General features: G+C 70.6%; 53 protein-coding genes (1 of these 53 running past the window's edge). 32 read left to right on the top strand and 21 right to left on the bottom strand.

The genetic code is table 11. The features are described 5' to 3' along the window. The 3 genes from AB0H93_RS15240 to AB0H93_RS15230 form a co-directional block, all read left to right on the top strand. Positions 1-943, top strand: the 3' portion of a protein-coding gene (locus AB0H93_RS15240) for an acyl-CoA dehydrogenase family protein (protein WP_358572598.1). The gene continues 242 nt to the left of window position 1, outside the view; the window shows 943 of its 1,185 coding nt (coding positions 243-1,185); its start codon lies beyond the left edge, outside the window; the stop codon is at positions 941-943. Further along, positions 940-2,058: an acyl-CoA dehydrogenase family protein gene (locus AB0H93_RS15235; RefSeq protein ID WP_358572596.1), complete on the top strand. Its 1,119-nt coding sequence runs from the start codon at positions 940-942 to the stop codon at positions 2,056-2,058. The genes AB0H93_RS15240 and AB0H93_RS15235 overlap by 4 nt, the downstream gene beginning before the upstream one ends. Before the next feature lie 103 nt (positions 2,059-2,161). Beyond that, a complete protein-coding gene (locus AB0H93_RS15230; protein ID WP_358572594.1) occupies positions 2,162-2,614 on the top strand; it encodes a MaoC family dehydratase in 453 nt (150 codons plus the stop codon). Between the two features lie 127 nt (positions 2,615-2,741). Here the strand turns inward: AB0H93_RS15230 and AB0H93_RS15225 are convergent, their stop codons facing one another. The 3 genes from AB0H93_RS15225 to AB0H93_RS15215 all read right to left on the bottom strand — a co-directional run bounded on the left by AB0H93_RS15225 (position 2,742) and on the right by AB0H93_RS15215 (position 5,657). Beyond that, the gene (locus tag AB0H93_RS15225) at positions 2,742-4,301 is read right to left on the bottom strand and encodes an AbgT family transporter (RefSeq protein ID WP_358572592.1); all 1,560 of its coding nucleotides are present in this window, start codon (positions 4,299-4,301) and stop codon (positions 2,742-2,744) included. Positions 4,302-4,474: 173 nt separating this feature from the next. Further along, positions 4,475-4,912 (bottom strand): nitroreductase family deazaflavin-dependent oxidoreductase, encoded by a 438-nt coding sequence (locus AB0H93_RS15220; protein WP_358572590.1) that lies wholly within the window; start codon positions 4,910-4,912, stop codon positions 4,475-4,477. Position 4,913: 1 nt separating this feature from the next. Next, the gene (locus tag AB0H93_RS15215) at positions 4,914-5,657 is read right to left on the bottom strand and encodes an SDR family oxidoreductase (protein WP_358572588.1); all 744 of its coding nucleotides are present in this window, start codon (positions 5,655-5,657) and stop codon (positions 4,914-4,916) included. Positions 5,658-5,745: 88 nt separating this feature from the next. Between AB0H93_RS15215 and AB0H93_RS15210 the strand changes: the two genes are divergently transcribed. Next, positions 5,746-8,793, top strand: coding sequence for a BTAD domain-containing putative transcriptional regulator (locus AB0H93_RS15210; RefSeq protein ID WP_358572586.1), 3,048 nt, complete (start codon positions 5,746-5,748; stop codon positions 8,791-8,793). A gap of 3 nt (positions 8,794-8,796) precedes the next feature. On the opposite strand, the gene AB0H93_RS15205 is transcribed toward AB0H93_RS15210, so the two are convergent. The 4 genes from AB0H93_RS15205 to AB0H93_RS15190 all read right to left on the bottom strand — a co-directional run bounded on the left by AB0H93_RS15205 (position 8,797) and on the right by AB0H93_RS15190 (position 12,835). After that, positions 8,797-9,414 carry a TetR/AcrR family transcriptional regulator gene (locus AB0H93_RS15205; protein WP_358572584.1) on the bottom strand — a complete coding sequence of 206 codons (618 nt, stop codon included), beginning with the start codon at positions 9,412-9,414 and terminating at the stop codon, positions 8,797-8,799. Positions 9,415-9,484: 70 nt separating this feature from the next. Next, positions 9,485-10,258, bottom strand: a complete 774-nt coding sequence (locus AB0H93_RS15200) for an SDR family oxidoreductase (RefSeq protein ID WP_358572582.1) — start codon at positions 10,256-10,258, stop codon at positions 9,485-9,487. Positions 10,259-10,362: 104 nt separating this feature from the next. Continuing rightward, positions 10,363-11,118, bottom strand: a complete 756-nt coding sequence (locus tag AB0H93_RS15195; RefSeq protein ID WP_132487561.1) for an SDR family oxidoreductase — start codon at positions 11,116-11,118, stop codon at positions 10,363-10,365. Between the two features lie 43 nt (positions 11,119-11,161). Then, positions 11,162-12,835, bottom strand: coding sequence for an AMP-binding protein (locus tag AB0H93_RS15190; protein ID WP_358572995.1), 1,674 nt, complete (start codon positions 12,833-12,835; stop codon positions 11,162-11,164). A gap of 197 nt (positions 12,836-13,032) precedes the next feature. Between AB0H93_RS15190 and AB0H93_RS15185 the strand changes: the two genes are divergently transcribed. The 3 genes from AB0H93_RS15185 to AB0H93_RS15175 all read left to right on the top strand — a co-directional run bounded on the left by AB0H93_RS15185 (position 13,033) and on the right by AB0H93_RS15175 (position 15,465). Next, complete coding sequence (locus tag AB0H93_RS15185) at positions 13,033-14,013, top strand: chitinase (protein WP_358572580.1); 981 nt, start codon at positions 13,033-13,035, stop codon at positions 14,011-14,013. 170 nt (positions 14,014-14,183) lie between these two features. Continuing rightward, positions 14,184-14,768, top strand: a complete 585-nt coding sequence (locus AB0H93_RS15180) for a DNA-binding protein (protein ID WP_132487565.1) — start codon at positions 14,184-14,186, stop codon at positions 14,766-14,768. A gap of 40 nt (positions 14,769-14,808) precedes the next feature. After that, positions 14,809-15,465 carry an RES family NAD+ phosphorylase gene (locus AB0H93_RS15175; protein ID WP_207954457.1) on the top strand — a complete coding sequence of 219 codons (657 nt, stop codon included), beginning with the start codon at positions 14,809-14,811 and terminating at the stop codon, positions 15,463-15,465. Positions 15,466-15,638: 173 nt separating this feature from the next. Here the strand turns inward: AB0H93_RS15175 and AB0H93_RS15170 are convergent, their stop codons facing one another. Then, positions 15,639-16,616 carry a TerC family protein gene (locus AB0H93_RS15170; RefSeq protein ID WP_358572993.1) on the bottom strand — a complete coding sequence of 326 codons (978 nt, stop codon included), beginning with the start codon at positions 16,614-16,616 and terminating at the stop codon, positions 15,639-15,641. 529 nt (positions 16,617-17,145) lie between these two features. On the opposite strand from AB0H93_RS15170, the gene AB0H93_RS15165 reads away from it, so the two are divergent. Then, positions 17,146-19,959: an alpha/beta fold hydrolase gene (locus tag AB0H93_RS15165; RefSeq protein WP_358572577.1), complete on the top strand. Its 2,814-nt coding sequence runs from the start codon at positions 17,146-17,148 to the stop codon at positions 19,957-19,959. A gap of 32 nt (positions 19,960-19,991) precedes the next feature. Further along, positions 19,992-20,885 carry an ABC transporter permease gene (locus AB0H93_RS15160; RefSeq protein ID WP_358572991.1) on the top strand — a complete coding sequence of 298 codons (894 nt, stop codon included), beginning with the start codon at positions 19,992-19,994 and terminating at the stop codon, positions 20,883-20,885. Between the two features lie 66 nt (positions 20,886-20,951). Here the strand turns inward: AB0H93_RS15160 and AB0H93_RS15155 are convergent, their stop codons facing one another. Next, positions 20,952-21,992: a sigma-70 family RNA polymerase sigma factor gene (locus AB0H93_RS15155; protein ID WP_358572575.1), complete on the bottom strand. Its 1,041-nt coding sequence runs from the start codon at positions 21,990-21,992 to the stop codon at positions 20,952-20,954. A gap of 76 nt (positions 21,993-22,068) precedes the next feature. On the opposite strand from AB0H93_RS15155, the gene AB0H93_RS15150 reads away from it, so the two are divergent. From AB0H93_RS15150 to AB0H93_RS15125, 6 genes are all read left to right on the top strand, one after another. Then, positions 22,069-22,659, top strand: coding sequence for a DinB family protein (locus AB0H93_RS15150; RefSeq protein WP_358572573.1), 591 nt, complete (start codon positions 22,069-22,071; stop codon positions 22,657-22,659). Between the two features lie 609 nt (positions 22,660-23,268). Next, positions 23,269-24,969, top strand: a complete 1,701-nt coding sequence (locus tag AB0H93_RS15145) for an ATP-binding protein (RefSeq protein ID WP_358572571.1) — start codon at positions 23,269-23,271, stop codon at positions 24,967-24,969. Positions 24,970-25,013: 44 nt separating this feature from the next. Next, complete coding sequence (locus AB0H93_RS15140; RefSeq protein WP_358572569.1) at positions 25,014-25,454, top strand: roadblock/LC7 domain-containing protein; 441 nt, start codon at positions 25,014-25,016, stop codon at positions 25,452-25,454. A gap of 2 nt (positions 25,455-25,456) precedes the next feature. Further along, the gene (locus tag AB0H93_RS15135; protein ID WP_358572567.1) at positions 25,457-25,816 is read left to right on the top strand and encodes a DUF742 domain-containing protein; all 360 of its coding nucleotides are present in this window, start codon (positions 25,457-25,459) and stop codon (positions 25,814-25,816) included. After that, a complete protein-coding gene (locus AB0H93_RS15130; protein ID WP_358572565.1) occupies positions 25,797-26,369 on the top strand; it encodes an ATP/GTP-binding protein in 573 nt (190 codons plus the stop codon). Before AB0H93_RS15135 ends, AB0H93_RS15130 begins: the two co-directional genes overlap by 20 nt. Before the next feature lie 32 nt (positions 26,370-26,401). Continuing rightward, a complete protein-coding gene (locus AB0H93_RS15125) occupies positions 26,402-26,968 on the top strand; it encodes a GAF domain-containing protein (RefSeq protein ID WP_358572563.1) in 567 nt (188 codons plus the stop codon). A gap of 70 nt (positions 26,969-27,038) precedes the next feature. Here the strand turns inward: AB0H93_RS15125 and AB0H93_RS15120 are convergent, their stop codons facing one another. After that, the gene (locus AB0H93_RS15120) at positions 27,039-28,598 is read right to left on the bottom strand and encodes an acyl-CoA dehydrogenase family protein (RefSeq protein WP_358572561.1); all 1,560 of its coding nucleotides are present in this window, start codon (positions 28,596-28,598) and stop codon (positions 27,039-27,041) included. 641 nt (positions 28,599-29,239) lie between these two features. Between AB0H93_RS15120 and AB0H93_RS15115 the strand changes: the two genes are divergently transcribed. The 6 genes from AB0H93_RS15115 (at position 29,240) to AB0H93_RS15090 (ending at position 35,217) form a co-directional block, all read left to right on the top strand. Next, complete coding sequence (locus AB0H93_RS15115; protein WP_358572559.1) at positions 29,240-30,136, top strand: LysR family transcriptional regulator; 897 nt, start codon at positions 29,240-29,242, stop codon at positions 30,134-30,136. Positions 30,137-30,372: 236 nt separating this feature from the next. After that, complete coding sequence (locus AB0H93_RS15110) at positions 30,373-31,563, top strand: CoA transferase (protein WP_358572989.1); 1,191 nt, start codon at positions 30,373-30,375, stop codon at positions 31,561-31,563. Further along, positions 31,560-32,333, top strand: a complete 774-nt coding sequence (locus tag AB0H93_RS15105) for a crotonase/enoyl-CoA hydratase family protein (protein WP_358572557.1) — start codon at positions 31,560-31,562, stop codon at positions 32,331-32,333. The genes AB0H93_RS15110 and AB0H93_RS15105 overlap by 4 nt, the downstream gene beginning before the upstream one ends. Continuing rightward, positions 32,330-33,064 carry an acetoacetate decarboxylase gene (locus AB0H93_RS15100; protein WP_358572555.1) on the top strand — a complete coding sequence of 245 codons (735 nt, stop codon included), beginning with the start codon at positions 32,330-32,332 and terminating at the stop codon, positions 33,062-33,064. The genes AB0H93_RS15105 and AB0H93_RS15100 overlap by 4 nt, the downstream gene beginning before the upstream one ends. Before the next feature lie 13 nt (positions 33,065-33,077). After that, a complete protein-coding gene (locus AB0H93_RS15095) occupies positions 33,078-34,016 on the top strand; it encodes a 3-hydroxyacyl-CoA dehydrogenase NAD-binding domain-containing protein (protein ID WP_358572553.1) in 939 nt (312 codons plus the stop codon). A gap of 16 nt (positions 34,017-34,032) precedes the next feature. After that, positions 34,033-35,217 (top strand): acyl-CoA dehydrogenase family protein, encoded by a 1,185-nt coding sequence (locus AB0H93_RS15090; RefSeq protein ID WP_358572551.1) that lies wholly within the window; start codon positions 34,033-34,035, stop codon positions 35,215-35,217. A gap of 67 nt (positions 35,218-35,284) precedes the next feature. On the opposite strand, the gene AB0H93_RS15085 is transcribed toward AB0H93_RS15090, so the two are convergent. The 3 genes from AB0H93_RS15085 to AB0H93_RS15075 form a co-directional block, all read right to left on the bottom strand. Beyond that, positions 35,285-35,491: a hypothetical protein gene (locus tag AB0H93_RS15085; protein ID WP_358572550.1), complete on the bottom strand. Its 207-nt coding sequence runs from the start codon at positions 35,489-35,491 to the stop codon at positions 35,285-35,287. Next, positions 35,492-36,169, bottom strand: coding sequence for a LysR family transcriptional regulator (locus AB0H93_RS15080; protein ID WP_358572549.1), 678 nt, complete (start codon positions 36,167-36,169; stop codon positions 35,492-35,494). Positions 36,170-36,251: 82 nt separating this feature from the next. After that, complete coding sequence (locus AB0H93_RS15075) at positions 36,252-37,667, bottom strand: MFS transporter (protein WP_358572548.1); 1,416 nt, start codon at positions 37,665-37,667, stop codon at positions 36,252-36,254. A 60-nt stretch (positions 37,668-37,727) separates the two neighbouring features. On the opposite strand from AB0H93_RS15075, the gene AB0H93_RS15070 reads away from it, so the two are divergent. Together AB0H93_RS15070 and AB0H93_RS15065 are read left to right on the top strand one after the other, a co-directional pair. Next, positions 37,728-38,252, top strand: a complete 525-nt coding sequence (locus AB0H93_RS15070) for a helix-turn-helix domain-containing protein (RefSeq protein WP_358572546.1) — start codon at positions 37,728-37,730, stop codon at positions 38,250-38,252. A gap of 296 nt (positions 38,253-38,548) precedes the next feature. Continuing rightward, positions 38,549-39,949, top strand: a complete 1,401-nt coding sequence (locus AB0H93_RS15065; protein WP_358572544.1) for a hypothetical protein — start codon at positions 38,549-38,551, stop codon at positions 39,947-39,949. Positions 39,950-39,999: 50 nt separating this feature from the next. Here AB0H93_RS15065 and AB0H93_RS15060 read toward each other — a convergent pair whose 3' ends face one another. The 4 genes from AB0H93_RS15060 to uvrB all read right to left on the bottom strand — a co-directional run bounded on the left by AB0H93_RS15060 (position 40,000) and on the right by uvrB (position 43,366). Further along, on the bottom strand, positions 40,000-40,458 hold the full coding sequence (locus tag AB0H93_RS15060; protein ID WP_358572543.1) for a VOC family protein: 459 nt from the start codon (positions 40,456-40,458) through the stop codon (positions 40,000-40,002). A 27-nt stretch (positions 40,459-40,485) separates the two neighbouring features. Beyond that, on the bottom strand, positions 40,486-40,878 hold the full coding sequence (locus AB0H93_RS15055; RefSeq protein WP_358572541.1) for a type II toxin-antitoxin system VapC family toxin: 393 nt from the start codon (positions 40,876-40,878) through the stop codon (positions 40,486-40,488). Continuing rightward, positions 40,875-41,147 (bottom strand): type II toxin-antitoxin system VapB family antitoxin, encoded by a 273-nt coding sequence (locus AB0H93_RS15050; RefSeq protein ID WP_358572539.1) that lies wholly within the window; start codon positions 41,145-41,147, stop codon positions 40,875-40,877. The genes AB0H93_RS15055 and AB0H93_RS15050 overlap by 4 nt, the downstream gene beginning before the upstream one ends. A gap of 62 nt (positions 41,148-41,209) precedes the next feature. Then, entirely contained in the window at positions 41,210-43,366 is a 2,157-nt protein-coding gene (gene uvrB / locus AB0H93_RS15045) for an excinuclease ABC subunit UvrB (protein ID WP_358572537.1), read from the bottom strand. 153 nt (positions 43,367-43,519) lie between these two features. On the opposite strand from uvrB, the gene AB0H93_RS15040 reads away from it, so the two are divergent. The 3 genes from AB0H93_RS15040 to AB0H93_RS15030 all read left to right on the top strand — a co-directional run bounded on the left by AB0H93_RS15040 (position 43,520) and on the right by AB0H93_RS15030 (position 45,210). Beyond that, positions 43,520-43,906: an SPW repeat protein gene (locus AB0H93_RS15040; protein WP_358572535.1), complete on the top strand. Its 387-nt coding sequence runs from the start codon at positions 43,520-43,522 to the stop codon at positions 43,904-43,906. Positions 43,907-44,000: 94 nt separating this feature from the next. After that, positions 44,001-44,597, top strand: a complete 597-nt coding sequence (locus AB0H93_RS15035) for a DUF402 domain-containing protein (RefSeq protein ID WP_358572533.1) — start codon at positions 44,001-44,003, stop codon at positions 44,595-44,597. Between the two features lie 106 nt (positions 44,598-44,703). Further along, complete coding sequence (locus tag AB0H93_RS15030) at positions 44,704-45,210, top strand: hypothetical protein (protein ID WP_358572531.1); 507 nt, start codon at positions 44,704-44,706, stop codon at positions 45,208-45,210. A 287-nt stretch (positions 45,211-45,497) separates the two neighbouring features. On the opposite strand, the gene AB0H93_RS15025 is transcribed toward AB0H93_RS15030, so the two are convergent. Together AB0H93_RS15025 and AB0H93_RS15020 are read right to left on the bottom strand one after the other, a co-directional pair. Continuing rightward, positions 45,498-46,145 carry a response regulator transcription factor gene (locus tag AB0H93_RS15025; RefSeq protein ID WP_358572529.1) on the bottom strand — a complete coding sequence of 216 codons (648 nt, stop codon included), beginning with the start codon at positions 46,143-46,145 and terminating at the stop codon, positions 45,498-45,500. Continuing rightward, the gene (locus AB0H93_RS15020; protein WP_358572527.1) at positions 46,142-47,296 is read right to left on the bottom strand and encodes a sensor histidine kinase; all 1,155 of its coding nucleotides are present in this window, start codon (positions 47,294-47,296) and stop codon (positions 46,142-46,144) included. The genes AB0H93_RS15025 and AB0H93_RS15020 overlap by 4 nt, the downstream gene beginning before the upstream one ends. 183 nt (positions 47,297-47,479) lie before the next feature. Between AB0H93_RS15020 and AB0H93_RS15015 the strand changes: the two genes are divergently transcribed. Both AB0H93_RS15015 and AB0H93_RS15010 read left to right on the top strand, forming a co-directional pair. Next, entirely contained in the window at positions 47,480-48,028 is a 549-nt protein-coding gene (locus AB0H93_RS15015; RefSeq protein ID WP_358572525.1) for a heme-binding protein, read from the top strand. A gap of 61 nt (positions 48,029-48,089) precedes the next feature. Further along, positions 48,090-48,845, top strand: coding sequence for an ankyrin repeat domain-containing protein (locus AB0H93_RS15010; RefSeq protein WP_358572523.1), 756 nt, complete (start codon positions 48,090-48,092; stop codon positions 48,843-48,845). 7 nt (positions 48,846-48,852) lie between these two features. Here AB0H93_RS15010 and coaE read toward each other — a convergent pair whose 3' ends face one another. Together coaE and rpsA are read right to left on the bottom strand one after the other, a co-directional pair. Beyond that, positions 48,853-50,043, bottom strand: coding sequence for a dephospho-CoA kinase (coaE, locus tag AB0H93_RS15005; RefSeq protein WP_358572987.1), 1,191 nt, complete (start codon positions 50,041-50,043; stop codon positions 48,853-48,855). 118 nt (positions 50,044-50,161) lie between these two features. Beyond that, entirely contained in the window at positions 50,162-51,664 is a 1,503-nt protein-coding gene (gene rpsA / locus AB0H93_RS15000; RefSeq protein ID WP_358572521.1) for a 30S ribosomal protein S1, read from the bottom strand. A gap of 293 nt (positions 51,665-51,957) precedes the next feature. Between rpsA and AB0H93_RS14995 the strand changes: the two genes are divergently transcribed. The 4 genes from AB0H93_RS14995 (at position 51,958) to AB0H93_RS14980 (ending at position 56,708) form a co-directional block, all read left to right on the top strand. After that, the gene (locus AB0H93_RS14995; protein WP_358572519.1) at positions 51,958-52,812 is read left to right on the top strand and encodes a class I SAM-dependent methyltransferase; all 855 of its coding nucleotides are present in this window, start codon (positions 51,958-51,960) and stop codon (positions 52,810-52,812) included. A gap of 237 nt (positions 52,813-53,049) precedes the next feature. Then, complete coding sequence (locus AB0H93_RS14990) at positions 53,050-53,979, top strand: GNAT family N-acetyltransferase (protein WP_358572517.1); 930 nt, start codon at positions 53,050-53,052, stop codon at positions 53,977-53,979. A gap of 45 nt (positions 53,980-54,024) precedes the next feature. Beyond that, positions 54,025-54,687 carry a hypothetical protein gene (locus tag AB0H93_RS14985; RefSeq protein ID WP_358572515.1) on the top strand — a complete coding sequence of 221 codons (663 nt, stop codon included), beginning with the start codon at positions 54,025-54,027 and terminating at the stop codon, positions 54,685-54,687. Next, positions 54,684-56,708: a YhgE/Pip domain-containing protein gene (locus AB0H93_RS14980; RefSeq protein ID WP_358572513.1), complete on the top strand. Its 2,025-nt coding sequence runs from the start codon at positions 54,684-54,686 to the stop codon at positions 56,706-56,708. Before AB0H93_RS14985 ends, AB0H93_RS14980 begins: the two co-directional genes overlap by 4 nt. The last annotated feature ends 153 nt before the right edge of the window (positions 56,709-56,861 follow it).

Here is a 56,861-nt window from a genome sequence, read left to right as displayed (position 1 = left end):
GGGCATGGCCGCGCCGACGATCCTGCGCTTCGGCAACGACGAGCAGCGCCGCCGCTACCTCCGTCCCTTGTGGACCGGAGAAGAGATCTGGTGCCAGCTGTTCAGCGAGCCGGGCGCGGGCTCGGACCTCGCCGCGCTGTCCACCCGGGCGGTCCGCGATGGTGACGAGTGGGTGGTGGACGGGCAGAAGGTCTGGACGTCGCTGGCGCACCAGGCCCGCTGGGCGATCCTGGTCGCCCGCTCCGACCCGGACCAGCCCAAGCACAAGGGCCTGAGCTACTTCATCTGCGACATGACCGCGCCGGGCGTGGAAGTCCGCCCGCTGCGGCAGATCACCGGCGAAGCCGAGTTCAACGAGGTGTTCCTGACCGGGGTGCGGATCCCGGACTCCCAGCGCCTCGGCGAGGTCGGCCAGGGCTGGCAGGTCGCGCTGGGCACCCTGATGAACGAGCGGGTCGCCATCGGCGGCCGCGCGCCCGCGCGGGAAGGCGGCATGATCGGCCTCGCCGCGCAGGCCTGGCGCGAGCACCCCGAGAAGCGGACGCACGGCCTGCACGACCGGCTGCTGCGGCTGTGGGTCGAGGCGGAGGCGACCCGGCTGACCAGCATCCGGCTGCGCCAGCAGCTCGCCGTCGGCGAACCCGGCCCCGAGGGCTCCGCGGTCAAGGTCGCCTACTCCGAGCAGAACCAGGCGATCACCGGGTTCGAGCTGGAGTTCCTCGGCGAACCGGGCCTGGCCTACGATGACTGGACGTTCCGCCAGCCCGAGTACACCGACTTCGTCAAGCGCGGCCCCGGTTTCCGGTACCTGCGGGCGAAGGGCAACTCGATCGAGGGCGGCACCACCGAGATCCTGCGCAACATCATCGCCGAGCGGGTGCTGGGCCTGCCGCCGGAGATCCGCACCGACAAGGACCGGCCGTGGAAGGAGCTGCCGCGATGAGCGCCCCGGACCTGCTCTACAGCGAAGTCGAAGAGGACCTGCGCTCGAACGTCCGCCGGCTGCTGCGGGACCGGTGCGACTGGACCGCGGTGCTGGCCCGCTGCGAGACCGACGAGCCCTACGACCTCGCGCTGTGGCGGACCCTCGCCGGCGAGCTCGGGCTCGCCGCGCTGCTGGTGCCCGAGGACCTCGGCGGCGCCGGGGCCAGTGCCCGGGAGCTGTCGGTGGTGGCCGAGGAGATCGGCCGGTCCGTCGCGCCGGTGCCGTTCCTGAGCAACCTGCTGACCACCGCCACCCTGGTGGCCTGCGCGGACGAGCCGCGGGTGCGGGAGATCCTGCCGCAGTTCATCGACGGATCGCAGCTCGGCACCGTCGCCGTCGGGCTGACCACCGTGCCCTACGGCGCGTTCCCGCAGTCGGTGAAGGCCGACGGCGCCGCGCTGACCGGCTCGGTGTCGGCGGTGGTGGACCTGGAGGTCGCCGACTACGTGGTCGTGCCCGCCGCCGACGCGGACGGCGCGGCGTTGTACCTGGTGGACACCTCGGTGTCCGGGGTGTCGCGGACGCCCACGACGTCGCTGGACCTCACCCGGCGGATCGGCACGCTCGCTCTGGACGGGGCGGTCGGCGAGCGGATCGCGGCCGGCTCCGACGCCGAGCGGATCCTCCGGCAGGCGCTGGTGACCGCGGCCGGGCTGCTGGGCGCCGAGCAGGTCGGGCTGTCCCAGCAATGCCTGGACGCCACCCTGGAGTACGCCAAGACCCGCTACCAGTTCGGCCGCCAGATCGGCTCGTTCCAGGCGGTCAAGCACCGGCTGGCCGACCTGTGGGCGGCGGTGAGCTCGGGGCGGGCCGTGGCCCGCAACGCCGCCGACGCCCTGGCGCGCGGCGACGAGTCGGCGGAACTCGAGGTCGCCATCGCCCAGGCCTACTGCTCCGAACTGGTCGTGCGGGCCGCGGAGGAGCACCTGCAGCTGCACGGCGGCATCGGGATGACCTGGGAGCACTCGGCGCACCTCTACCTGGGCCGGGCCAAGAGCTCCCAGCTCACCTTCGGCATCGCCGAGGCGCACCGGCAGCGCATCGGCGAACTCGCCGACCTGCCCACGCCGTAGGTCTGCGCGGATCGGGGCTCGTGAGTGCGAAAGCCGGTTCCTACCGCATGACCGCTCACGAGCCCACGCACAGCTTTTCGTTGTCGCTCAAGGAGGTTTTGCGTTGCGGGTATTCAGCAGCAAGGAAGAGATCGTCGCGGCCAAGGGCGAGAAGCTCGGCACCAGCGAATGGCTCACCGTCACCCAGGAGCAGGTGAACCTGTTCGCCGACGCCACCCTGGACCACCAGTGGATCCACATCGACGTCGAGCGCGCCGAGCAGGGTCCGTTCGGCGGCCCGATCGCGCACGGGTTCCTCACCCTGAGCCTGCTGCCGAAGCTGAACTCCCAGACCTACAGGTTCGAGGGCGCCAAGATGGGGATCAACTACGGCCTGAACAAGGTCCGCTTCCCCAGCCCGGTCCTGGTCGGCTCGCGGGTCCGCTCCACCACGGAGCTCGCGGACGTGACCGAGGTGGCCGGCGGCCTCCAGCTGACGGTCAAGTCCACCATCGAGATCGAGGGCGGCGCGAAACCGGCCTGCGTGGCGGAGGGCCTCACCCGGGTGATCTTCTGACCGATCCTCCCGCCGAAGGGGTGTCGCCGACCGGTCGGTGACACCCCTTCGGGCTTCTTCCCGCAATTTCAATGGAAATCGAACCTCTGATTTCCATTGAAATTGCGGACCCGGTACCCCGTCCGGGTCAGGGTGCGATGTGGATGCCCATGCCGGGGCCAAGGGGCAGGTCCGCGAAGTAGAAGACCGTCAGGATCAGGGCCCACACCAGCCAGAACGGGACCACGAACGGAACCATCCTGGCCACCAGGGTGCCCATCCCCGCGTTCGGTTCGTAGCGGCGCAGGTAGCCCAGGATGATGATCATGTACGGGTTCAGCGGTGTCATGATCTGCGTCGCCGAGTCACCGACCCGGAACGCCGCCTGGGCGAAGCCCGGCTCGAAGCCGAGCAGCACGAACATCGGCACGAACACCGCCGCCATCAGCGTCCACAGGCTCGAACCCGAGATGATGAACAGGTTCAGCGTCGACGCCAGCACCATGAACCCGAGGAACGCCGGGTAGCCGTCCAGGCCGAGCGCGCGCAGCAGGTCCGCGCCCGAAACCGCCACCCACGCGCCGAGGTTCGTCCAGTTGAACAGCGCGATGAACTGGCCCAGCATGAACGCCAGCACCAGGAATCCGGTGAGGTCCCGCAGCGCGGCGGCCATCAGCCTCGGCACGTCGGCCGCGCGGCCGATCGCCCCGACGATCGCGCCGTAGACGATGGCGGGCACCGCGAAGCCGAAGAAGATCAGCGTCGTCACCGAGTCCAGCAGCGGCGACTTCGGCAGGAAGCCGCCGGTTTCGTTGCGCAGCGGCGAATCCGGCCACAGCACCAGCAGCAGCACCAGTCCGAACGCGATCAGGAACGCCACGCCCGCCCAGATCAGCCCGCGCCGCTCGGCGGGCTCCAGCGCCACCGCGGGCACCGGCTGGTCGGCCACTTCGGACTCCTCGCGGGGCACCCCGGTGCGCGCCAGCCGCGGCTCGATGACCTTGTCGATCAGCACCCCGGCCAGCAGCCCGAGCAGGATCGAGGACACGACGTTGAAGTAGTAGTTCGACACCGGCGTGACCGCGGTGCCGGCGTGCGGCAGGGTTTCGGCGACCTTGTTGCTGATCCCGGCGAACAGCGCGTCCAGGCTGGTGACCACCGGCGCGGTGGAGTACCCGGCGCCGGTGGCGGCGAAGCCGCCGAGCAGCCCGGCGACCGGGTGCCTGCCCGCCGCCTTGAACACCAGCGCGGCCAGCGGCGGGATGATGATCATCGACGAATCCGCCATCACGCTGGACGAGATCCCGACCAGCCCCACCGCGTACGGCAGCACCCAGCGCGGCGCCCCGCCGAAGGCGGCCCGGATCATCGCGGTGAGCAGCCCGGTCCGCTCCGCGAGCCCCACCGCCAGCATGATCGTGACCACGGTTTCCAGCGGCGGGAAGCCGATGAAGTTCTCCGCCATCTTGGTGAACAGGAACTCCAGGCCCTCGCCGCTGAACGCGCCGCGGATCCGCGTCACCTCGTCGGCGCCGGGGATCTGCACCGTGACGCCGAAGGCGGCGACCACCGTGGACACCACCGCCACCACGAGGAACAGCAGGCCGAAGAGGATGAACGGTTCGGGGAGCTTGTTGCCGACCCGTTCCACCAGGTTCAGCACTCGGTCGAGCCTCGGTGGCCGGGCGGCCCGGGTTTCACTGCTCATGCTGGCTCCTGCAGCCGGAGGGAAAAGCGCAAGCAGCAGCGAACCTGCCGGGACCGCCCGGCGCAACCCCCGGCGGCGGATTGATCGATCCGCGCAACACGACCGAAACCGACGACCGGTCGTGAGTGCTTTCGGCTGCTGCAGCGACCAAAAGCACTCACGACCCCCGGCCGCTACTGGGGCGCGATGCGCTCCAGCACCACCACGGGAATGACGCGCCGCGTACGCGCCTCGTACGTCCGGTACACCGGCGCCATGTCGACCATCAGCTGCCAGAGCCGCTCGCGCTCCGCACCCTCCGCGGTGCGGGCACGCACGGCGAAGCGCTCGCCGCGGATCTGGACCTCGGCCTCGGGATTCGCGGCCAGGTTCAGGTACCACTTCGGGTGCGTGTGCGTGATCGCCGAACCCGACGCCACGAGCACGTACCGACCGTCGTCCTCGCCGAAGAACAGGCCCGTCCGGTACAGCTTCCCGGTCTTGCGGCCGCGGTAGGTGAGCACCAGGTTCGTCGCCCCGCCCTCGCGGAAGCCGCTCTCGCCGTTGGTCGCGAGGTACCGGCGCACGTGCTCGGCGACCGACGGGTCGGGGCTGTCCAGCACCTCGGCCATGTCAGTGACCTCCCAGTCCCTGCGCGAAACCGCCGTCGACCGCCAGCTCGACGTTCGTGGTGAACGTCGCGCCCTCGGCCAGGAAGAGCGCCGCGGCGGCGACTTCCTCGACGGTGCCGTTGCGGCGCAGCGGGGTCGACTCGTCGCCCTGCCGCTCGAACTCCCGGCGCTCCTCGTCGGACAGGTCCGCCACGCCCATCGTCGGCGTCTTGATGTACCCCGGAGCCACGCTGTTCACCCGGATCTTCTTCGGCAGCAGCTCCACCGAGAGCACGTGGGCGAACGCGCGCATCGCTTCCTTCGACGCCGAATAGGCGCTCAGCCCGGGGAACACGACGTCGTTGGCGACCGTGGTGAACACAACCGCACCGCCCTCGTTGAGCAGCGGGGCGAGCCGCTGCACGGTGAAGAACGCGCCCTTGGTGTTGACCGCGAAGTGCCGGTCCCACGCCTCCTCGGTCACCTCGGCGAGCTCGGCGAACTGCGCGATGCCGTGGTTGACGAAGAGGTAGTCGAGGCTGCCGAGGTGCTCGCCCACGAAGTCACCGAGCGCGGCGATGTCGGCCATGCTGGCCGCGTCGGAGCGCACGACGTGCGCCTTCTCGCCCTTGAGCGCGGTGCGCGCTTCCTCGATGTTCCGCTCGTTGCGGCCGGTGAGCACCACCTCGGCGCCGCGGGAGAGCAGCTCGCGCACGGTCGCCAGGCCCATGCCGTGGGTGCCGCCGGTGACAACAGCCTTCTTCATGACCAACTCCGTTTCGTCGTTGACGAGACGAAGGTGCCCGGCGGCGCTCTCGGTCTGCTGTCGATCCGCTTGCGGTTATCGTGATCGCATGCGTTTCGGGGTGCTGGGGCCGCTCGCGGTGTGGACGCCGAGCGGTGATCCGGTCGCGGTGCGCGAGGCTCGCGTTCGCGCGCTGCTGGCGTCCCTGCTCGTCGCCCCGGGACGTGTCGTATCCGCCGACCGGCTGGTCGACGACCTGTGGGGCGACGTGCTCCCGGCCAACCCCTCGGGCTCTCTGCAGACCCTCGTGTCGCGCCTGCGCCGCGCCATCGGCGCCGGCCTCGTCGTGCACCGCCCGCCGGGCTACCTGCTGGACGTGCCGCCGGACACCGTGGACAGCGGGCGGTTCGCCGAGCTCACCGGGCGCGCGCGGCGCACGACCGACCCGGGCGCCCTGGTGGCGCTGCTCGCCGAGGCGCTCGGCCTGTGGCGCGGAGAGGCGTTCGCCGGGTTCGCCGACGAGCCTTTCGCCAGCACTGCGGCCGCCGCCCTGGAGGAGCAGCGGCTGGTGGCCTGGGAGGACTACGCCGGGGCGCGGCTGCAGCTGGGTGACCACGCGGTGCTGGCCGGCGAACTGGGCGAGCTCATCGAGCGGCATCCGCTGCGCGAACGCCTCCGCGCCGCGCACCTGCGCGCGTTGCACGGCGCGGGCCGGACCACCGAGGCGCTCGACAACTACCGCAAGCTGCGCCGGCTTCTCCGCGACGAGCTCGGACTCGAACCGGGTGCGGAACTCACTGCGCTGCAACAGGAAATGCTGCGCGCCGAGCCACCCGCACCGTTGCGGCGGCAGACCCCTCCCCCGCCGTCACCCGCACCTCAGACCGAGCTAGTCGGCCGCGACGACGCCGTCGCCGACGTCCGCGCGCTGCTCGGCACGCATCGTCTGGTGACGCTGACGGGACCGGGCGGGGTGGGCAAGACCAGGCTCGCGCTCGAAGTGGCCCGCGCCGAGGACGAGGTGTGCCTCGTCGAACTCGCCGGCCTGCCACGTGAGACCACAGTGGATGGTCTGGCCGACGTGGTCGCCGCCGCGCTCGGCATCCGCGACGGCACCCGTCAGCAGTCATCGGTCGAACGCCTCGCCGACGCGCTGCGCGGCAGGCGACTGCTTCTCGTGCTGGACAACTGCGAGCACATCGTCGAGCCGGTCGCCGCGCTCGTGCCGCTGGTACTGCCGGCGTCGGATGTGCGGGTGCTGGCGACGAGCCGGGAACCGCTCGGCGTCTCGATCGAGCACCTGTGGGAGGTGCCGCCGCTGGACGTCCCGACGCCGGGCGCACCGTCGGCGGACGTGCAGCGCTCCGGGGCCGTGCGGCTTTTCGCCGTGCGAGCAACGGCAGCCTCGCCCGGATTCGCGCTGTCCACCGAGAACGCCGAAACCATCGCCACGATCTGCCGCCGCGTCGACGGCATCCCGCTCGCCATCGAGCTGGCGTCGGCCCGCGTCCGCGTGCTCGGCACGGCCGAACTGGCCGAACGCCTCAACGACCGGTTCGCCGTGCTCACCGGCGGGCCTCGCGACGCGCCGCCGCGCCAGCGCACGTTGCGCGCGGTGCTCGACTGGAGCTGGGAGCTGCTGACCGCGGCCGAGCGGACGGTGCTGCGCAGGCTCGCGGTCTTCGCCGACGGCTGCACGCTCGCCGCTGCGGAGGCCCTGTGCTCCGGCGACGGCGTGCGGCACTCGGAGGTGCTCGACCTGCTGGCGCGCCTGGTCGACCGCTCGCTGGTCGTCGTCTCGCATTCCGCCGACGGCCCGCGCTACGGCCTGCTGGAATCGGTGTCCGCGTACGGCGAGCGGCAGCTGGAACCGCAGGAGCTCGCCCGGCTGCGGCACGCGCACGCCGCGTACTACACCTCGCTCGCCGAGGAAGCGGCCGAGCACTTGCACGGCCCGGAGCAGCAGCGCTGGCTGGGCCGCCTCGACGCCGAGACTGGCAACCTGCGCCGCTCCCTCGGCGACGGCGAGTTCGCGTCCCGCCTGGCACGCGCGATGGCGTGGTACTGGTTCCTGCGCGGACGGCTCACCGAGGCGCGGCGGGCCACCGAAGCCGCGGGATCCGCGGTAGCCGCCGCCTGGCACACCGGTTTTCGGCTGCTCACCGGCGAACCCGTCGACAGCCGCACCGCACTGCGCCTGCGCGACGCCATCACCGATCCCTGCGAGCGCGCGATGGCGGGCTGGTTCCTCGGCTACGCCGCGACGCGGTTCGGCGACATGCCGGTCGGCGAGGAGCTCATCCGCGCGGCTCTGGCCGAGTTCGAGGACCTCGACGACAGCTGGGGCGTGGCGGCCGCTCTGAGCGTGCGCGCCGTGCAGCGCCACGTCCGCGGCGACCTGAATCAGTCCACTGTGGAGGCCGAACGGAGCCTCGCGCTGTTCCGCGAGACCTGCGACCGCTGGGGCCGGGTCCAGGCCTGCGCCGTGCTCGGCAGGCTCGCCGAGATCGCGGGCGACTACCCCGCGGCGGCCACCTGGCAACGCGAAGGGGTCGAGCTCGCCGAGGAACTCGCGCTGTGGCCGGACGCCGCCATGCGCTGGTCCGAGCTGGGCCGCATCGCGCTCCTGGAAGGCGACCACGACCGCGCCGACGAACTGCACGAGCGGGGACGAGCGCTGGCCGTCGAGCACAGCGACTCGGCGGGCCAGGAGTTCGCCGAGGTGGGGCTCGCGCTTTCCGCCCGCCGCCGCGGCCGGTTCGCCGAGGCCGAAACCCTGCTGCGGCCGTGGCTGGAGTGGAACCGGCGGTTCGAGGCGGACAACGGCGCAGCGCTGATCCTCGCCGAACTGGGCTTCGCCGCCGAACAGCGCGGGGACGCGGACGCCGCGTTCGACCTGCACGGGCAGGGTCTCGCCGCGGCCCGGCGCACCGGCGACCCGCGAGCGGTCGCGCTGGCGCTGGAGGGCCTCGCCGGTGCCCGGTTGCTCACAGGCCAGCCCGGGCGGGCGAAGGGCCTGCTCGGGGCGGCGGCACGCCTGCGGGAATCCGCCGGCGCACCACTGCCGCCCTGCGAGCGCGGGGACGTCGACCGCATCGAGAAAGCGCTGCACGGCGAAGTCCCCGGCAGCGACCGGGAATTGCAGGAATGCCGGTAGCGACTACGGGCGCAGGGACGAGATGAGGAGATCGGCGAACTGCTCGCCGACCTCCTCGCCGGTGAGCTTGCCGTCCTTGCGGAACCAGGTACCGAGGTGGTGCACCGCGCCGAAGAAGAAGTCGACCACCAGGTCGGCGGCCTTGTCCTCGCGGAACACCCCGGAGCGCTGGCCCTCCTCGATCAGCGCCCGCACCCGCTCGTGGTAGCGCCGCCGCTGCGCCCGGACCTCGGCCTGCTTGTCCGGGTGCAGCAGGTGCATCGAGCGGAAGAAGATCACCGTGTCGTCGAGGTTCGCCGCCGTCGTGGCGACGACGTCCGCGGCGACCGCGTGCAGCCGCTCCTGCACCGGAGCCTCGCTTTCGGCCGCGCTCTCCATCCGCGCCTGCTGGACCCGCAGGACCCGCGCGTAGATCTCGTAGAGCAGGTCGTCCTTGGAGCCGAAGTAGTGGTACATCGCCCCCTTGGTGACCCCGGCCGCGTCGACGATCTGCTGCACCGAGGTCATCTCGAAGCCCTGCTCGGCGAACAACCGCGTGGCCACGGCCAGCAACCGCTGCGGAACCGGTTCGGCGCCCACCGCCGGTCCGGCAGTAGTGCGACCGTTCGCCGACCGCGCCATGTCAACCTCCCCTGTCGATCTACACCCAGCGTATCGACCCGCCGGCTCGAACCGGCGGCGACACCTTCTCCTACTGCACCTTGCGCTGGAGCTTTCGCATCCCGGCTTGCCAGCGCTGCGGCTCGGCGGCCCGCAGCGCGTAGTAGTCGGCGACCTCCGGGTGCGGCAGGATCAGGAACTCACCGCCGCCCAGCGAGTCGGCGACCACGTCGGCGACCTCCTCCGGTTCGAGCGCGCCCTTCGCGAGGATCACCTCGCCGGCGTTGCTGCTGGTGCCGAGCATGTTGGTGCGCACGCCCTGCGGGCACAGCGCCTGCACCGTGATGCCCTGGTCGGCGTAGCTGATCGCCAGCCATTCGGCGAAGCCGAGCGCGGCGTGCTTGGTCACCGAGTACGGCGCCGCCTTCAGCATCGTCAGCAGCCCGGCGGCCGACACAGTAGCCAGGAAGTGCCCCTGGCCCCGCTCCAGCCAGTGCGGCAGCACCGCGCGGGCGGCGCGGACGTGCGCCATGACGTTGACCTCCCAGGACTGCGCCCAGGCGGCCTCGTCGGCCTCCGGCCCGCCGCCGCGGGAGATCCCGGCGTTGGCGCAGAACAGGTCGATCCGCCCGTGCTCGCCGAGCGCGGTGTCGACCAGCGCGCGCACGCCGTCCTCGCTCGCCGCGTCGCCGGGCACCGCCGTCCCGCCGACCTCGGCGGCCACCTTCCGCACCCCGTCGGCGTCCACGTCGCCCAGCACGACCTTCGCCCCGGATGCCGCGAACTTCCGGGCCATCGCCGCGCCGATGCCGTTGCCGGCACCGGTGATCACCACGACCGCATCAGCGAGCTGCAACTCGCACACCGCCCTTCCCGAGTCTGGTTCCGCTTGCACCAGCGGCGATTTCGTGTGAAATCGCCGATTCCCACGCGTGCCGGATGGCGATTTCGCGCGAAATCGCCAAGAGCTCACACACCGCCCTTCAGGGTCACGCCGCCGTCGAGCACGAGGACCTGTCCCGTGATCCACGAGGCCTCGTCGGAGAGCAGGAACGCCGCCGCGCCGCTGATGTCGGCCGGAATTCCCAGTCGCTTCAACGGATAACCCGCCGCGACCTCGTCCTCCTTGTCCTCGTACAGCGCGGTGGCGAACTTCGTCTTCACCACGGCCGGGGCGACGCCGTTGACCCGGACCTTCGGGCCGAGTTCCACCGCGAGGTCCTTGGTGATGTACGCCAGCATCGCCTTGGTGGCGCCGTAGAAGCCGATGCCCGGCGCGGGCCGCAGACCGGCCACCGAGGACACGTTGAGCACCGAGCCGCCGTGCTCCTTCATCCACGCCTGGTGCACCTGCTGGGTCCACGCCAGCGCCGCGAGCACGTTGACCTCGAAGGTCTTGCGCGCGATGCCGTGCTCCAGCTCGATCAGCGGGCCGTAGGCGGGGTTGATGCCGGTGTTGTTGACCAGCATGTCCACCCGGCCGAACGTCTCCACGGTCTTGGCGACCGCTTCCGCCTGGTGCTCCGCGTCGTCGGCCTTGCCCGCGATGCCGAGCGCGTTCTCCGCTCCGCCGAGGCCCTGCACCGCCTCCGCCAGCGGCTCGGGCTTGCGCGCGGTCAGGGTGACCTTCGCGCCCTCGGACACCAGGCGCTCGGCGATGGCCAGGCCGATGCCGCGGCTGGCGCCGGTCACGATCGCCACCTTGCCGTCGAAACGCTTGCTCATGAATTTCCTTCCTCTCCAGGCTCTTCCGGTGCCGAACGGCCCTTCACCGCGCAGCGGTTCGGGCGGTGTCCCGCAGTTCGCGGCGCAGGATCTTGCCGGTCGCGGTCTTGGGCAGCTCGTCGAGGATCTCGATGCTGCGCGGGTACTTGTACGCGGCGAGCTGCCGCTTGCAGTGGGCCACGAGCTCCTCGGCGGTGGCCGACGCGCCCGCGCTCAGGCTGACGTAGGCCTTGACCGTCTCGCCCCGGTAGGAGTCCGGCACGCCGACGACGGCGACCTCCCGCACCGCGGGGTGTCCGTAGAGGACGTCCTCCACCTCGCGCGGCCAGACCTTGAAACCGGAGGCGTTGATCATGTCCTTCTTGCGGTCCACGACGTAGAACCAGCCCTGCGCGTCCATGAACCCGACGTCGCCGGTGTGCAACCGGCCGCCGCGGATGCCCGCCGCGGTCTCCTCGGGCTTGTTCCAGTAGGACGGCACCACCATGGGCCCGTCGACGACGATCTCGCCGACCTCCCCGACCGGCAGGTCCTGCCCGGCGTCGTCGACGATGCGCAGCACCGTGTTGTAGGTGGGCACGCCGACGCTGAGCGTGCCCGACTCCTCGTCGACCGGCGCCTCCAGGTGCGCGGGCACCGACGTCGCCGTCGCGGTCGTCTCGGTCAGGCCGTAGCCGTTGCGGATGTAGTGGCCGTACCGCGCGCGGAAGGCCTCGACAACCGCCGACGGCAGCGGCGCGCCGCCGGAGTACACCAGCTCCAGCGAGGAGAAGTGGCCGGCGGTCACGTCCGGGTGGTTCATCAGGGCCATGTACGCGGTGGACGGGCCGACCATGTAGCAGGGCCGGTGCTCGGCCAGCGCGTCGAGCACCACGCCCGGCTCGAAGCGGTACACCAGGTCGAGCTGCCTGCCCAGCGCCAGCGCGGCGCCGAGCTCGCAGACCAGGCCGGTGATGTGGAACAGCGGTGCGAGCCCGAAGATCCCGTTGCCGCCGAGCTTCTCGACGCGGGTCCGCATGCCTTCGGCGTTGAACACGACGTTGCCGTGCGTGTTGGTGGCGCCCTTGGGCACGCCGCTGGTCCCCGAGGTGTAGACCAGCAGCGCGACGTCCGAGCTCGACAGCTCGACCTCCGGCGGCCGCCGGCCGGCGTGCGCCCGCGCGACCGCCAGCAGGTCCGCGCAGCCGGCGGCCGGGCGGCGTTCGAGCTTGGCGAACAGCCGCGGGTCGTGGCGGGTCTGCAGGTCGAGCTCGCTGGTGGTGATCGCGACCCGCACCCCGGCGGGGCCGGCGAGCTCGCCGAGGACGTCGTGCCAGCCCTGCTCGGAGGAGACGACCGCAGCCGGCTGCGCGTCGGCGAGGATCTTGGTCAGCTCGCGGGTCCGGTACATCGGGTTGAGCGGCACCACGATCGCGCCGGCCTTCCACCCGGCCAGCAGCGCGATCGCGAACTGCGGCACGTTCTGCAGGTACAGCGCCACCCGGTCGCCCCGGCCGACACCGTGTTCGACGAGGTGGCAGGCCAGGCCGTCACTGAGCTCGTCGAGCTCCCGGTAGCTGAGCCGGCCGTCGAAGTAGGTGATGGCCACGCGATCCGGATGGTCCCGGCAGGCCGCGGCGAACAGCTCGAGCATGGTGCCGAACCGCGGCTCGATCGCCACGGGCACGTCGCCGTCGTAGAGCGCCAGCCAAGGCCGTTCGTCGTACGCGCTGCCCAACACGCCACCTCCACGTTGAGACCGACCAGTCGGTACGTCCAGTCAACGGCTCACGCCCCGTCTCGTCAACCCTCGGCGGCATGCCGTGCTCCAAGCGGCGCAACTCCGGCGTCGCAACCTCGCCAAAACCTTGACCGGACAACTGGTCCAGTCCATTTTTCGAGGACATCATCGGCTCTCACCCCACGGAGGCCCGCATGACCGGAAGACTGGCCGCGCTCGCCGCGACCGTCCTCACCACCGCACTCGCGTTCGCACCGGCCGGCTCCGCCGCCACCCCGGAGGCCGTGCCCAACCACCACCTCACCGGGTACTGGCAGAACTTCGTCAACGGAGCCAAGCCGCTGAAGATCAGCGACGTCCCGGCGAACTACGACGTCATCGCGCTGGCCTTCGGCAACGCCGATCCGGCCAAACCCGGCGCGGTCACCTTCAACGTCGACCCGGAGCTGTCCACCGCGCTCGGCGGCTACACGGACGAACAACTCAAATCGGACATCGCCGCGAAGAAGGCCGAAGGCAAGTCGTTCGTGCTGTCCATCGGCGGCGAAAAGGGAAATGTCGATCTGGGCAGCGAAGCCAACGTCGCAAATTTCGTCGACTCGGTTGGAAAAATTTTAACTGATTACAGCATCGATGGGTTAGATATTGACTTGGAGCACGGGCTCAACGTCGCCAACACGACCAGCGCGATCCGCCAGCTGCGCGAGCGCGTCGGCGACGGATTCGTGCTCACCATGGCGCCGCAGACCCTCGACGTGCAGCCCGGCGGCTCCTACCTGCAACTCATCGAGAACGTCAAGGACATCCTCACCGTCGTGCACACCCAGTACTACAACTCGGGTTCGATGAACGGCTGCGACGGCCAGGTCTACAGCCAGGGCTCGGTCGACTTCATCACCGCACAGGCGTGCACCCTGCTGCAGACGCTGCGCCCGGACCAGGTTTCGCTGGGCCTACCGGCGACCGCATCGGCGGCCGGTAGCGGGTACGTCGATCCGTCGATCGTCAACAACGCGCTGAGCTGCCTGGCCGCGGGCACCGACTGCGGCCAGTACACCCCGGACCAGCCGCGCCCCGAGATCGGCGGCGTGATGACCTGGTCGATCAACTGGGACGCCAGCAGCGGCAATGCTTTCTCGGATCCGGTCCGGACCCATTTGGACAGCCTGCCGTAGCCACATCCGACTCCGGTCGGGGCCTTCAGATCCACGATCACGCCAAAGAACACCCCGACCGGAGTCGGCCCGCGGTCACGTTGTGCAATCCACATGCTACGACAAGTGATATTTGGCACTGGGCGCACGTTCGCGCACACATTTCCCGAATCCCGCGCTACCCTGGAGTCATGTCAGCCGCGCTGGAGACCGTGTTGGCACGAGCCGGTTTAAAGGTCACCGCCAACGAATTCCTGACCCTGGTCGAGGACGCCGCGAAGAAGCTCACCTCGCCGCAGGTGGACCCAGCCGCGCACTTCACCGAGGCGGAGCGACGGGCGCTCACCGAAGCAGGCCTGGACCTGACGCCGCTGAGCGACTCCGAAGTCGACGCTCGGGCGCGGACCGTCGCCGAACAGGCGGTGCTGCGCGACACCGCGCTCTCGGTCAACCAGGCCGCGGACCGCGTGGGAGTGGACAGCAGCCGGATCCGCCACCGCATCAGCGAACGACGGCTGATCGGCTGGAAGGACCGCGGTGGATGGCGACTGCCCGCGTGGCAGTTCAGCGACACCGACGTGCTGCCCGGCCTGGACGCCGTGCTCGCGCTGATGCCCGCAGACCAGCCGGCGCTCGTGCTGGCCAACTTCATGACCACGCCGCAGGAGGACCTCGAAATCGGGGACCGGCCGGCGAGCCCGCGCGAGTGGCTGCTGGCCGGCGGCGATCCGCAGCGGGTCGCCGAGCTCGCCGCCACCATCGGCACCCCGGCCTGAGCGCACTCCCCAACCTTCGAGACCCCAACCCAGGACCTCCATGGCACGGCTACCACAGCCGCCAGCGCCCGCTGCGCTGCAGGCGATGCTCCGGCGCACCGAAGACGTCATCGCGGTGCCCGCCGGCACTCGCCTCGTGCGCGTGTTCACCTCCGGGGGCAACCACCCGCAGCAGTGGAACAGCTTCCGCTACGCCGGCCCGCTGCCGCACGCCCGGTTCGACCCGCACCTGCCCAACTCCCAGGGCGGCCCGACGGTCACCCGGGAGCACGGCGTGCTGTACTTCTCGCTGTCGGTGCAGACCTGCATCGCCGAGGTCTACCAGGCGACCTCCACAGTGGACCGCCGGACGCGCAGCCCGCACCTGGTGCTGTTCCGTCCACGTCGGACGCTCCGGCTGCTGGACCTGACCGGCCTGTGGCCCACCCGGGCCGGCGCCTCGCAGGCGATCAGCAGCGGCCCCAAGCTCCGCACCCAGGCGTGGGCCCGCGGCATCCGCGCGGCCTATCCGGAACTCGACGGCCTCTGGTACCGGTCCTCGATGGACGCGGGGAACCCGTCGTTGTGCCTGTGGGACCCGCCGGCGGCAACGGCGCTCCCGGATTCCCCGGACGTCCTGTTGCCCCTGAGCCACCCGGGACTGGACGTCCCATTGGGACGGGTCTGCAAGGAACTCAGCTACACCTTGCTCGACTGAGTGCCTGAGTCCACTTTGTTGCCGTAGAGGCTGTTCTGAACGTGGTGACCCGTGGTGCCTCAGAGCGTGCTGTTGTCTTTAAGGCGCCTGAGGTTCCGCGACGCGGAACGAGTCTGGAAACAAAAGAAGTGCCCGGAGTTCTCGTGTGGAACTCCGGGCACTCGCGTGTCAGGTCAGGCGTTCTCGGCCGGTTCCTGTTGCTGCGACTCGGTGTCCTTCTTCGACTTCGCCAGGCTGGCCCAGGTGGTGATGCCCAGGACCACGATGATGAAGCCCAGCGACATCCAGTTGGTGATCTCCAGCCACTCCGGCACCAGGTGGTACTCGTGGAACGCGTGCAGGATCAGCTTGATGCCGATGAACCCGAGGATCACCGCCAGGCCGACCGACAGGTAGATCAGCTTGTCCACCAGGCCGCCGAGCAGGAAGTACAGCTGCCGCAGCCCCATCAGGGCGAAGGCGTTGGCGGCGAAGACCAGGAACGGGTCCTGGGTGATGCCGAAGATCGCCGGGATCGAGTCCACCGCGAACAGCAGGTCGGCGCTGCCGATCGCGACGATCACCACGAACATCGGGGTCAGGAAGCGCTTGCCGTCGATCTTCACGGTCGACTTGGCGCCGTGGTAGTCGTCGGTCACCGGGAACACCTTGCGGACCCAGCGGACGACCGCGTTCTCCTGGTACTCCTCGTCCTCGTCCTTCTTGCGGACCATGCTGACCGCGGTCCAGATCAGGAACGCGCCGAAGATGAAGAAGACCCAGACGAACTGGGCGATCAGCGCGGCGCCGACCGCGATGAAGATGCCGCGCATCACCAGCGCCAGCAGGATGCCGATCAGCAGCACCCGGTGCTGGTGGATGGACGGCACCGCGAAGCTGGACATGATCACCATGAAGATGAACAGGTTGTCCACGCTCAGCGAGTACTCGGTGATGTAACCGGTGAAGTATTCGATCGCGAAGTGCGAGTCCCCGAACACCCAGACGCCGATCCCGAACAGGATCGCGCAACCGACGTAGAACACGACCCACTTGGCTGCTTCGGCGGTGGTCACCTCGTGCGGCTTGCGGTCCACGATCACGAGGTCGAGCAGGAGCAGCAGGGCCAGGCCGCCGAGCGTGGCCGCCCAGATCCACCAGGGAACGTCCAGTCGATCGACTGCGGGCTGTGCCTGTTGGGCCAGCAACGTCACGGCACCCAATTCATCACCTCCGGTTCAGGGCATGCGCCAGGGACCGGAGGTCTCTTCCACCGGCCTTCGGCCGGTCGACGGCACCGGGCTTGTCCGAGCAAGTTCCGTGATGACGACACCGCCGCGAAGGAATACTCCCCTCCACTTGCCAAGATTGTCACTTATGCGTGGGTCCGCACACCACCCCGGGGTCGCACAAGCAACGAACATCACGTCGCGAACCGTACGGGGGACCGCTCAGGGCGGCAACGGGAGCCATCGGGGCATCACACCGACGGCCGCCACGAGATCATTGCGTCTCACCCGATCATCGCTATGATCACCACCGCCCGGTCGCACCGGGACCGCACGCGGGGATGCGGAAGCGGCCTCGGCGGTCGGCACGACGACGTGTCCGGTTGCTGTTTGGTCTCTGGTTCATAGCGTCTTGCCTTCGCCCCCGTCTGGAACGAATCCGGTGCCGTCGTCTTCACCTACTGTCGAATGCGTGTCCGCCTCCCCCCGTCGCCGCAAGGGCCTCGCGCTGATAGCCCTTACCTGCGTTGCTCTCGTGGTGTTCGGTGCTTTCCTGTGGTCCGGTGACGAGAAACCGGCCGCCACGCCGGAAGCGCCCCGGGAAGCGCTGCTGGACGTGCTCGACGGCCCCGGCGCGAACGAGCGGGTGCAGATCGACGTCACGCTGTTCGCCCCGGCGGACACCCCGGCGCCGTCGATCCTGCTCGCGCACGGCTTCGGCGGCAGCAAGGACGACACCGCGGCGCAGGCGCAGGAGCTGGCGCAGCGCGGGTTCACCGTGCTCACCTATTCCTCCCGCGGTTTCGGCCGCAGCACCGGGAAGATCGCGCTGAACGACCCCGACTACGAGGTGACCGACGCCCGCCAGCTGCTGGACTGGCTGGCCCGCCAGCCGGAGGTGCTGCGCGACGGCGAGGGCGATCCGAAGGTCGGCGTCACCGGCGGGTCCTACGGCGGCGCGCTGAGCCTGCTGCTGGCCGGCACCGACCGGCGGGTCGACGCGATCGCGCCGGTGATGACCTACAACGACCTCGGCCAGGCGTTGCTGCCCAACGCCGGCTCGCGGGACCTGATCGACGGCAGCACCCCGGCCCGCGGCGCCGCGTCCGCCCAGGGCGTGTTCAAGCAGGCGTGGGCGGGGCTGCTGTTCTCGGCGGGGAGCTCGCCGGAGCATCGCGCCGAGGACCCGCCGCAGGGCCCGCCGACGTCGGACGGCGCCGCGGCCATGCCGACCGGGCAGCCGCTGACCTGCGGGAGCTTCACCGAGCAGGTGTGCGCGGCCTACACCGAGGTGGCGCAGACCGGCCGCGCCGGGCAGTCGACGCTGGACCTGCTCGACCGCGTCTCCCCCAAGACCGTCACCTCCCGCATCAAGGTGCCGACGCTGCTGGTGCAGGGCGAACGGGACACCCTGTTCGGCCTCGACCAGGCCGACGCCAACGCCCGGCAGATCTCCGCCGCCGGCGGCAAGGTCAAGACCATCTGGTTCGCCGGCGGTCACGACGGCGCCTCGCCGGACGCGGCGCTGCGGGGACGCATCGCGGACTGGTTCGCCTTCCACCTCGGCGGGGTGCCGCCGGTGCCCGATCCCGGCACGGCCTTCGAGTACGACATCGCGGGACGGCCGCAGCGCAACGGCGAGATCCCGGTGCGCACCGTGTCGGCACCCGCCTACCCGGGCGTGCACGCCGAGCGCACGCCGCGCTTCGCGCTGCAGCTGCACGGCGCGGTCACGCAGGTGGTCAACCCGCCGGGCGGCAGCCCGGCCGCGACCAGCTCGCTGCCCGGCGCCGGCGAGGTGCTCGACGCCGCGGGCAGCCTCGGCCGCTCGCTGGCGCGCGACCTGCCCGGCCAGGTGGCGGTGTTCCGCACCGATCCGCTGGACAGCCAGCTGCTGGTCTCCGGCACGGCGCAGACCCGGATCTCGGTGGCGTCGGTGCCCGGCCAGCCCGCGACCGGGAACGCGGTGCTGTTCACCAAGCTCTACGACGTCGGCCCGGACCAGCAGCGCAGCCTGATCGGCAACGCCGTGTCGCCGCTGCACGTGACCGGCCTGCCGGCGGACGGCACGCCGGTCGAGGTGGACGTGGCGCTGCCGGGCGTCGTGCACCCGCTGGAGACCGGTCACCGGCTGGAACTGGCGGTGGCCACCACCGACCAGGCCTACGCGGTGCCGCGGGAGCCGGCGGTGCACCGCATCGGCCTGGCCGGCGACGGCTCGGTGTCGATCCCGTCGGTGCGCGGCGAGACCACGACCGGCAACTCGGTGCCGGTGGCGCCGCTGGTCGGCATCGGCATCATCATCGCGGCGGCGCTGGCGGCGTGGGTGATCTCGCTGATCCGGCGCAAGAGCACCGACGACGTCGACCCGCTCCTGACCGACACGCCGCTGCTGATCGCCGGGCTGACCAAGTCGTACCCGGAGAAGCCCGCCGCGGTCCAGGACCTGTCGATCCGCGTCGAGCGCGGTCAGATCGTCGGGCTGCTCGGCCCCAACGGGGCGGGCAAGACGACGACGTTGCGGATGCTGCTGGGGTTGCTCAAGCCGAGTTCCGGGCAGATCCGGGTGTTCGGCCACCGGGTGGTCGGCGGGGCTCCGGTGCTGTCCCGGGTGGGTTCGCTGGTGGAGACGCCGGGCTTCCTGCCGCACCTGTCCGGCCTGGACAACCTGCGGTACTACTGGGCGGCGACCGGGCGGCCGATGCTGCAGGCCCGCTTCGACGAGGTGCTGCAGATCGCCGGCCTCGGCACGGCGGCCCGCCGCCCCGTCCGCACCTACAGCCAGGGCATGAAGCAGCGGCTGGCGATCGCGCAGGCGATGCTGGGGCTGCCGGAGCTGCTGGTGCTCGACGAGCCGACCAACGGGCTGGACCCGCCGCAGATCCACCAGATGCGCGAGATCCTGCGCCGCTACGCGTCCACCGGCCGCACGGTGCTGGTGTCCAGCCACCTGCTCGCCGAGGTCGAGCAGACCTGCACGCACGTGGTGGTCATGCAGAACGGCCGGCTGGTGACGGCGGGCAGTGTGGGCGACATCGTGTCGGTCAACGGCGAGGCGACCTTCCGGGTCGACCAGCCGGAACAGGCCGCCGAGGCGCTGTGCACCATCGAAGGGCTCGGCCCGGTGGAGACCGACGGCGACCTGGTGCACGCCGACCTCGCCGGGCATTCGACCGCGGTGGCGGTGAACGTGCTGGTCGCCTCCGGGATCGGAGTGCACCAGGTGGGGCCGCGGCGGCGGTTGGAGGACGCTTTCTTGCAGCTGGTCGGGGAGGATCACCGGTGACCGACGACGCCGAAGGACCCAAGGTCGGGCAGCTGGACACGGCCGAGACCGCGGTGGTCCGGTCCGGCCGCCGCCAGCCGACCCAGGCCGATGGCAGCGTCGAGGGCTACCGCGCGAAGCGGACCCTGCCGGTGCGGGTGGAACTGGCGCGGCAACTGCGGCGCCGCCGCACCCGGCTGGCGCTGGGCTTCCTGGCCGTGCTGCCGTTCCTGCTGCTACTGGCCTTCGAGCTCGGCGACGACGGCGGGCGGCGCGGCCGCACGCTGGCCGACATCGCCACCGCCAGCGGCCTGAACTTCGCGGTGTTCACGCTGTTCGCCTCGACCAACTTCCTGCTGGTCGTGGTGGTGGCGTTGTTCTTCGGCGACACCGTGGCCAGCGAGGCGTCCTGGTCGAGCCTGCGGTACCTGCTCGCCGCGCCCATCCCCCGCACCCGGCTGCTCCGGCAGAAGGCGGTCGTTTCGGCGCTGCTGTCGGGTTTCGGGCTGCTCCTGCTGTCGGCGGTCGCGCTCGGCGTGGGCCTGGTGTGGTACGGCGGCGGCGACCTGGTCAGCATCACCGGCGAGACGGTGCCGTTCCCGACCGGGGTGGTCAGCCTCGCGGCGGCCACGGTCTACCTGGCGGTGCACCTGGCGTGGATCGCCGGGCTGGCCCTGTTCCTGAGCGTCAGCACGGACGCGCCGCTGGGCGCGGTCGGCGGCGCGGTGGTGGTGTCGATCCTGTCAGAGATCCTGGACCAGATCACGGCGCTGGGAGACCTGCGGAACTACCTGCCGACGCACTACTCGACGGCCTACTCGGACCTGCTGGGCCACGAGGTCGACTGGACGGCGATGACGCACGGGGCGTTCTCCGGCCTGGCCTACGCGGCGGTCTTCACCGCCCTGGCGATCTGGCGCTTCAACCGCAAGGACATCACCAGCTGACGAAAGCTGTTTTCAGACTCGTTTTGCGTGGCGGTGCGGGTTGCGCCGGAAGTGCTCGCGATCCCGTCAGGGCAGCTCGGTGGGCAGGTCGAAGGGCGGGAAGTGGTCGCGGCCGATGAACGACGTGATCTCGGCGATGCGGTCGTCGCGCAGCGTCAGCACGTTGACCGACCAGGCCAGGTGGGCGCCTGCCTCGTCGTCCCAGAGGTAGCAGCCCACCGCGGGCTGGCCGTTGGCACTGGTCCGGAGGTGCCGCCAGGCGCCGCAGACCAGCGGGACGTGCACGGCGAAGTCGGTGACGGCCTCGATGCCGCGGTACCAGTGCCGCATCGGCGGCATCGACCAGGTGACGTCCTCGGTCAGCAGCGCGACCAGGGCGTCGGCGTCGCCGTGTTCCAGCGCGGCGGCGAACCCGCCGACGATCTCGTGCAGGCGCGCGTCGTCGATCTCCCGCAGCGCCTGCTGCTGGGTGCGGGCCGGGACGCGCTCCGCGACGACCTTGCGGGCGCGTGCCAGGGCCGAGTTCACCGACGTCGTCGTGGTGTTCATGATGGCGGCGATCTCGGCGGCGGAGAAGCCGAGCACCTCGAAGAGCAGCAGCGCCGCCCGCTGGTTGCCCGGCAGGTGTTGCAGCGCCGCGACGAAGGCGAGCTCGACGGCTTCGCGCTGTTCGTAGCGCGAAGCCGGCCCGGCCGGGCCGTCGCCGAGGCCTGCGTCCGGGTAGGGCCCCAGCCAAGCGACTTCGGTCACCGGAACATCGCCGGTCACGGCGCGGTCGCTGGCCGGGCCGAGGTCGACGGGCAGCGCCCGCTTGCCGCGCGCTTCGATCGCGTCCAGGCAGGTGCGGGTGGCCACGGTGTAGAGCCATGAGCGCAGCGAGCTGCGGCCCTCGAAGCGCGCGAGGGCGCGCCACGCCCGCAGGAGCGCGTCCTGCAAGGCGTCGTCGGCGTCGTAGGTGGAGCCGAGCATGCGGTAGCAGTGCGCGTGCAGCTCGCGGCGCAGCGGCTTCACGAGCCGGGTGAACGCGGCATCGTCACCGCCGCGCGCCCGCGCCAGGTCGTCCTCCGCCACCGGATCCGAAGTCCGCGCGGAAAAAACGTCGCTCACGATCGACGATTCTGCCGCATCGCGGGAGTCCCTGTGTCGACCTGACATCGACCGCTTGCGCAGGAGACGATCCACAATGGCCGAGGCAGACTTGAAAACCGATCTCCACCGGTACCTGCGGGAGGCGCGCGCGGCGCTGCTGTGGAAGCTGGACGGGCTTCCCGAGCGCGACATCCGCCGACCGCTGACGCCGACCGGCACCAACCTGCTGGGGTTGGTCAAGCACCTGATCACCGTCGAGCTGCTGTACCTGAGCCACGTCTTCGGCGAGCCCTTCGACGAGCCGGTGGCCTGGTTCAGGCCGGACGCCGAGCCCAACGCGGACCTGTGGGCCACCGCCGACGAATCCCGGGAGTACATCGTCGGGTTGTACCGGCGGGCGTGCGAGCACTCGGACGGCACGATCGCGGCGCTGCCGCTGGATTCGGCCGGTTACGTGGAGTGGTTCGCCGAACCGGACCGGGAGACGACGCTGCACGGGATCCTGCTGCACATGATCGCGGAGACGAACCGGCACGCCGGGCACGCGGACGTCGTCCGGGAGCTGATCGACGGCGCCGTCGGCCTGCACGAGGACATCCCGATGATGGCCCCCGGCGATCAGGAGTGGTGGGCGGACTACCGGAACCGGCTGGAGCGGATCGCCGCCGGCACCGCGCAGAGCTGACCGGTTCGGCGGGCTCGGCCGTGGAACGCCCGAGCCCGCCACCGCGTTCCGGCGTTCCATTTCGGAACCGCCGAACCGAATCGATCCACTGTGGACCGAAGATTCGAAGGCCCGGCTCGATCCGGATCGACTCCGCCGGGCGCTTCGAAAAAGATCAAGAACAATTTGGCGACGGATCGGTTTCGCGGACATCTGCCGTACGAAGATCGGCCGAGCGCCGGATCGTATATACCCGAATGGAGCATCGGAGCGTCGTCACCTGCGAGGACACCCGCCGTCGTCGCCCGCCCAGGCCAAGGATCCCTGCAGCTCAGCAGCCGCTCGACCGGATGCCCGGACAACGCGCGGAGCCTCTCCCGGCAGGCGTCGCACCCGGGTGAGCGGAGCCGCGGATTCCGCATCCGGGCGGGGAGTTTCGCCACGTCGCGTCGGGTAATCCGCATTCTTCCAATAGGTCGACCCCCTGCCTATTCAGCTCCCTTTAGTGTCGCTAGGATCACCCTCGGTGATAAAGTTGATCAACTAGTGAGCACCAGTAGTCCCACCGGTGACGCCCCGACCTCAGGCACTCGTGCCCGTCGCCGAACATTCCCCGTACCAAGGACGCTGATGTCAGAGTTCTCCCCATCCGCCGCGAGATCCGAGCACCCGCCCGGACCGCGGCGCAGCACGGACGACGACCTGCGGAGTCGATTGTTGCGGCTGGTCATGGTGCACCTGGCCGCCATGGCCGTGTTGGGGATCGCCGCCGCTGCCGTGCTCGCCACCAACCCCTCCGACGTGCTCCGCTACTCCGTGCTCGGCGGCGGCCTGGTCGGCTGCGCGGCCATCGCGATCATCGCCTTCAACCGGGTCAACGCCACGGCGGCCGCCGTCGACCAGGAGATCGCCGAATCCTCCCAGCGCTCCCAGCAGTGGGTCGAGGAGTCCGCGCAGCACACGCAGCGGTGGATCGAATCCCTGCGCGCCACCGTCGAGCAGGGCAAGAACGAGTTCCCCCGGCTCGTGGAGCAGGTGCGCGCGGGCGAGCCGCCCGCGCCGCGGTGGCCCGCCGACGACCCCGCCCCGGGCAGCCATCCCTTCGCGCTGCTCTCCCACGAGATCCGGCAGGCGCAGGCCGCCGCCGAGTTCGCCGTGGCCCGGATGCAGCAGGCTCCCGGCGCCACCGCCGACGCCCCCGAGCCCAGCGTCGCGGTGTTCGCCAACATCGCTCGGCGGGTGCAGTCCCTCGCACACCGGGCGATCCAGCGGCTCGACGAGCTGGAGCAGCTGGTGGAGGACCCGGATCTGCTCAAGGGCCTGTTCGCCGTCGACCACCTCGTGACCGGCATGCGCCGGCAGGCGGAAAGCCTCGCCGTGCTCGGCGGTTCGATGCCGCGGCGGCAGTGGAGCCGGCCGGTCCCCATGTACACCGTGCTGCGCTCCTCGGTCGCCGAGGTCGAGCACTACGCCCGCGTCAAGGTGCTGCCGCCGGTCGGAGGCACGCTCCACGGCCACGCCGTCGCCGACGTGATCCACCTGATCGCCGAGCTCGTCGAGAACGCCACCGCCTGCTCGGAGCCCGACACCCAGGTCACGGTCAGCACCCAGCGGGTCACCGCCGGGCTGGCCATCGACATCCGGGACCGCGGGCTGGGCATCAGCCCGGCCGACCGGGCCAAGCTGAACGCGCTGCTCGCCGATCCCAGCGGCGTCGACCGCGATGAGCAGCTCAAGGACGGGCGGATCGGCCTGTACGTGGTCGCGCAGCTGGCCCAGCGGCACCACGTCGCCGTCGAGCTCGAGAACAACATGTACGGCGGAACCGACGCCCACGTCGTGGTTCCCCTCAGCCTGATGGGCGACACCGACGAAGAGCAGCACCAGCCCGCGGTCGTCGAGGGCGTCGCCGAGGAGCCCGAGCCGCAGCCGGTCATCGCCTCGGCTCCCGCGCTGTCCGCCGCACCGAACGGCGAGCGCGGCGGCGCGCACCGTGCCCCCGTCGAGCGGGTACCGGTCCGGCAGTTCGATGCCTCGGTGCCCACCGCGTCGAACGGGACCAGCACCGTGCAGTGGTACGGGCGGCACACGGGAATCGTGCCCGAGGCCGCGGCCGAGGACGTGATCGCCACCCCGCCGGGCAACACCGAACGCCCGCCGCTGCCCAAGCGCGACCGCGCCAAGTCCTACGTGGCGCCCCAGCTCGCCGGTGGCCCCAAGCCCGCCGAGGCTCCGCGCGGCGGACCGAACCCCGGCTTGTGGGCCGCATACCGACATGGCGCCAAAGGCGGCGCCCGCGACAACGACGGTCCGGGCGACCACGGCGCCTGACCCCGCCTCGTCCGCACCGCATTGAACTCAAGGAGACGTTACCCATGGCCAATGACCTGCCCGCTGGCCAGGCGTCGGACCTCGGTTGGCTGCTCGCCGACCTGCTCCGCCGGGTCCCGCACACCCGCTGCGCGCTGCTGGCTTCCACGGATGGGCTCAAGCGGCACTACCACGGCCTCGACGCCGACGAGGCCGACGCCCTCGCGGCGTGGGCCGCCGCGCAGTGCTCCCTCGCCCGCAACGGCGGGGCCCGCTTCGGCGCGGGCGACGGGGTCCGCCAGGTCGTGGTGGAGTTCGACGAACTGCTGTTCTTCGTCTCCGCCGCCGGCGTCGGCGCGGTCCTCGTCGTGATCGCCTACCCGGACGCCGACGCCAGCGTGCTCGGCTACGAGATCGCCCAGCTCGTCAAGCGCGTCCCGTCGCACCTGACCACGGCCATGCGCCAGCCCACAGCCGCCGCGCGCGCGGGCGAGGTGGGCGGCTGATCATGTCGGTTCCGCCGGACAAACCCTGGCTCGACAGCGAAGCGGGGCCGCTGCTGCGCCCGTACTCCCTCACCAACGGCCGGACCAAGCCGACCGCAACCCTGACGCTGCAGTCGATGGTCCGGTCCACCGGCAGGATGGCGCCCGAACGCATCGAGCCCGTGCACGCCAAGATGCTGGAGCTGTGCCGGTTCGCCACGTCGGTCGCCGAGGTGTCGGCGCACCTGCACCAGCCCGCCGTGGTCACCAAGGTCCTGCTCTCGGACCTCATCGACTGGGGTGCCGTCACCACCCGACTGCCCGACGACCTGCCCGACCGAGGACAACTGGAGGCGTTGCTCCATGGTCTCCAACAACTCTGACCTCTTCCCGACCGCGTTCAAGTTCCTCGTCGCGGGCGGGTTCGGCGTCGGGAAGACCACGTTCGTCCGGTCGGTCAGCGAGATCGAACCGCTGACCACCGAGGAAACGCTGACCGTCGCCAGCATCGGCACCGATGACCTGGCCGGGGTCGGCGACAAGAGCACCACCACCGTCGCCATGGACTTCGGGCGCATCACGTTCGCGCCGCAGAACATCGTGCTGTTCCTGTTCGGCACCCCGGGGCAGGAACGGTTCTGGTTCATGTGGGACGACCTGGTGCACGGCTCGCTCGGCGCCGTCGTGCTCGCCGACACCCGGCGGCTGCAGGACTGCTTCGCCGCGGTCGAGTTCTTCGAACAGCGCGGCGTCGACTTCCTCGTCGCGGTCAACCAGTTCCCCGACGGCTTCCGCTACGAACCCGATGAGGTCCGGGAAGCGCTGGACATCAAGCCCCACGTGCCGATCGTCCTGTGCGATGCCCGGGACCGGCGCTCCGCGGCGGCGGCCCTGGCGCGCCTCACCGAGCACGTCCTCACCAACCGTCGCCTGTAGCCGAAACCCGCACTGCGGAAACGGAGCCTGCCTTGACCACATTCGACACGACCGGACACCGCCACTTCACGCCCGTGGACAACAACGCGCCCCAGCGCGCGGCGCGCCTTCGGCAACTCGACCTCGGTGAGCGAGCCGAGCCGGCGTTCGACGCATTCGCCCAGCACGTCGCGAAAACGCTCGGCGTCCCCAACGCCATGGTCAACTTCATCACCGACAGGCACCAGTACCTGGGCGGGTTCTACTCGGCGGTGCTGCCTCCGGAACCCGCCGGGATGCCTGCGGATTTCGATCCCCGCAAGGGCCCCATGGAAACCGGCTACTGCCCGCACGTCATCGCCCGGGGCATCGCGCTGGTGCTGGAGGACGTCTGCGACTACCCGAGGTTCGCCGGGAACGACATCGTGGACCGGATGAACGTCCGCTCCTACCTGGGCGCACCGCTGATCGACCGCACCGGCATCCCGCTCGGGACGGTCTGCGTCATCGACACCGAACCGCGACCGTGGGGGCGCGACGGCCTGCAGGCCATCAAGACGCTCGCCGGCGAAGGGGTGCAGCTGATCCACCAGCACGAGCGGGAGAGGCTGGCGCGGTGAGTCCGCGGCGGCGCTGAAACCGCGGCGAACGGGCCGCGCGGCGATGTCCGTGCGGTCCCGTTCCGGTTCGTCAGCCCCGCCGCAGCAGTGCGTCGAGTCCGTGCTCCTCGCCCGGGCGGCGCTGTTCGACGTTGCCGATCTTGCCTTCGTAGGCCGCGATGTGCCTGGCGATGGCGTCCACCGTGGGCATTTCGCCGAACGGCAGATCGTTCTCGATGGCGCGCAGCCGCTCGCGCAGGCGCTGCTCGCACCAGGAAGCGGTGTACGAGTGCATGTCGGATCGATGCCGGACCTCGCTGGTCAGCGCTGCCAGGATCGCCCAGCACGACAGCTCGCCCAACGCGTTCGCGAGCGCGTGCCCTTGCGGGGTGCTGGCGGTGGCCCTGGTGGTCAGCTTGGCGACCGCGGCGGCGAGTTCCTGCACCTGCGGCGCCGCGTCGAACTCGTCGAGGAGGGTGACGAGTTTCTGCGGGTCGGCGAGGAACGCGGTGCCCAGGTAGACCGTGAGGGTATCGGTCGCGCCTTCGAAGATCCGGAAGAGCCGGTAGTCGCGGAAGAACTGACCGACGATGTTGGTGTCGAGGTAGCCGCGCGCGCCGAGCAGCTGCACGCACCGGTCCACGACGTGCCACATGAGTTCGGCCCCGAGCACCTTCGCGGTGAAGTACAGCGGTTCCGGTACGCGTTCGTCGCCGTCGAGGCGCGCGGCGATGTTGTCCACGAGCGTTTCGACCGCCTGGGTCGCGGCCGTGCATTCGGCGAGGATCTGCTGGGTCCGGCCGTTCTCCGCCAGGTTCCCGGTGGCGACCTCGCGCCGGCACGCGAATCGGTGCGCGAGCTCCAGCGAACGCATCATCGCCCCCAGCGACCCGGCGGCGATGGTCAGCCGGCCGAACGCGAACGCGGTCTTCGCCACGCGTAGTCCCTGTCCTTCGGAACCCAGCAGGGCTTCGGCGGGCACGCGCAGTTCGTTGAAGGTCAGGCTGTTCTGCGGCACGGCCTTCAGCCCGAGGGTGAAGACCTCCGGCCCGTGCTGGAACCCGGGGTTCGCGGAATCGACCAGGAAACCGGTGATACCCGCGTCCTGGCCGCGTTCATCGGTCAGCCGCGCGAACACGTTGACGTACTTGGCATCGGCGCCCAGGCTGATCCACTGCTTTTCCCCGTTGAGCACATAGGACCCGTCCGGCTGCTTGGCCGCGCGGGTGGCGATGGCGTGCACGTACGACCCCTGCCCGGGTTCGCTGATCGCGCTCGTGATCAGCTGCCTGCCCTGCGCCAGTTCGGGCAGGACGGCTCGCTTCACCGCCTCCGGGGCGAAGTTCTGCACGGGTGGGACGCCCAAGGTGCTGTGCACCCCGACCAAGACGAACACGTTCGCGTCGATCGCGCCGAGCTGCGTCATCACCCGGGCCATGTCCGAATGCGAGAGCCCGAGCCCCTGGTACTCCCGGGGGATTCGCAGGCCGAACAGGCCGGCGGCGGCCAAGTCCGGCACCAGTGGCAGCGGTACCGAACGGCGCTCGTCCATCCTCCGCGAGTCGAGCCGTTCCCTGCTGTACTCGCGCAGGAAGTCCAGCAACCCCGATACGGCGTCCGGGTGCGGCGCGCCTCTACCGGTCGAGTCCATAGATCCCTCCTATGAGGACCGCTCAGCGGTGATCGTTGCGACGCCATGACGGAGGTCCGGCCGGTTCCGGGGTGGGGGCGTGCCGGGTGCGGGTCGTCAGGGCGCGAAAAATCCCCTGCAGGACGAGATTCCACGCAGGTGAGTTGCGAAGTGTCCTACGGCGTAAAGGCGACTCCACGGCCGTTGGCCGCTCGGCCTGCGAAGGTCGGCTGCCGGTCGACGCGGGGCCGGTCGACGAGCGGGGAGACCGGGTTCGGCCCGCCGCGCGCACCGACCGCCGGCAGCGGCGCCGTTCGGGACGGTGGAGAAGCGTGCCTGCACCCACGGGGAACGAGAACGCGAAGCGGCAGGACGACGTCCATGCACATCTCCGATCCGACTTGGCTCACTGCACCTGTTCAGCTACGAACAGTGAGATTAAACTAGCTCGCCTTACTTCTTACGGGTACCACCTTTAAGGTGACCGAACCGGCATTTCACCCGAACTTTGTTACATAGAGCGATATTCCCTTTTCCTCGCGGGATTGCGACATCGCCTCGGACGACCTGGATGATCATCAACGAGACGATCATCACTCTCCTCCCCGCCGCAGGCGGCGGACGCGCTCGCGCGCCCGAGCAGCGGAGTAACCTACTGCTTGATGGAGATGTTCCACCTGCGCTACTTCGTGGCGGTCGCGGAGAACCTGTCCTTCTCCAAGGCCGCCCGGCAGCTGCACATGGCGACCTCGCCGCTGAGCCAGCGGGTGCGGGACCTCGAACGCGACCTCGGCTCGGTGCTGTTCGAGCGGGACTCGCACCACGTGCAGCTGACCGACGCCGGTGCGGCGCTGCTGCCGATCGCCAAGGACGTGCTCGGCCGCTTCGACGACATCCCGTGGCGGCTGCGCGAGGCGATCAGCCCGCAGCGCGCCGTCGTCTACATCGGCATCCCGCCCGGCCTGCACTCGTCGATGCGGCAGCGGCTCAGGTCGTTCGAGGACCGGTGCGCCGCCGAGTGCGACATCAAGCGCTGGCCGAGCGGCAGCGACGATCTGCTCGCCGGGGTGCAGCGCGGCGAGCTCGCGGTGGCGCTGGTGCACCTGCCGGTGCACGCCGAGGGCATCGAGGTGTTCGAGCTGATGCGCGAGCCGCTCGGGGCGGTGCTGCCGGCGGCGGAGTTCGGCTCCCGCAGCTCGGTCTCGCTCGCCGAACTGGTCGACTACACCTACGTCAGCCCGGCGCCGCGGATGCTGCCGACGTACTACGGGGAACTGCTGGTGCGGCTGGAGGCGGCGGGAATCCACCGGCGGATCACGCTCGACACCGGCGATTACGGCAGCACCAGCGAATTGGTGGCGAACGGATCGGCATTCTCCATTTCGATGCTGGATCCGGAAAGCGGGATGCACAAGCACCGCAGCGAGAACACGGTCGTGCTGCCGTTCGAGGATTTCGACCCGAGCCTGGCGACGGGCATGATCTGGCGCCGCGACCGCGCCGAAAGCCAGCCCGATCTCCGCCGGCTGATCGACGAGGCCAAGCTCGCCCTCCGCTGATCACCCGCCGGGTGCGCAATTCAGCGAGGAATTGACCATCACCCGGATGAAAGTCGAATTAATTGCGCCCCTCCCGCACGGAGCGACCATCAGATCGGCGTGACCGCTGCGGTCATGCCATTGTTCGCGCATCGGTGCCGCTGATCAATTGAACCACCACCCCATCCCGGCCTAACGTAGTTAGCGAAGCAAACAAAAGTCGGGGCAGCTCCCCTTTCCCACCTGGAGCGGCGATGATGACGAATTCCGCACCGAGCACCGAAGGCAGGTCCGGCCCGCTGGCCGGCGTCCGCGTGATCGACATGGCCACCGTGGTGATGGGGCCCTACGCCGCGCAGATCCTCGGCGACCTCGGCGCCGACGTGATCAAGATCGAGTCGCCGAAGGACACCGCGCGCTTCGGCACCCTGCACCGCACACCCGGCATGACGCCGCTGGCCCTCAACGTCAACCGCAACAAGCGCAGCGTCAAGCTCAACCTCAAGGACGACGCCGACCGGGAACGCGCGCTGGAGCTGATCGGCGGCGCCGACATCCTGATCACCAACATGCGGATCGGCGCCCTGCGCCGCCTGGGCATGGACTACGAGAGCCTCGCCGACGCCAACCCGCAGCTGATCTACGCGCACGCGCAGGGCTTCCGCCCCGACTCCGACCGCGCCGACCTCGCCGCCTACGACGAGACGGTGCAGGCGGCCTCCGGGCTGCTGGACGTGGCGCAGCGCGCCGGCGACATCGGCGAACCGGTGGTGCTGCCGAGCATCTTCGCCGACAAGGTCGCGGCACTGACCATCGCCTACTCGGCACTCGCGGCGCTGGTGCACCAGCGGGCCACCGGGCGGGGCCAGCTGGTCGAGGTGCCGATGGCCGACACGCTGCTGGCGTTCAACCTCGTCGAGCACCTGCAGGGCCGCACCTTCGAGCCGCCGATGGGCCCGACCGGGTTCGCGCTGTCGATGAACAAGGGCCACCGGGCGCGCCCCACCAAGGACGGCCTGGCCATGATCATCCCCTACTCCCCGCAGAACTACCGCGACCTGTTCTGCGCCGCCGGCCGACCGGACCTGGCCGAGGACCCGCGGATCAACGGCGAGTTCGTCGACGCCCGCCGCGACGGCGAGGCGATCTCCGAACTGGTCGAGTCGGTCACCCCGAGCCTGACCACCGAGGAGTGGATCGAGGTGTGCACCAAGCACAGCATCCCGGTCGGCCCGGTGCTCCGGCTCGACGAGGCGGCCGACGACCCGTACGTCCGCGAAGGGCACCTGCTGGACGTCGCCGAGCACCCCAGCGAGGGCAGCTACCGCGTCGTCGGGGTGCCGATGAACTTCTCCGCGACGCCGGCCTCGGTCCGCAGGCACGCCCCGCTGCCCGGCCAGCACACCGACGAGGTCCTCGCCGAACTCGACGCGCGGAGGCTCGCATGACCGCCCCGAACACCGCGGTGCAGACCGAAACCGTCGGCTCCGCGCTCGTGATCACCATCAACCGCCCGGCGGCGCGCAACGCCATCGACGCCGCCGCGGCCCACGGCATCGCGGCCGCCATCGACGAGCTCGACGCCAACCCCGACCTGCGCGTCGGCGTGCTGACCGGCGCGGCCGGCACGTTCAGCGCGGGCATGGACCTCAAGGCCGCCGCGCGCGGCGAGTCGCCCACCGCGCCGGGCAAGGGCTTCGGCGGCCTCACCGAGGCCGAGACCGGCAAGCCGCTGATCGCCGCGGTCGAGGGCTACGCCATGGGCGGCGGGTTCGAGCTGGCGCTGGCCTGCGACCTGGTGGTCGCCGCCGAGGGCGCGCGGTTCGCGCTGCCCGAGGTCAAGCGCGGGCTGATCGCCGGTGGCGGCGGCGTGATCCGGCTGCCGAAGCGGATCCCGCACCACCTGGCGATGGAACTGCTGCTCACCGGCCGCGCCATCGACGCGGCGCGGGCCCGCGACCTCGGTCTGGTCAACCGGCTGGTGGCCGACGGCGAGGCCGTTCCGGCCGCGCTGGAGCTCGCCGCCGAGGTCACCGCGAACGCGCCGCTGGCGCTGGCCGCGGTCAAGAACGTCGTCCGGCTCGCCGACGGCATCTCGGACGCCGAGGCTTTCACGTTGCAGCGCAACGAAACTCGCACCCTCCGGGAGTCCGCGGACTTCGCCGAAGGCGTCCGGGCGTTCACCGAGAAGCGGACTCCGAAGTGGACAGGCCGATGAACCGCGAACAGATCCTGCACAGCCTCAACACGCCGCTGACCAACCCGGCCTACGCGCCGGCCGTGGCGCGGTTCACCGATCGCGAGTACCTCAACATCGTCTACCGCACCGATCCCGAGGCGCTGCGGGCGGTGGTCCCGGAGCCGCTGGAGTTCGACGAACCGCTGGTCCGCTTCGAGATCATGAAGATGGGCGACGTCACCTCGTTCGGCCCGTACGTCGAGGCCGGGCAGGCGATCCCGGTGCGCCTCGGCGACGAGCACGGCGAGTACCTGCACGCCATGTACCTCGACAACTTCCCGGCCACCGCGGCCGGTCGGGAGGCCAGCGCCTTCCCGAAGGTGATGGGCAGCCCGACGCTGTACGTCGACAACGCCGCGCTGGTGGGCACCCTGGACTACGGCACGCTGCGAGTCGCGACCGCGACGATGGGCTACAAGCACCACCCGCTGGACCTCGACGAGGCCAAGGCGCAGATCACGACGCCCAGCTACATGCTCAAGATCGTGCCCGGCTACGACCACCGGCCGCGCGTGTGCGAGCTGGTGCGCAGCCGGATCACCGACGTCGTGGTGAAGCAGGCCTACACCGGCCCGGCCCGGCTGCAGCTGTTCGAGCACGTGCTCGCGCCGGTGGCGGACCTGCCGGTGCGCGAGATCGTCTCGGCGAGCCACATCCTCACCGACCTCACCCTGGGCGGCATCGAGCCCGTCCACGACTACCTGGCCTGACCGGGAGGACATCATGCATCCACAATGGACGAAGGTGGCGGTCGTCGGGGCCGGGACCATCGGCCTGTCCTGGGCCGCGCTGTTCGCTTCGCGCGGCATCGAGGTGCGCATCAGCGATCCGCGCGATGACCTCGCCGACGTGGTGCGCGACGCGATGCCGATGCTGGCCGCGAGCATTCCCGGCGCCGACGCCGACGACCTGCTCGGCCGCATCCGGCTCACCGGCGACCTCGCCGAGGCCGTCGCGGATGCCGAGCTGGTGCAGGAGAACGGCCCGGAGCGGCTGGAGTTCAAGCAGCGGCTGTTCGCCGACATCGCCCGCCTCGCACCGGAGAACGCGGTGCTCGCGTCCTCCAGCTCCGGCATCATCGCCTCGGCTATCGCCGCCGAACTGCCCGACGAGGTGGCCGCCCGGCTGCTCATCGCCCACCCCTTCAACCCGCCGCAGGTGGTGCCGCTGGTCGAGATCGTGCCCGGCGAGCGCACGGCGGAGCCGGTCGTGGCAGCCGCGATCGAGTTCTACCGGGCGCTGGGCAAGACCCCGGTGCGGCTGCACAAGGAGATTCCCGGCTTCGTCGCCAACCGGCTGCAGAGCGCGATCATGCAGGAGTCGATCTTCCTGGTGCAGGACGGGGTCGTCCGCGCCGACGAGCTCGACGAGGTGATGAAGGCGTCGCTCGGCGGCCGCTACGCGGCGGTCGGCCCGTTCGAGAGCTTCCACCTCGGCGGCGGCCCCGGCGGGATCCGGCACATGATGGCCCACCTCGGCGTGGGCATGGCGGAACGCTGGAAGGACCTCGGCCACCCGGAGCTGGCCCCGGAGACGATCGCCGCCATCGCCGACCAGACCGAAGCGGCCTACGGCGCAGGCCCCGAGGCGTACCGGGAGCGCTCCGAACTGCGCGACCGCAAGCAGAACGCGCTCAACACCGCACTGCAGAACATCAACTGATTTGAGGATCATCGCAATGCCCAAGCCCGCCAACGCAAATCCTGACTTCTTCGGCTTCTACGACCTGCTGAGCGAGTCCGAGCGCGCCGAGCTCGCCGAGATCCGCGCGTACCTGGAGCGCGAGATCAAGCCGCTGGCCAACGCCGCGTGGGACAAGGCCGAGTTCCCGTTCGAGGTCGTCGAGAAGTTCGCCAAGCTCCAGCTGGCCGGCTACCAGTACCCCGAGTACGGCGACGGGAAGCAGCGCAGCCCGCTGTTCACCGGATTCCTCAGCCTGGAGCTGAACCGGATCGACCCGTCCCTGGCGGTGTTCTCGGGTGTCCACACCGGACTGGCGATGGGCAGCATCTACAACGGCGGCGACCAGGAGCAGCGGGACCGCTGGATCCCGGACATGGCCGACATGACCAAGATCGGCGCGTTCGCGCTGACCGAGCCGGAGGGCGGCTCGGACGTCGCCGGCGGCATGCGCACCACGGCGCGCCGCGAGGGCGACGAATGGGTGCTCAACGGCGCGAAGCGCTGGATCGGCAACGGCACGTTCGCCGACCTCATCGTGGTGTGGGCGCGCGACGAAGCCGACGACCAGGTCAAGGGGTTCGTCGTCGAGAAGGGCACGCCCGGCTTCACCGCCACCAAGATCGAGGGCAAGATCGCGCTGCGGACCGTGCAGAACGCCGACATCGTGCTCGACGCCGTCCGCATCCCCGAGGCCAACCGGCTGCAGAACATCAACAGCTTCCGGGACACCGCCAAGGTGCTGGCCAAGACCCGCGGCGGCGTGGCGTGGCAGGCGCTGGGCGTGGCGGTCCGCGCCTACGAGCTGGCCCGCGAGTACGCGGTGCAGCGGGTGCAGTTCGGCAAGCCGATCGGCGGGTTCCAGATGATCCAGGACCTGCTGGTGAAGATGCTCGGCAACGTCACCGCGATGTTCGGCATCGTGGTGCGCCTCAACGAGCTGGTCGCGCAGGGCCGCGGCGGCGCGGAGCAGGCGGCGCTGGCCAAGGCGTTCACCACCACGAAGATGCGCGAGGTGGTGGCCTGGGCGCGAGAGCTGTTCGGCGGCAACGGAATCGTGCTCGACTACGAGGTCGCGAAGTTCTTCTCCGACGCGGAAGCGGTCTACTCCTTCGAGGGCTCCCGCGAGATGAACACCCTGATCGTCGGCAAGTCCATCACCGGCCTCAGCGCCTTCGCCTGATCGCCGTCCCGTGAGTGCTTCGGGGTGCCGCAACGCCCCCGAAGCACTCACGTCCGGCTGCGGTGACCTACTTCCGCAGCGGGCCGAGCTCCTCGACGACCTCGGCGAAGGCCAGCACCGCGTCGGTCTCGGAACTGGTGCGCCAGATCGGCGACCACTGCGCGGGGTCGGCGTCGCGGATGGGGCGGTAGGCGATGTCCGGCCGCGGGAAGTAGCGGATGGCCTGGTGGTGCACCGGCGACATGGCCTCGCCGGTGGCGAGGATGGGCAGCATCTACAGGAAGTCGCTCGCGGGCGGCCCGACGGGGATCGGCCGGCCGCTGGGGGCGCGGGACGGCACCATCGCCTCGCGCCAGTACCCGGGCTTGCAGCCGCCGATGGTGACCTGATCGGCGAGGTCCTCGTACGAGACGGACTCCTGCTGCGCCAGCGGGTGGGCGGCGGCGAGGGCGAGCACCACGGGCTCGATGTGGATGACGGGCCCGACGGTCAGATCGGGTTCCTGGACGGGCAGCCACAGCATCGCCACGTCGATCTCGCCGGCGCGCAGCGCGGCGAAGGGGTCGGCGAAGCCGATCGTGCGGATCTGCACGTCGACGCCGGGGCGTGCGGCGGCGAACGCGTCGAAGAAGGGCTGCAGGTCGCTCACGTTGACGGCGATCATGCCCACCCGCAGCACGCCGGTCGTCCCCTTGGCCGCCTGCTCGGCGCGCTGCAGGCTCTGGTGCAGCTCGCGGTGGACCGGCCGCAGGTCGTCGACCAGCTGCTGCCCGATCGGCGTCAGGACCACCCGGCGGCTGGTGCGCTCGAACAGCGCCGCACCGACCCTGCGCTCCAGCGCTTTGATGCACTGGCTGACCCGGCCCGTGGTGATGTGCAGCCGCTCCGCGGTCCTGCCGAAGTGCAGCTCCTCGGCAAGCGTCAGCAGTACCTCGACATCCCGCAGCTCCACGTCTCCCCCCACCGAAATCCGGCCGCCAAGCCGACCGGTGCCACAGTAGTGCGGCTCGCCGGGTGGCCGCGGTCGAATGCGCTCATCCTCGTTCGCGCCCGAGGCCGAACCGGACCAGCGCCAGCACGGCGGCGGCTCCGACGAGGGAGACGACGCCGGTGAGGACGGCGACGTGGTTCCAGCCGGACAGCCGGGCGGCGATGTCGTCGTGCGGGGCGGCGGCGAGGACACCGACGACGGTGACCCCGATCGAGGCGCCGACGTAGCGGGTGGTGTTGTTCATCCCGACCCCCACCGCGGCCCGGTCGGGCGAGACGGTCGCCGTGGCCTGCCGTCCCAGCCCGGCGTTGAGCACCCCGGTGGCGACGCCTGCCACGAGAAGGCCGGGAATCAGCTGGCCGGCGGTCGAATCCGCGCCGAGCCCGGTGAGCATCAGCAGGCCGGCACCCGTGGCGGCGAGCCCGATGGCCAACTGCGCCGTGCCGGTCAGCCGCGCGACGAGCCGGCGGCTGAGCACGGCCGAAACGGCGCTGGTGCCGGACCACAGCCCGAGCAGGGCACCGGCTTCCAAGGTGCTCATCCCCATGCTGGTGACGAGGAAGGTGCAGGCGAACGACATCAGTGCGATCACCCCGGCGCCGGTGACCGCGGCCGCCATCGTGGCCGCCGCGAAGTCACCTCGGCGGAACAGCGCGAACTCCACCATCGGCGACCGGCTCCGCAGCTGGCTGATGGCGAAAGCCGTCAACGCGACCGCCGCACCACCGGCGCAGAGCAGTGCCGGCCGGAGTCCGCCTTGGCGCACTTCGACCAGCGCGACCAGCAGCAGCCCCAGCCCGCCGGTCATCAGCGCGGCGCCGAGCAGGTCCAGGCGCCGGCCCAGGATCACCGCCGTCTCGGGGAAGCACCACCGCGAGGCGATGGCGATGCTCACGCCGACCGCGGCCAGCAGCCAGTACGGTGCGCTCCACAGGCCCGCGAGATCGAACAAGCCGGTCATCAGCGGGCCGAGCGCGATGCCGAGGCCCATGCTCGCTCCCCACCAGCTGGCCGCCGCCGAGCGGGCCCCAGCGTCGCTGTTCACCGCGGCGACGAGCCCCAATCCAGTAGCGATGACACCGGCCGCGCCAACGCCTTCGACGAGCCGCCCGATGACGAATTGCGTCGCCGTGGCCGAGGTGCCGCACACCGCGGAGCCGACCGCGAACACGTACGCGCCGAGTTCGAAGACCCGGCGGCGGCCGGACTGGTCGGCCAGCGCGCCCGCGGCCAGCAGGCTCACCGCGAGGCCGGTGCTCATCGAGCTCAGGATCCACATGGTGGCTCCCGGTCCGGCGGCCAGCGCGCCGGTGAGCGTCGCCGCGTTCCCCAGCGGACCCGAGTAGGCCAGCATCGCCCCGAACGTGCTCAGCGACGTCAGGACGAGCGCCGCCGCGAACGACCTGCTCGCACCGCCGGTGCGCCGGTTCGTGGCATCGCGAAGACTTAGTCTGTTCACCAGACTATGTTCGCACGGAGATGGTCTGGTGAACAGACCGCATCGCGGTACAATCGCGTCGTGGCACTCGGAACCGGATACGACCAGCAGGGCTGCTTCCTGGCCCGCGCACTGGAAGTGGTCGGCGAGCGCTGGACCCTCCTGATCCTCCGCGACTGCTTCTACGGCGTGCGCCGCTTCACGGACCTGCGCGAGCACCTCGACATCTCCCGAGCCGTGCTCACCGACCGGCTCGACACCCTGGTCGAGGCGGGCGTGCTGACCCGGGACGATGCGGGCGGACACCCGGAGTACCTGCTCACGGAGGCCGGCCGGGCGCTGTGGCCGGCGATCTTCGCCCTGTCCAAGTGGGGCGAGCGGTACACCAGCGGGCCGCATCCCGCCCGGATCTTCAGCCACGCGGCATGCGACGCCGACATCGACGAGTCCGGACGATGCCCCGCCTGCGACCAGCACCCGGACCCCGACGACCTCGTCGTCCGCCCCGGCCCCGGAACCAACGCGATGCACCGCAGCGACCGCGTAGCCCGAGCCCTGCAGAACCCCCACCGGATGCTGACCCCGATCGGCACCGCGACCGAGTAAACGACTCTCCGAGGCCAACCTGGGACGCCGACCGGGACGACGGCCCCGGCCTGCCGCCGCGGCGAGGTCACCAGCGACCGACCACAGTGGACACGGCCGTCCGGGCCGACGGCCGCCGTCCCGTCACTGCACGCAGAACTCGTTGCCCTCTGCGATGCCCGAGTTTCGGCACTGTTTTAGCGCACGAAGTCGCGGCACCGTTCTCGCGGCGCCGTTCTCGATGCGGGTGAGTAATCCGCGGGATGACTCCCTCCCTATGATGCGGCGAGAAACGCCGCAGGCGGAGGAGATCCCCGGTGAGTGACGACGGAAACCAGACCAACCCCTGGCATTGGTACGAGTACGAAGTCGGGCTGGCCGGTGAGACCGCGCGTGCCTGCGTTCACTCCCTGACCTCGTTCCTGATCGGCCTGGGTTGCGCCTTCGCGCTGATCATGGGCGTTGGCCTTCTCGCCGAAGAGGACCTGCTCGATGATCCCGGCCTCGAGGAGGCCGTCGACCACCTCAGCCGCATGAGCATGGGCGTTCTGCTGGCGTTGGTGCTGGTCGTGTGTGCCGCTGGTGCGGTGGCCAGCTTCCTGCGGGAGTCGACCACGTCCAAGGCGATCGTCAACGCGGCCGCACGGGGCGCGTCCCGCTACGCCGTTCCTTCGCCCGACCAGGTTCGGTCCGTCACCGGCAAACCCGCGGAGGCGCTCGCCTTCTTCGGCTGGGGGAACGCGGCCCTGGCCGGCTTGCTGGGGGTGATCGGGCTGATCGTGGTGCTGGCGGAAGGAGACGACGCCGAGAGCATGCTGATCTTCTCCCTCGTCACCGGCTACGCCTTGATCATGGCCTTCGTCGGTTATGCCAGTTCCCATCTGCTCACCCCGGCCCACGAACGTCGCCATGCCCGGGTCGCCGCGCATTGGAGTTCGAACGACGAAGGACACGCCTGGAAGGCGGCGAAACAAGCACGCCGTGACGGTGCGGGCAAGAAGACTACGTCCAGGCCGTCGATCGCGAAGCGGTGTCTCTACGGTGCCGCGGGTCTCTGGCTCGGAGGCGCCCTCGCGCTGCAGATGTCGGTCTTGACGCGCTGCACGAGTACTCCGGGGATCGGGAGGTACGAGTGCGAGGAGACCACCTACTCCTCGCCGATCGAGACCCTGATCGCCGCGGGAGTCTGGATCTTCGCGGTCCTGATCTCGTTGGGCGTGCTACTCGCGGCCATCGGCGTGCTGTTCGACTGGAGGCAGCGCCGGTCCGAACGTGCCGAGCTGCGCACGAGGTTGGCCGACCCGAGATCCGAGCGCCCGGCCGAGGACCTGCTGGCTTACCACTCGCAGCGGCAGACCCATCCGCTGGCGCGTGTCGGCGCGACGATGTCCGGGGCGGGCCTGGTGTTCAGCACGTCCTCCTACCTGGTCGGCAACGGGCTGGGACTGGGCTCGGAGGACGTCTTCGCCGCCTATCGCACCGAATCGCTCGCCGCGATGGTCGTCTCGGTGGGCATGTTCGTCGCCGCCCTGCTCGGCACCGGCATCGTAAACGTGCGCGGTCGCGAACTCCGCAACGCGCTCATGGAACGCTGGCCCTCGCCCCCTTCGTGGTCGGCCGATAGCAACGGGAAGGTACAGCGCGCCAAGCGCGGCCCCGCACTGCACGGCTCGCGCGAGGTCAAGGTCGGCAAGAACAAAACCTCGGGCCAGCGGTGACGCGCACTTTCCTTGGACGGCGGCCGTCCGGGCCGACGGCCGCCGTCCCGTCACTGCACGCAGAACTCGTTGCCCTCGGGATCCTGCAGGACGATGCAGTAGCCGTTGGGTTCGTCCACCTCGCGGACGCAGGTGGCGCCCGCCGCCTTGAGCCGCTCGACGTGCTCGGCGATGATCTGGCGGCGCTCGGCGGTCTTGTCGAGCGCCAGGCCGCGCCGGCTGACGTTGACGTCCAGGTGCACCCGGTTCTTCGCGGCCTTGCCCTCGGGCACGCGCTGGAAGAAGACCCGCGGCCCCTCCCCCGCCGGGTCCATCACCGCGGCGAAGGCGTCCCACTTCTCCTCCGGCAGCCCGACCTGGCGCCCGAACTGCTCCCACGACTCGAATCCAGGTGGCGGCGGCTGGATCTCGTACTCCAGCGCGAGAGCCCAGAACGCCGCCAACCGAGCCGGATCGTGCGCATCAAAGGTCACCTGGAAACCCAGGCCCATCCCGACCACCTCCAGCACGGACCGTAGCTCCGGGCACCGACAAAGTCAGACGGCCGCGAGAACGACGTCGGTCCGCGGGAAGTCATCGCCGACGCAGAGCAGCGGCCGCCCGGTCACGCAGGCGATCGCGTAGGTCAGGCAATCGCCGAAGTTCAGCCCCGCCGGGTGCCGCCCCTTCCCGAATCGCTCGTAGGCCTCGACCGCGGTCTTCCAGTGCTGCGCCCCGCAGTCGACGACCTCCACGCCCGCCTCCTCGAAGAAGCGGGCGAGCAAGGTCCGTCCGACCACGCCGAGCCGAGCGGTGAGGACGATCCCGGTTTCGGCGGCGGTCGGCCCGCCGACGCCCACCTCGTCCGCCTGCGCGAGCGACTTGAGCAGGCGATCATGACCGTCCTCCTTGAGGAGGACGGCCACGATCGCCGAACTGTCGAGGATCACACGCCCTCCGGCCCGTAGCCGAGAATCGCCTCGCGTTCCGCCCGGGTGACCGACCGCCCCAGCTCGGAGTGCGGCACCTGCGGCCAAGCCTCGTGCTCCAGGAACCTCTTCAGCCGGGCCTCGCGTTCCGCCCGGCGAGCCTGCTGCAGGAGCCGTTCGAGGCGCTCCTCCAGCGATTGCCGAATCGCACCCGTCTTCGTCTCGCCCGCCAGCTCGGCGACCTTGGCAGCCAGCTCTTCGGTCCGCCCATCCTTGATGTTGAGCGCCATGGCACCATGGTACCGAGTTCGGCACCTTTACACCATTCGCGGTGTTCCAGACCCGGTAGCCGTCACTCGATGCCGGCGGCGTCCATGCCGCGGATCTCCTTCTTCAGGTCGTGGATCTCGTCGCGCAGCCGCGCCGCCAGCTCGAACTGCAGCTCGCGGGCAGCGTTCATCATCTGGTCGTTGAGCTGCTGCACCAGGTCCGCCAGCTCCGCGCGCGGCATCGACTTGATGTCGCGGTCCTCCAGCAGCCCGGCGCTGGCCACCGACTCCCCGGTCGGCTTCTTGCCGCGCGAGACGTTGCGGCCGGAACCGCCGACGGCCACCGACTCCTCGGTGTCCTCGGACTCGGAGTACACCCGGTCCAGGATGTCGGCGATCTTCTTGCGCAGCGGCTGCGGGTCGATGCCGTGCTCTTCGTTGTAGGCCATCTGCTTGGCGCGGCGCCGGTTGGTCTCGTCGATGGCGTGCCGCATCGAGTCGGTGATCCGGTCCGCGTACATGTGCACCTGGCCCGACACGTTCCGGGCCGCGCGGCCGATCGTCTGCACCAGGCTGGTGCCGGAGCGCAGGAAGCCCTCCTTGTCGGCATCCAGGATCGACACCAGCGAGACCTCCGGCAGGTCCAGGCCCTCGCGCAGCAGGTTGATGCCGATCAGCACGTCGTACTCGCCCAGGCGCAGCTGCCGCAGCAGCTCGACCCGCCGCAGCGTGTCCACCTCGGAGTGCAGGTACCGCACCCGGATGCCCAGTTCGAGCAGGTAGTCGGTGAGGTCCTCGGCCATCTTCTTGGTCAGCGTGGTGACCAGCACCCGCTCGTCGCGCTCGGCGCGCTCCCGGATCTCGTGCACCAGGTCGTCGATCTGGCCCTCGGTGGGCTTGACGATCACCTCGGGGTCGATCAGCCCGGTCGGGCGGATCACCTGCTCCACGAACTCGCCGCCGGCCTGCGCCATCTCGTACGGGCCCGGCGTCGCCGACAGGTACATCGTCTGGCCGATCCGGTCGGAGAACTCCTCGAAGGTCAGCGGCCGGTTGTCCAGCGCGCTGGGCAGCCGGAAGCCGTGCTCGACCAGGGTCCGCTTGCGGGACGCGTCGCCCTCGTACATGCCGCCGATCTGCGGCACCGTGTAGTGCGACTCGTCGATGACCAGCAGGAAGTCGTCCGGGAAGTAGTCGATCAGCGTCGCCGGCGCCGACCCGGCGGGGCGGTCGTCGATGTGCCGGGAGTAGTTCTCGATGCCGGAGCAGAACCCGACCTGGCGCATCATCTCGATGTCGTACTGGGTGCGCATCCGCAGCCGCTGGGCCTCCAGCAGCTTGTTCTGCTTCTCCAGCAGACCCAGCTGCTCCTCCAGCTCGGCCTCGATGCTGCGAATGGCCTTGTCCATCCGGTCCGGGCCGGCCACGTAGTGCGTCGCCGGGAAGATCCGCAGGTCGCGCACCTCGCGCACGACCTCGCCGGTCAGCGGGTGCAGGTAGTGCAGCCGGTCGATCTCGTCGCCGAAGAACTCCACGCGCACCGCGAGCTCCTCGTAGGCCGGGATGATCTCCACGGTGTCGCCGCGCACCCGGAATGTGCCGCGGGCGAACGCGATGTCGTTGCGGGTGTACTGGACGTCCACCAGCGCGCGCAGGAACACGTCGCGGTCGATCTCGCCGCCGACCTCCAGCGGGATGGCCCGGTCCAGGTACGACTGCGGGGTGCCCAGGCCGTAGATGCAGGACACCGACGAGACCACCACGCAGTCGCGGCGGCTGAGCAGGTTCGACGTGGCGGAGTGGCGCAGCCGCTCGACGTCCTCGTTGATCGACGAGTCCTTCTCGATGTAGGTGTCGGTCTGCGGGACGTAGGCCTCGGGCTGGTAGTAGTCGTAGTAGCTGACGAAGTACTCGACGGCGTTGTCCGGGAAGAAGCCGCGCAGCTCGTTTGCCATCTGGGCGGCCAGCGTCTTGTTCGGCTCCAGCACCAGGGTGGGCCGCTGGATGCGCTCGATCAGCCAGGCCGTGGTCGCCGACTTGCCCGTACCGGTGGCCCCGAGCAGCACGACGTCCTTCTCGCCGGAGTTGATCCGGCGCTCCAGGTCCGCGATCGCCTGCGGCTGGTCGCCGGCGGGCTGGTAGTCGCTGACCATGCGGAACCGGCCGTCGGTCCGCGGGATGTCGCTGACCGGCCGGAACTCGGAGCGGGCCAGTACGGGGTGCTCAGTCGCGAATGCCACGACAACCAATGTACGAGCCCACCCCGACATCGTGTCGCGTCACGGGGTGCTCAAACGGCCACCAGGGCAGATAATGGATTGCGTCACCCCAGTGCAGGAGGTGGTGTGATGTCGAGCAGCGCACCGATCGCTGGGCATCCGGATCTCACCGAGATGCGCCTGCGCTACGAGCGGGCGGCGGAAACTCCGACCGCTCAGGTGGCGGACGGCCTCACCGTGCTCGGTGGCCTGTTCGTCGCATTGTCGCCGTGGATCACCGGCTTTCACGCAATGACGCCGTCGTTGACGCTGAACAACCTGGTCACCGGTCTGACCGCGACCGTTCTAGGGCTCTCGTTCGCGGCCGCCTACCACCGCACGCACGGCATCGCCTGGACCGTTCCGGTGCTGGGTGTGTGGACGATCGTGGCCGTATTCATCATGAGCGGCACCGCCATCATGACCAGCAGCGTGCTCTGCAACGTGATCGGCGGAGCGGTCCTGATCCTCGCGGGTTTGGGCACGATGGCTCCGGCCTACGCCACCCGCGCGACGACCTGACCCCGACCGATCGGAGGTGAGGGAGCACAAGTGGTGAAGGAATAGCGGGCGCGACGACCTTCGGACGCCGCGCCCGCCCGCATACAGTGGCAGGGTGACCACGCAGCGCGAGATCGCCGAACAGCTCGGCCTGCCCGTTCACCCGCCGAAGGTCGAGGTCTTCGACCTCGTGGCGAACACCAACACCGACCCCAAGGGCCACGTGCGCACCGTGACGCACTACGCGCGCGAGCCCTTCGGCCTCTACCTGGCCCGCCCGATGCCCGGGCATCCCCGCATCGCCGCCCTCGAATCCTGGCTGCTCCCCTCGCTGGGGCTGCGCGTGACCCGCTGGTACTGGCATCCGGGCCACGAAGACGACGTGGACTTCTACATCGACGTGGCGGACGTCGAGCCGGGCGAACGGCAGTGGCGGACCGTCGACCACTACCTGGACATCGTGGTGCGGGACGGGCGCGCGGCGGAACTGCTGGACATCGACGAATTCGTGATCGCGGTGCGCGCGGAACTGCTCGATCCGGAAACCGCGGAACGCGCGATGCGACGCGCCTGCGCCGCCGTCGACGGCCTCGCGAGGCACGGGTACGACCTGCCGAAGTGGTTGCGCGACAACGGAATCGAGCTGTCGTGGCGCGGGCAACCCGTCCAAGATCCCGTACCGGACCAGCGGACGCTACCGCCATCCCGGTGATGATCGCACCACGCACCGAATCGATATTCGACGAGCTCCGAAAAGTTACGTTAAAAACTGGTGCTGTCGATCTTTCAACGCTGTTTTCCCGTTACTGTCTGACGCCGTGAGCGCTGCGATTTCACCCCAACTGGTTGAAGTTATCGACGTCTTCAGCTCGCAGCGTAGGCAGTCGTCCGGTGTCGTCGCGCCGCTGGAGGTCTGCCACGTCGAGCGCTGGGGACTCTCGGTGGAATGCCCGACACCGGACGCGGCGGACCACGCCGCCGAGATCACCTGGCTGCTGCCCGAACTCGGGCTGCGGCTGACCCGCTACCGCCCGCGCCGCAGGCACTCCCGCCGCGGGCCGAGCCTGCTCACCGCGGTCCACATCGAGCGCGAAACCCGGTCGTGGACCACCACCGACTTGCTGCTGGGCCTGGAGGTCGGAGAGCACGGCCGGCCGCGGATCACGCGCGCGGCCGAGTTCGCCGCCGCTGTCGACAACGGCCTGATCCGGCTCAGCGAAGCCGACTACGCGCTGCGCACGGTGCACCGCACGCTCGACGAGGTGACCCGCCACCGGGACATCAACCAGTGGCTGGCCCACCGGGGCATCTTCGACATCTGGTGACCAGAGCCTGTTTCCAGGCTCGTTCTGCGTAGCGGTGCGGGTAGCGGAACCTCAGGCGCCTTCTCGCTGTGGGATCCCCGACATCATGAATGCCAATTCACCACGTCGGGGCTGTCCTCGCGAGAAGACCCCTGAGAACCCGCAGCGGTGCCGGTTGCATAGGTGGGCTAAGCGGCTGCGCCGCTTCAAAGACAAAACCCCGCGGCACTACACCTCACACCACGACATCCAAAACAGCCTCTACAGCAGCATGAAGTACGCACGGGCCTGAGCTGCAGAGGCTCCTGTCAACGAGGCGGGGAATCGAGGCGGATGAGGCGGCGCTCGACCGCCGCGCTCACCGCCGCCATCCGGCTGTCGACCCCGAGCTTCGAGTAGATGTGCACCAGGTGCGTCTTCACCGTCGCCTCGCTGATGAACAGCTTCTTCGCCAGCTCCTTGTTGCCCAGGCCCTGCGCCAGCAGCTCCAGGATCTCCACCTCCCGGGCGCTCAGCGACTGCTCCGGCGCGCGGCTGCGCTGCAGCAGCCGGGACGCGATCTCCGGCGAGAGCATGGTCTTGCCCTGCGCGGCCGCCCGGATCGCCTGGAACAGCTCCTCCGGCGGGCCCGCCTTGAGCAGGTAGCCGGTGGCGCCCGCGTCGATGGCGCGGGTGATGTCGGTGTCGGCGTCGTAGGTGGTCAGCACCAGCACCCGCGGCGGGGTGTCCAGCGCCAGCAGCCGCCGGGTCGCCTCCACGCCCTCGACGCCGTCGCCGAGCTGGAGGTCCATCAGCACCACGTCGGGCCGGAAGGCGTCCGCCTGCCGCACGGCCTCCACCGCGGTCGCGGCCTCGCCGACGACCTCGATGCCCGCAGCCCCGGCGAGCAGTGCCTGCAGCCCGGCCCGCACCACCGGGTGGTCGTCGACCACCAGCACCCGCACCGCGTCCGTCACGAGATCCCCCCCACCGGCAGCGTCGCCGCCACCGCCGTGCCCTCGCCTGGCCGGCTCTCCACCGCCAGCGTGCCGCCCGACTGCTCCACCCGCGCCCGCATCCCGGACAACCCGTAGCCGCGCCCGGTGCCGGGGCTCGGGGCGGCGGGGTCGAAACCGGTGCCGTCGTCGCGCACGTCCAACGTGACCTCATCGTCCAAATAGGACAAAGTCACCCCGGCGATGCTCGCCGCGCTGTGCTCGCGGACGTTGGCCAGCGCGCCCTGGGCGACCCGCAGCAGCACCGCGTCGTCGGCCGCCCTGGTCGGCAGCGGCTCGCCCACCACCTCGAAGCGGACCTCCACGCCCGACTCCGCCGCGGTCCGGTCGGCCAGCTCGCGCAGCGCCTCCGGCAGCGACTGCCGTTCGAGCGCGGCCGGCGCGAGCCCGCGCACGAACCGGCGGGCCTCGGCGAGGTTGTCCTCGGCGACCTCGCCCGCGCGCCGCACGTGCTCGTTGGTGTCGCCGCCGCGCTCCGCCGCCTGCAGCAGCATCCGGATGCTGGACAGGCCTTGGGCGATCGTGTCGTGGATCTCGCGGGCCAGCCGCTCGCGCTCCCAGCTGATGCCCGCCTCGCGCTGGACTTCGGCCAGCTCACCGCGCGTGCGCACGAGCTGGTCGATCAGCGCCTTGCGGCGTTCGCTCTCCCAGCGCAGCTCCAGGAACACCGCGGTGGCCATCGTCGCGACGGCCAGCGGCACCAGCACGTCGACGACCTCGAACTTCGGCGCCAGCCGCAACTGCCCGAAGATCACCGTCGCGGTCAGCAGCACCACGGCGATGATCAGCGGCTTGGGCCGCAGCAGTCGCAAGCAGACGAAGAACAGCGGCACCGCGCACCAGCTGAAGCTCGGCGCCACCAGCACCAGCGCGCACCAGAGGGCGACCACCGCGGCCAGCCACAACTGCCGCACGCGCTTGCTCTGCCCCCAGAAGACCACACCGAGCACGTAGACCACGACCAGCGCCCCGGAAAGGCCCAGCAGCAGCGGTGTCACGCCCGCCAAGCCGTGCGCGGCGACATAGCGCGACGCCGAAGAGGCGAGCAGCACGAAGAAGCCCACGTGCATCGCGCGGTACAGCCAGCCTCCCGGCCGGAGGTCGTCGGTCAATGCGGTCCTCTCGTCACGTCGAAGACACGAACCTAGACGGCGCGCCCCGAGCCCGCATCAATGGATCGGTTGATCCGGGATCCACCGGGCAAGGCCGTCGAACGATCCTTTCCGACGACGTCCGGAGCCCGCCTGCGACGGAAGCTTGGAGCACAAGTCAATCGGACCTAGGAGCGAATCCCGATGCAGTCCACCACCCGCAACCGCGCCATCATCGGCACCCTGGTCGGCCTCGGCATCCTCGGCGGCGCCACCGGCCTGACCGTCGCGCAGGCCGACCCGGTCCAGCAGCAGGCCCCGCAGCGCCCGCCGGCCGCCGTCCTGCAGCAGCCGGTGCTGAGCATCGACGCCGCCACCAAGGCCGCGCAGGCCGCGCTCGACGCCGCCGAGGCCAAGGGTCAGCGCGTCACCGTGTCCATCGTGGACCGCGCGGGCAACGAGCGGGTGCGCCTGACCGGCGACGGTGCGGGCCCGCAGAGCGGCGAGTCGGCGAAGCGCAAGGCTTTCACCGCGGTCGCCTGGGGCCGCGCGACGTCCGAGCTGGGCAAGCAGGCCACCGGCGACGGCGCCACGCTGCGCGACATCCCGGGCACGCTGTTCCTCGGCGGCGGCGTCCCGGTGACGGCCGGCTCGCCGATCGCGGGCATCGGCGTGGCCGGTGCGCCCAGCGGCGACCTGGACGAGGAGTTCGCGCGCGCCGGGCTGCAGGCCATCCAGGCCGAGCTGCGGTAACACCCCCGGGCCGGTCCCCGGTGTCACCGGGGGCCGGCCACCACCCGAGCAGGAGGATCCGATGAGGACCGCGCACACCGGCGCGATCGGTCGACGAGTGGCGGTCGGGATGTTCGCCGTGATCGCGCTCGCCGCCTGCGCTCCGGTCGAGCAGCCGACGGCACCAGCGACTCCCCCGCCGCCCGCGGCACAACAACAGCCCGCCCCCGAGCAGCACGCGCCCAACCCCGCGGCGGATCAACAGCTGCTGAGCGCCGCCGACGACGGCGATCTCGAGCAGGTGCGCGCCGCGCTCGCCGCTGGCGCGAACGTCGAAGCCCGCGACGAGCGCGAGCGCACCCCGCTGCTGCTGGCCGCGCTCGCCGATCACGTCGACGTCGCCCGCGAGCTGGTCAGGGCCGGTGCCGATCCGGACGCGCAGGACGACCGCCGCGACAGCGCCTTCCTGGCCACCGGCGTGACCGGCAGCGTGGGCATGCTGGGAGCGCTGCTGCCCGCGAACCCGGACTTCGCGCTGACCAACCGCTTCGGCGGAACCGCGCTGATCCCGGCCGGTGAGCACGGGCACGTCGAATACGTGCGCGCGGCGGTGAAGACCGGCATCGACATCAACCACGTGAACGACCCCGGCTGGACGGCGCTGCTGGAAACCGTGGTGCTCGGCGACGGGAGCGAGCGTTACCAGCAGGTCACGCAGCTGCTCGTGGACGCAGGCGCCGACGTGAACATCCGCGACCGCAACGGGCTGACGGCGCTGCAGCACGCCGAACGCAACGGCTACACCAAGATCGCCGAGATCCTCCGCTCGGCGACCTGAGCCGGGCTCAGCCGGCCCAGCCGGTGTGCTCGGCCCACTGCCAGGCCCTGGGGAGCGCCTCCGCGAACCAGGGTTCCTTGGCGTCCGCGTAGGCGCCGTGGTCCGGGTCGGCGGCGTGCTCCGCCGCCACCTTCCGCTTGAGCGCGAGGTATTCGTCGCGGGCGGCTTCGTCGGCGCGCAGCCACGCCGGGAACAGCAGGGCGACGCGCTGACCCGGCGTTCCGTCGACCCGGACGTGCAGGTTCGCGTAGCGGCCCGGGTCGGCCGACGCGTGGATCCGCTTCTCCCAGAGCGCCGGATCGGGCGCGAAGGTGTGCGGAGTGTCGCCGAGGATGTCCGGCAGCACCGGGAAACCGGCCTCGCCCAGCGGCCCGGCGAGCGCGTCCGCGTCGGCCAGCGACCGGACCGTCAGCTGCAGGTCGATGATGTCCTTCGCGGGCAGGCCGGACACCGAGGTGGAGCCGACGTGGTCGACCCGCACCGCCTTGTCGCCCGCCGCGCGCTCGATCCGGGCGATCAGCCGCCGCGCCTGCCGCGGCCACTCCGGATCCGGGTCGACCAGCTTGGGCGCCCGCTTCGGCGCGCGGCGGCGCAGCCGCACGTTCTCCTCGAACGGCACCAACCGGTCCTGCCACAGCGCATCGACCTGGGCGCGCACGGCATCGACCGAACCGCTGTTGTCCAGCCACACGTCCGCGACCTCGCGCCGCTGCTCGGTGGTGGCCTGCGCGGCGATGCGGGCGCGGGCGTCGTCCTCCGACAGGCCGCGGTCGATCAGCCGTCGCACCCGGTCTGGCTCCGGCGCATCGACGATGATCACCAGGTGGTAGTTCGGCGCGTAGCCGACCTCGACGAGCAGCGGCACGTCGTGCACCACGACCGCGTCGGCGGGCGCTTGCGCCATCCGCTCGGCCGTCAGGTCGCGGATCTTGGGGTGCGTGATCGCGTTGAGGTCCGCGCGCGCTTCGTCGTCGCCGAAGACCTTGCCCGCCAACGCCGGGCGGTTCAGCGCGCCGTCGGCGTCCAGGATGTCCTCGCCGAACCGCTCCACGAGTTCGGCCAGCCCCGGCGTGCCGGGCTGCACCACCTCGCGGGCCAGCGCGTCGGCGTCGATGAGCACGGCGCCGCGCTCCACCAACCGCCTGGCCACCGTCGACTTGCCGGACCCGATTCCACCGCTCAGTCCCACCCGCAACACGAAACCCATCTTGCCAGCCCACCGGGCCGCCCGGACCGACGGTCGCGGAAAAGACTCACGGCCCCGCACCTCGGAAGGTGCGGGGCCGTGGTGTTGCCTCAGCCGCTAGGCGTCAGGCTCACGCGCCGCCGGAGAGCTTCTCCCGCAGCGCCGCCAGCTGCGCGTCGCTGGCCAGCGAGCCGCTGTCCTGCTCGTCGCTCGAAGCCGACGAGTAGTTGCCGCCACCGCTGGTCGGCTCCTCGCCGCCACCGGCCGCGGCGGCCGCAGCGGCCTCCGCGTCGGCCTGGCGGGCCTTGACGATCTGGGCGATGTGCTTCTCGTAGCGCGTGTGGGCCTCGGCGTACTGCCGCTCCCATTCCTCACGCTGCTTCTCGTAGCCCTCGGTCCACTCCTGGGTCTCCACGTCGAAGCCCTCGGGGTAGATGTAGTTGCCCTCGTTGTCGTACTCGGCCGCCATCCCGTACTGGGTGGGGTCGAACTCCGAGTCGGGGCTGAAGCCCTCGTTGGCCTGCTTCAGCGACAGCGAGATCCGGCGACGCTCCAGGTCGATGTCGATGACCTTGATCATCACCTCGTCGCCGACCTGGACGACCTGCTCCGGGATCTCCACGTGGCGCTCGGCCAGCTCGGAGATGTGGACCAGACCCTCGATGCCCTCGTCGACGCGGACGAACGCACCGAACGGCACCAGCTTGGTGACCTTGCCCGGCACGATCTGGCCGATCGCGTGGGTGCGGGCGAACTGGCGCCACGGGTCTTCCTGGGTGGCCTTCAACGACAGCGAGACGCGCTCGCGGTCCATGTCCACGTCGAGGACCTCGACGGTGACTTCCTGGCCGACCTCGACGACCTCGCTCGGGTGGTCGATGTGCTTCCAGGACAGCTCCGAGACGTGCACCAGACCGTCGACCCCACCGAGGTCGACGAACGCACCGAAGTTGACGATGGAGGACACGACGCCCTTGCGGACCTGGCCCTTCTGCAGCTGGTTGAGGAACTCGCTGCGGACCTCGGACTGGGTCTGCTCCAGCCAGGCGCGGCGGGACAGGACCACGTTGTTGCGGTTCTTGTCCAGCTCGATGATCTTGGCCTCGAGCTCGCGGCCCACGTAGGGCTGAAGGTCGCGGACGCGGCGCATCTCGACCAACGAGGCCGGCAGGAAGCCGCGCAGCCCGATGTCGAGGATGAGGCCGCCCTTGACGACCTCGATGACGGTGCCGCGCACGGGCTCGTCCTTCTCCTTGAGCTCCTCGATGGTGCCCCAGGCGCGCTCGTACTGGGCGCGCTTCTTGGAGAGGATCAGCCGGCCTTCCTTGTCCTCCTTCTGGAGAACAAGCGCCTCGACGAAGTCGCCGACGGTGACGACCTCGGCGGGGTCGACGTCGTGCTTGATCGACAGCTCGCGGGAGGGGATGACGCCCTCGGTCTTGTAGCCGATGTCAAGCAGCACCTCGTCGCGATCGACCTTGACGATGGTGCCCTCAACAATGTCCCCATCGTTGAAGTACTTGATGGTCTGGTCGACGGCGGCGAGGAAGTCCTCCTCCGTCCCGACGTCGTTCACTGCGACCTGCGGCTTGGTGGCGGCTGCAGTCGGGACGGTGGTGGTGTCGGTGGACATCAGGTGGGTTGCTCCGGTACGGATAGTTTGGTCGCTGGATCTACGTTGTTGCCGCGCCCCGGGCCGGGACCAGCTGACTCGCTGGACCAGCGAGATCCCGCTCCGTCGACCGCCCCCCACCACCGGTGCGACCCGGCAGTCGGAGCCGTCGGCGAAAGACCCACGACGCGGGCGGTATCGTACGCGCTTTCTCGATCGTCGGGCAAACCGCGGTACGCCCGAACGACCGACCGGTCCCGGGCGAGGAGAATGCCCCACGTCCGAGCAATACCCGATATCGGCGGGGAGAACCCTTGGCACGAGCCGATGACCCGGAACACGACGAGCTCCAGAGTAGCTCCGCGGAGCGGCTGTTGGGCACAACGGGTGTGAGCAAACGCACTGTCGACGCGGCGGAATCGCGGGGCGCGAGCCGGCTGTGGTGGGACGCCGACGCCGACGACTACCAAGCCGAGCATGGGGCGTTCCTCGGCGACAGCGACTTCATGTGGTGCCCGGAGCGGCTGCGCGAGGCCGACGCCGGACTGCTCGGCGACGTCCGCGGCAAGCGGGTGCTGGAGGTCGGCTGCGGCGCGGCGTCGTGCTCGAGGTGGCTCGCCGACCAGGGCGCGCACCCGGTGGGGCTGGACATCTCGGCCGGGATGCTGCGGCACGCGGTCGCGGGCGGCGAGCGCAGCGGGACCGCGGTGCCGCTGGTGCAGGCGAGCGCGGATTGCCTGCCGTTCGCCGACGCCTCCTTCGACCTGGCCTGCTCGGCGTTCGGCGGGGTGCCGTTCGTGGCCGATGTCGGCGCGGTGTTCCGGGAGGTCGCGCGGGTGCTGCGGCCGGGCGGCCGGTGGGTCTTCGCGGTGACGCACCCGATGCGGTGGATCTTCCCCGACGACCCGGGGCCGACCGGGCTGACCGCCACGCACTCCTACTTCGACCGCACGCCGTACCTGGAGGTCGACGACGCGGGCCGGGCCACCTACGTCGAGCACCACCGCACCCTCGGCGACTTCGTCCGGGAACTGGCCGGCGCCGGGCTGCGCCTGGTCGACCTGATCGAACCGGAGTGGCCGGCGGGGCACACTCAGACCTGGGGGCAGTGGAGCCCGCTGCGCGGACGCCTGTTCCCCGGAACCGCGATCTTCGTCTGCCACCGCTGAGGGAGAATAATTCTAGGCTCGTTTTGCGTAGCGGTGCGAGTTGCGGAACCTCAGACGCCGCCTGGACTGTGGGAGCCCCGACTTACGTATGACCAAATACGCGGCATCGGGGCTGTCCTCGCCAGACGAACGTCTGAGAACCCGCGGCGGTGCCAGTTGCGTAGGTGGGCCAAGCGCCTTCGGCGCTTCAAGAACAAACACCCAAGTCAACAGTCGAGACAGCGCTGAGGGGAAGTCGTGGCGACTGCACAGGAGTTGATGCGGGCGCAGCTCGCGCGGTTCGCCGCGCTGGACCCGCAGCTGCCCGACGCCCACCAGCTGCCGGCCGGCGCCGAGGCGATCGTGGCCCGGATCCCCGGCGGCGGCACGGTCGCCGGGCTCGCCGCGCGGAACTCGAGCCCGCCGGGGTCGGCCCAGAGCCTCTGGCAGGCCGGCGAGGTCTTCGAGCTCTTCCCGATCCTCGGCGAGCAGCCCCACGCCGGCATGGACGCGCTGCTGCACACCTGGCGCGAGTGGCTGGCGACGCAGGCGCCGGGGCCCAACTCGGCCTGCACGGTCGTGTGGCCGAGCCGGGACGTCGAGGCGACCAGGGCGTTGCTGGATCACGGTTTCCTGCCGCTGGCCTGCCTCGCCGTGCGCCCCACCGCACCGGTTGCATATACGAAACTATCTGGTACCGTAAACATACGTCGCGCCGGACCGGCCGACCTCGACGCCGTCGTCGAACTCACCCTCAGCGAGCTCGAATACGCTGCCATGGTCGGCACGTCGACGTACCGACCAGACGCTCCGCAGCTGAAGCGGACCGCTGCGCACGTGCGCCTGCACTCCAGCGATCCGGTATGGCTGGCGGAGCAGGACGGGACGCCGGTCGCGGTCGCGGAGTGCGGCTGGGTCGACACCGCCAAGTCACCCGGTGGCTCCCGGCTCAGGTCCGGCACGTGGGCGTACGTCAACTGCGTGTCGGTGCAGGAGAAGCTCCGCGGCACCGGCGTCGGCCAGCAGCTGATGGCCACGGCTCACAACGAGTTCGCGCGTGCCGGAGCCGTCGGCAGCTTCCTGTACTACAACCCGCCCAACCCGTTGTCCTCGGTGTTCTGGCCCCGCCAGGGCTACCGGCCGCTGTGGACGATGTGGGAGGTGCGCCCGGCCACCGCGCTGCGCTGAGGCTCGCGCGGCCGGCGCACCGGTCGTGAAAGTCGAGGAGACTGCGTGGAGATCGTCGCCACCGGCGTCGAGGTCATCGGAGCGCACGGGACGCTGCTGGCGCCCACAACGCTACGGGCCCGGACCGGGCAGGTCCTGCTGGTCGCGGGCGACCCGAACTCCGGCCGCACCGCGCTGGCCCTGGCCCTCTCCGGTCGGCTGCGCCCCACCCGCGGCACCGTGCGCCTGGACGGCGCCGTCGACGCGAGCGCGCTGCGGCGCAGCGTCGCGGTCGTCGACGCGCCGCAGATCACCGAGCCCGACGACGCGCTGGCGGTGCGCGACGTCGTCGCCGAAGGCCTGAGCCTGGCGGGCCGCAGATCCGGCCGCCGCCGGGTCCGGGACTGGCTGTCGGCCCGCGACTGGCTGCCCGAAGGCGCCGGCGAGCAGCGCTTCGAGCACCTGGCCGGGTACGAGCGCACCCGGTTGCTGACCGAACTCGCCTGCGAGGGCCGCGCCACCAAGGCCCTGGTGCTGGACTGCCCCGACCGCCACGGCGGCGACCCCACGGGCTGGTACTCCCTCGCCGCCCGCCAAGCCGAGCGCGGCCTGGCCGTGATCGCGCTCTGCTCCCCGCACTCCGCCGACAAGCTGGGCATCTCGCCCGCCCGCGTCGGCGCGGACAACCCCGAACAGTCCACTCTGGATTCTGCTGAAGGTCTGCGATGACTACATTCCGGCTCGCCGCCACCGAGCTGCGCCGCCTCACCTCGGGCAAACTGCCCAAGCTCGCGCTGCTCGCGGTCACCCTGGTGCCGCTGCTGTACGGCGCGATGTACATCTACGCGAACTGGGATCCCTACGGGAAGCTCGACTCGGTGCCCGCGGCCGTGGTCGTCGAAGACGCCGGCGCGCAGCGCGAGGACGGCACGCGGCTGGACGCCGGTCAGGACGTCTACCAGGAGCTCCTGGATTCCGGCACCTTCGACTGGACCCGCACCGACGCGCAGGAGGCGCAGGACGGCGTCGCCAGCGGCCGGTACACGTTCGCGCTGGTGGTGCCGAAGGACTTCTCCGGCGCACTGGTCTCCCCCGCCGACTTCGAGCCGCGGCAGGCGAAGCTGCAGCTGATCACCAACGACGCCAACAACTACCTGGTCGGCACCATCGCCGACAAGGTGGCCTCCGAGGTGCGCAAGGGGGTCGCGGCCAGCGCCGGGACCGAGGCGGCGAACCAGTTCCTGCTCGGGTTCAGCACCGTGCACGACAAGACCGCAGAGGCCGCCGACGGCGCGGGCCAGCTCGCCGACGGCGCGGGCCAGCTCCGCGACGGGCTCGGGGAAGCCCGGCAGGGCACCGACCAGCTGGCGTCCGGAGCCCACCAGCTGGTCGACGGCCAGACCAAGCTCGCCGACGGCGCCAACCGGCTCGGCGACGGCACGCAGCAGCTGCGCAGCGGCCTCACCGAACTGCAGCGGTCGACCGCGCCGCTGCCGGAGCAGACCGCCAAGCTGGCCGACGGCGCAGCGCAGGTCGCCGCCGGCAACGAGCAGCTCGCCTCCAAGGCGGAGACGCTCGGCGGGCTCTCGCAGGAGATCGTCGACAACCTCAGCTCGACCAAGAAGGACATCGCCGACCAGCTCCGCAAGAACGGGGTGGACGAGGACGCGGTGCAGCGCATCGTCGCGGGCATCGACGAGCTCAACAGGCCCATCACCGACGCCAACGGCAAGGTGCAGACGCAGGTCGGCCAGTTGCGGAAGCTCGCCGACGGCTCCCAGCAGGTCGCCGACGGCAACCGCGCGCTGGCCAACGCGATGCCGACGATGACCAACGGCATCGGACGCCTCGCCGACGGTGCCGTCCAGGTCGACAACGGCGCGCAGCAGCTCCGCTCCGGTGAGCAGCAAGCGCTGGCGGGCACCAAGCAGCTCAGCAGCGGTGCGGACCAGCTCGCGGGCGGCACCAAGCAGCTCTCCGACGGCTCCGGCAAGCTCGCGGACGGTTCGAGCACGCTCGCGACGAAGCTGGGCGAGGGCCTGAACGAGATCCCGAACCCCGACGAGGACACCCGCAACGCCACCGCCGACACCATCGGCGACCCGGTCGCCATCGACACCATGGCCCAGGTCAAGGCCGGCACCTACGGGGCCGGGCTGGCACCGTTCTTCATGGGCCTGGCGCTGTGGATCGGCGGTTTCGTGCTGTTCCTGCTGATGCGCCCGCTGTCCAGCCGCGCACTCGCCGCCGGGGTCGCGCCCTGGCGAGTCGCGATCGGCGGCTGGCTGCCCGCGGCGATCGTCGGGTTCGTGCAGGCCGTGCTGCTCTACCTGGTCGTGGTCTTCGGGGTGGGCGTGCAGCCGGCGCACACCTGGTGGACGCTCGGCTTCCTGATCCTCACGTCATTCGCCTTCACCGCGGTGGTGCACGCGCTCAACGCGGCGTTCGGGCCGAAGGGCAAGTTCATCGCCCTGGTCATCCTGGTGCTGCAGCTGGTCACCGCGGGCGGCACGTTCCCGTGGCAGACGATCCCGGAGCCGCTGCACCCGCTGCACCAGGTGCTGCCGCTGGGCTACGTCGTCAACGGCCTGCGCCACCTGCTCTACGGCGGGGCGGGCACGGCGGCGGCGACGACCGCGGCCGGTGTCCTGCTGTGCTACCTGGTGGCGTCGCTGCTGCTGAGCACGATCGCGGCCTGGCGCCAGCGGGTCTGGACGCCCACCCGCCTCAAGCCCGAACTGTCCCTCTGAGCTTGTTGTTTCCAGACTTGCTCCGCGTGCCTGTGGGGGTGGGGGGGGGGGGGGGGGGGGGGGCGGGGCGGGGGGGGGGGGGGCGGGGGCGCGGGGGGGGGGGGGGGGGTGGGGTGGTCGCTTCCGACCGCCTGCGCGGGGACGGGGCTGCGC

Origin of the sequence: Saccharopolyspora sp. NPDC050642 (assembly GCF_040654735.1) — a bacterium.
Taxonomy (GTDB): domain Bacteria; phylum Actinomycetota; class Actinomycetes; order Mycobacteriales; family Pseudonocardiaceae; genus Saccharopolyspora; species Saccharopolyspora elongata.
The sequence above is the reverse complement of the archived record's forward strand: the minus strand, read 5'-3'. Positions and strand labels throughout refer to the sequence as shown.

Coding starts and splice junctions, on each gene's coding strand:
- AB0H93_RS15235 (WP_358572596.1), top strand. CDS start 940: ATGAGCGCCCCGGACCTGCTCTACAGCGAAGTCGAAGAGGACCTGCGC.
- AB0H93_RS15225 (WP_358572592.1), bottom strand. CDS start 4,301: ATGAGCAGTGAAACCCGGGCCGCCCGGCCACCGAGGCTCGACCGAGTG.
- AB0H93_RS15220 (WP_358572590.1), bottom strand. CDS start 4,912: ATGGCCGAGGTGCTGGACAGCCCCGACCCGTCGGTCGCCGAGCACGTG.
- AB0H93_RS15215 (WP_358572588.1), bottom strand. CDS start 5,657: ATGAAGAAGGCTGTTGTCACCGGCGGCACCCACGGCATGGGCCTGGCG.
- AB0H93_RS15210 (WP_358572586.1), top strand. CDS start 5,746: ATGCGTTTCGGGGTGCTGGGGCCGCTCGCGGTGTGGACGCCGAGCGGT.
- AB0H93_RS15205 (WP_358572584.1), bottom strand. CDS start 9,414: ATGGCGCGGTCGGCGAACGGTCGCACTACTGCCGGACCGGCGGTGGGC.
- AB0H93_RS15195 (WP_132487561.1), bottom strand. CDS start 11,118: ATGAGCAAGCGTTTCGACGGCAAGGTGGCGATCGTGACCGGCGCCAGC.
- AB0H93_RS15185 (WP_358572580.1), top strand. CDS start 13,033: ATGACCGGAAGACTGGCCGCGCTCGCCGCGACCGTCCTCACCACCGCA.
- AB0H93_RS15180 (WP_132487565.1), top strand. CDS start 14,184: ATGTCAGCCGCGCTGGAGACCGTGTTGGCACGAGCCGGTTTAAAGGTC.
- AB0H93_RS15175 (WP_207954457.1), top strand. CDS start 14,809: ATGGCACGGCTACCACAGCCGCCAGCGCCCGCTGCGCTGCAGGCGATG.
- AB0H93_RS15150 (WP_358572573.1), top strand. CDS start 22,069: ATGGCCGAGGCAGACTTGAAAACCGATCTCCACCGGTACCTGCGGGAG.
- AB0H93_RS15145 (WP_358572571.1), top strand. CDS start 23,269: ATGTCAGAGTTCTCCCCATCCGCCGCGAGATCCGAGCACCCGCCCGGA.
- AB0H93_RS15140 (WP_358572569.1), top strand. CDS start 25,014: ATGGCCAATGACCTGCCCGCTGGCCAGGCGTCGGACCTCGGTTGGCTG.
- AB0H93_RS15135 (WP_358572567.1), top strand. CDS start 25,457: ATGTCGGTTCCGCCGGACAAACCCTGGCTCGACAGCGAAGCGGGGCCG.
- AB0H93_RS15130 (WP_358572565.1), top strand. CDS start 25,797: ATGGTCTCCAACAACTCTGACCTCTTCCCGACCGCGTTCAAGTTCCTC.
- AB0H93_RS15120 (WP_358572561.1), bottom strand. CDS start 28,598: ATGGACTCGACCGGTAGAGGCGCGCCGCACCCGGACGCCGTATCGGGG.
- AB0H93_RS15115 (WP_358572559.1), top strand. CDS start 29,240: ATGGAGATGTTCCACCTGCGCTACTTCGTGGCGGTCGCGGAGAACCTG.
- AB0H93_RS15110 (WP_358572989.1), top strand. CDS start 30,373: ATGACGAATTCCGCACCGAGCACCGAAGGCAGGTCCGGCCCGCTGGCC.
- AB0H93_RS15105 (WP_358572557.1), top strand. CDS start 31,560: ATGACCGCCCCGAACACCGCGGTGCAGACCGAAACCGTCGGCTCCGCG.
- AB0H93_RS15100 (WP_358572555.1), top strand. CDS start 32,330: ATGAACCGCGAACAGATCCTGCACAGCCTCAACACGCCGCTGACCAAC.
- AB0H93_RS15095 (WP_358572553.1), top strand. CDS start 33,078: ATGCATCCACAATGGACGAAGGTGGCGGTCGTCGGGGCCGGGACCATC.
- AB0H93_RS15090 (WP_358572551.1), top strand. CDS start 34,033: ATGCCCAAGCCCGCCAACGCAAATCCTGACTTCTTCGGCTTCTACGAC.
- AB0H93_RS15085 (WP_358572550.1), bottom strand. CDS start 35,491: ATGCTGCCCATCCTCGCCACCGGCGAGGCCATGTCGCCGGTGCACCAC.
- AB0H93_RS15050 (WP_358572539.1), bottom strand. CDS start 41,147: ATGGCGCTCAACATCAAGGATGGGCGGACCGAAGAGCTGGCTGCCAAG.
- AB0H93_RS15040 (WP_358572535.1), top strand. CDS start 43,520: ATGCGCCTGCGCTACGAGCGGGCGGCGGAAACTCCGACCGCTCAGGTG.
- AB0H93_RS15015 (WP_358572525.1), top strand. CDS start 47,480: ATGCAGTCCACCACCCGCAACCGCGCCATCATCGGCACCCTGGTCGGC.
- AB0H93_RS15010 (WP_358572523.1), top strand. CDS start 48,090: ATGAGGACCGCGCACACCGGCGCGATCGGTCGACGAGTGGCGGTCGGG.
- rpsA (WP_358572521.1), bottom strand. CDS start 51,664: ATGTCCACCGACACCACCACCGTCCCGACTGCAGCCGCCACCAAGCCG.
- AB0H93_RS14980 (WP_358572513.1), top strand. CDS start 54,684: ATGACTACATTCCGGCTCGCCGCCACCGAGCTGCGCCGCCTCACCTCG.